A 57671-nucleotide genomic window follows, 5' to 3' on the forward strand; every position below is an offset into this window, starting at 1 on the left:
ATCTGTCGGGCTTTTTTGCATTTAGTGTCAGACGCAGATATTCCCTGAAATAAGGGGCCAATCCGTCTTTGTGATCTACCCGTCTGAAATCCAGTTTTAATGGTATCTGTTTCAGTGAATCGTATTGTTGTTGTGTTATGTAGTCGTTTTTGCGCATCTGATCCAGTACGACATCCCTTCTTCCTCTTGTGCGCTCGGGTTGCCTTTTCGGATTGAAGTAAGACGGATTTTTACACATGCCGATAAGGGTGGCAGCCTCCTCTATTTTCAGGTCTTTCGGTGTCTTGTTGAAATATACCTGAGCTGCCGATTGGATACCCACGGCATTATTCAGAAAGTCGAACTGATTAAGATAAAGATTTATGATCTCGTCTTTTGTATAATAGCGTTCGAGCTTGGCTGCGATTACCCATTCGATTGGTTTGCGCAAAAATACACGCACCATCCAGTTCTCGGCCGGAGGAGAATATAATTGTTTTGCCAATTGCTGTGTGATGGTGCTACCGCCACCTCCGCTCGATTGCTGAAGTATAACCGTTTTTACTACTGCACGGGTCAATGCATAGGCATCGATTCCCGAATGCGAATAGAATCGCGCGTCTTCAGTGGCAACAAGCGCTTGCACCAAATATGGAGAGAGGTCGCTATAGTTTGAATAGATACGATTGTTTTTAGCTTGTGAATATGTTCCCAGCAATACGGCGTCCGAAGAATAAATCTGGGAAGCGTATTTGTCTATCGGATTCTCCAATTCTTCTACATCGGGCATGTAACCGACAATACCTGTCGCGATACAGGTGAACAGGATAATAATCAGCGCAATGATGCAGCCGAAAGCTACCCATAGTTTTTTTACTATTTGTTGAGGTGTGTATTTGCTAAGAAATTTCTTTTTCTTCGATTTTGCTTTCTTATCCATATAAAAGGTCTAAATCTAATCAGTTTGCAAATTTAAGTAAAACGTTTTTAATATTGCAGATAAAAATCCTTAAATGGTTATATATAGTAAACAGTAAACAGTGAACTAACTTGTAACTCGTAACTGCCCTAGGGCGAAGTAACTTGTAACTATTAAAAAAGGTAACAAAGGTAACAGTATTTACAGTCATCAGTTAACAGTCATCAGTCAACAACTCGTAAGATGTAGAACTTTGCGCCTTTGCGTGAAACAAAACGCCAGCCAACTTGTAACTCGTAACTGCTTTAATCAACCTTTCAAAGAACTATCAGCTAACAGCTAAAGGCTATTGGCTTATTATATAGATAAAATTATATGAATAAAACAACACTTGAATCTTATTACAAGAAACAGAGTTGTTGAGTTGATTATTACCCGCAGGCCCGAAAAGTATTATTGATGAGAGGGAGGTGTCAATAGCTGACAGTTCTCTGCTATACCGGATCTACATCGTAGTGCAGCAGGATCGCTTTAAAGTCGGTATTGGTGAATACAGTCGATTGGTGAAAGAGGATTGTTTCCCTTACTTTCTGTATAGACGCGTTGTTTTCTATCTTCAGCAGAATATTCCGGATATATAACGACTGAATGCGGGATACCGGCGGTTTTCCGGGGCCGAGTATCCGTCCGCCGAACGATTGCCTTAACGCGTGGGTAAATTGGGAGGCAGCATTTTCCGTGAGTTTTTCGTCCCGTCCCCTTACAACGATAGATATAAGCCTGAAAAAAGGGGGGTAGCGAAACAGCTTGCGTTCTTCTGTCTGTGTCTGATAGAACGATTCGTAGTCGTTGTGCTTTACAAAGTTGATAACAGGATGGGAGGGATGTGCTGTTTGCAGCATGACAAGCCCCTGCTTATTCTTGCGCCCCGCGCGTCCGCTGACCTGAGTAATGAGTTGGAAAGCTTTTTCATAAGCTCGGAAGTCCGGATAATTCAGCAGGTTGTCGGCATTCAGTATTCCGACAACAGATACATAGCCAAAATCCAGTCCTTTCGATACCATCTGTGTACCGATCAGGATATTTGTCCTGTTATCTTCGAATCGGGAAATAATATGTTCGTAAGATTTTTTTCCCCGTGTCGTATCCAGATCCATACGTGCGACAGCCGCTTCCGGGAAAAGAGTGTTCACTTCCTCTTCGATACGTTCCGTACCATAGCCCAGAAACTCAAGCGTGGGTGTCTTGCATTCCTCGCAGACATCCGGAACCCGGTATGTAGAACCGCAATAGTGACAGACAAGCATACGTTGTCCCTTGTGGTAAGTAAGGCATACATCGCAATGAGAGCAACGCGGCGTCCATGAACAGTTTTTACATTCAAGCAAGGAAGCGAAGCCGCGCCTGTTCTGGAACAGGATAATCTGTTCTTTCTTTTCCAGGGCTTCCTTTACTTTTTCTATCAGGGGAGGGGAGAGAACCGATTTCATCTGCTTCTTGCGTCTCAGTTCCTTGGTGTTGACAACAGCTATCTGAGGGAGTTCGATATCCTCATGCCTTTTGGTGAGCCTTACCAGGCCATACCTACCCGAAAGGGCATTATGGTATGTCTCTATGGAAGGTGTGGCGGTACCCAGTAATACTTTGGCTTTATACATATTTGCCAATACGATGGCGGCATTGCGGGCATGGTAGCGCGGAGCAGGGTCTTGTTGCTTGTAAGAGCCTTCGTGTTCTTCATCTACGATGATAAGTCCGAGGCTGGTGAACGGCAGGAATATGGCGGAACGTGCGCCCAGTATAACCTGCGTTTCTCCGTCTTTCAGTAGCCTGTTCCATGTTTCGGCCCGTTCGTTGTCATTGAATCGGGAATGATAGACGGCCAGCTTATTGCCGAAGACGGTTTTCAGGCGGTTGGTGATCTGCGTTGTCAGCGCTATTTCGGGTAGCAGGTATAATACCTGTTTGCCTTTGCTTATAGCATCGCTGATAAGCCGGATATATATTTCGGTCTTACCGCTGGAAGTTACTCCATACAATAAGGTGGTGTCTTGTTCTTCGAATGACTTTATAATTTCCCCGTAGGCCTGCTGCTGATAAGTGTTCAGTTCGCAGGCGGATTCTATGTTGGTTTCTCCGTAATCGAAGCGGCTGATTTCAATATCGTACACTTCAAGTGTTTTTTTCTTTACCAACTCGGATAGTACGGCGGGTGATGTGTCGGCATCTTCCAAAAGCTGCTTCTTTGTGACAATCGGGTTATTTTCGTTCAGATGGAGAAAAGCAGTCAATAGATGCTGTTGTTTTTTTGCTCTTCCCAACCCGCTGAGCATATCATTGAGCTCGTCATCGGTATATGCCCTTGTAAGCCTTACTGCTGAAAGAGTTTTCGCGGAATAAGCATCTTGGATGTTCTCATTTATATATGCCGCCCCTTTATCAGCCAGAGATTTGATGGCGGGAATGGCGTTTGTCAATCCGGCCCGTTTTTCTATTTCGGCAATTGTGGATGCCTTTTCCGGCGACAACAGGTAAAAGACCTTTTGCTCGTTGAGAGTCAAAGGTTCTGCCGCTTCAAAGTCCGGATTGAGAAAGACGTGAGTCTCACTCTCCAGTTTCAGGGCTGACGGTAAGGCTGCACGGTACACATCACCCAGCGAACACATGTAATAAAATGAAACCCACTCCCAGAATTTCAGCTGGAAGGGGGTTACTATAGGGTAGTCCTCCAAAGTGGAGACTATATCTTTGACCGGTGTTTGTTTTTCTTCCGATTCGTATGAACGGAAAACTATCGCCGTGTAAAATTTTTTCTTCCCGAACTGTACAATCACCCTGCTGCCTCCGTAGACCGTATCGGCCAGTTCCGGCGGAATAATGTATGTGTATAGTCCTTGTAAAGGAAGCGGTAATATTACGTCGGCGTATAATGTCATTCGTTAGAATAAGTATGCAAGACTGACTGTCCAGGTTTGTCTGTCTACCTTTTTGAAATCTTTAGCAGCTTCCTGATCGTAAGTATCGGTGAATTTATAACGGTAGTTCATACCCAGATCGAGGTGGCTCAATAAACTAACACCTGCACCTGCAATAAATCCTGTCTGGAATCCTTTTTGGTCGTATGTCTGATCTTCAATTTTCAGTTCGCCGCCGCCTACTTTCAGATTACCATATACACCAGCCGAGAAATATATGCCGGCAACGCCGAAAATAGAGAATCTTTTCTTCAGGCTGACAGGTACTGTCAGATAACTAAGGTTTGATATATCACCTTGTTTTTCGTTGCTGTCTACATTATAACCTTTGTTGCCATAGGCCAATCCCGTTTCTACGCCAAAACCTGTTAGTGGTACGTTTAGTTCAAGTATTCCTCCTACTTGGAACCCGACGCGGTTTTTTACGTTCAGTATACTAGAGTTTACTTTATGATCTGCAACATCTATTCCCCCTTTTAGTCCATATCTGATTATTTGGGCAGAAGATGGATTGATGCTAGTTATAAATAAGAGTAATAACAGGCCTAAAGGCAAAAAATACTTAGTTTTCATAATGAGCTTCATTTTTAATTATCTATATACTATAACAAATCGGAATATATATAGTTTTATTGTGGCACAAATATAGGAAAAAGATAGAGATTTTGATTTCCTCCTTATTTGCGAATGATATGGATATTGAATTAATTTATATCTCGTGATATGTTATATTGGAATAAGTTGAAAATTACTCCAAAGCATTTATGAAAACAATTTTATTTTTTGTGTTGTTCTAATTCTATGTAGAATATATTGCTAACCCTAAAAAACTCTATTATGTCCAATCATGATGAAAACTTAAACGACAACTCCTATTTGGATAAAAGGCTGGGAGCACCGATGAAGAAAATTGACGGACTGAGCAGTGATAAGAAGAGGGCTGAGTCGGAGCATCTTCATGCTTTTAGAGAAGATGTGGATAAAGACAAAAATAGCCGGGAAAATAAGGACTCAGAAGAGTAATTTAATAGACTAAATATCATGGATATATTAAAATATTTCTTTATATCAGTTGGTGTTATATCGATATTGGTGTTTCTTACCTTGTTGATTATAGGTGTTAAGGTTGTTTCGGCCATACTTTTATATGTTATTGGCGCAATCGCAGTAATATCAGCGATCGGATTCATTATTTTCTATATCGGGAAATGGACTGGCAAAAATGAATCGAAATAGGATCGCTTCGGTTCAATAATATCACTCAGTCTGGTTGTATCGCATGACGAAAACAGTTCTCGTTTCATAGAGCCGTGTTTACCTTGGGAGGCAGGACGGTTTTGCTTTATTATGTAAGTACGGTCTTATCCGGGCGATGGATATGAAATGCTAAATAAGAATAATACGAAATATTTACGCCTTTCATTATAACCCCTGAAATAAAACCGGCTGACTATCTGCGTGATAATCAGCCGGTATTTTGGTTTTTTTCTTGTAGCACAGCCGGGAATCGAACCCGAATCTAAAGTTTAGGAAACTTCTATTCTATCCATTGAACTACTGCGCCGGCACATTTGCTATTTGCAAATCAGATGCAAAAATAAGAGATTTTCCGACATATGGCAAATAGATTCTATAAATTCACGTTCTTAAAATGAAAACGTATTGTGTGAAGCCGTAATAATTGAAGATGGATTTAACGATAAAGCTTTATTAACAGGTGTGAATATATGGCAATTGGATACAAAAACGTATCTTTATAGCCAGATATCAAAAAAAACTATAACAAAATGCATAAGTAGAAGTAAATGTTTGTTAATGCATTGTCCCAATCTACTTGCTTGTTGTTTATAAACTTAACAAAATAGTAAATAGGTCTGTGACCTTAAAATAAAGATAAATGTTTCAAATTAATGATACGATAGTCGCATCGGATATAATAGAAGAGAATTTTTTGTGCGATTTATCGGTATGTAAGGGAGAATGTTGTGTAGAAGGGGATTCCGGTGCGCCTCTTGAAGATGAAGAAGTAAAGATTATCGAAGACCTGTTGCCTCAGGTCTGGGACGACTTGTCCCCCGCAGCCCGGGAAGTAATCAAGAAACAGGGTGTAGCATATAAAGACACCGATGGCGATATGGTAACTTCCATCGTCAACGGGAAAGACTGTGTGTTTACCTATTATGACGAGAAAGGAATTTGTAAATGTGCTATAGAAAAGGCTCATCGCGAAGGACGGGTAGACTTTTACAAACCGATCTCCTGCCATTTATATCCTATCCGTTTAGATAAATACAGAGATTTTACGGCGGTGAATTATCATCGCTGGCGGGTATGTAAGGCAGCCGTTCTGCTTGGCAATAAAGAAGGTCTGAAGATCTATCAGTTTCTGAAAGAGCCTCTTATCCGGCGGTTTGGTGAAGACTGGTATAATGAACTTACTCTGGTTGCGGAAGAATATAAGAAGTCAGTAAACAGTAAGCAGTAAACAGTGTATAACTCTTAATTATTCATTCTTAATTCTTAATTAATCACAATGCATCCTCTATCTCAATTTAAATATTGTCCCAAATGCGGTTCAAATCATTTTGTAGAAAATAACTTCAAGTCGAAGCGATGCGAAGATTGTGGCTTTATCTATTATTTCAACTCTTGTTCGTCTACTATTGCCATTATAATAAATGATAATAAAGAATTACTCGTGGCCACAAGGGCGCATGAGCCGGCAAAAGGTATGTTGGATTTGCCGGGCGGTTTTGTGGACATGGAGGAAACAGGGGAAGAGGCCGTGGCGCGTGAAGTAAAAGAAGAGACGGGGCTCGGTGTGGAAACGGTAAGCTATTTGTTTTCCATCCCCAATAAATATGTATATTCGGGTTTCGAGGTGCAGACTTTAGACCTGGTATATAGATGCTTTGTGAAGAATGCGGAGAATCTGAAAGCCGAGGACGATGTAGCTAAACTCGAATTTATAAAGATATCGGAATTAAACCCTGAATTGTTTGGGTTGTTATCAGTAAAGGAAGTAATAAAGGAAATACAAAAAATGAATATATGAAAAAACTACTAGTAGCTTTAGGTCTTGCATTAAGTATGCAATTTGCTTATGCGCAGAAATCCGTATATACGGAGTTGCCCGGCAGGCTCTTTACTCAGGGTAAAGAGATGTTTCTGGATAATAATTATGTAGGTTGTATTAATTCATTGGAGGGGTTCATGAAGCAATCGAAAGATGCCAAACTTCTGCCTGAGGCCGAGTATATGATTGTCAGCTCCATATACTATCAGGGAAAAGCCGGAGATGCAACACTATTGAAAGATTATCTTGAAAAATACCCGTCTACATATCACCGCAACCAAATATGTTTTTTCATAGGATCTACTCACTTTGCGGAAAAAGACTGGCAAAAAGCCTTGTACTGGCTTTCGCAGGCAGATATGGATTACCTGGATGTAAAAGAGCAGGAAGACTATAGTTACAGGACAGCTTATGCCAACTTACAGGCCGGGAACAGGAATGAGGCAAAACGTCTTTTCGGATTACTTACCCGCAATAGTAGTAAGTATGCCGAACCTGCATCCTATTATCTGGCATACGCTAATTTTCAGGATGGAGAGTACGAGCAGGCTATCCCGATTTTCCGTAAATTGAAAAATAAGGGAGAATATAAAGAAAGCGCTACTTTCTTCTTGGTTCAGACTTCATATTTGCAAGGAAATATGAGTGAAACCATTGCCGAAGGACGTGATTATATCGCGACTTATCCCGGTAATACGAATACTGCGGAGGTATACCGTCTGTTGGGAAACAGTTATTACCGCCAGGGAGACGCCCGTAACTCGATTGTTAGTTATGAGAAATATCTGGAAAGTGCGACTTCTACATTCCGGGATGATATGTACCAACTGGCAGAAGCCTACTATCAGACAAGCGCTCATGGTAATGCCATAAATGCGTTGAAACGCGATGTGGCTTCGACGGATGACCTGCTCGGACAAGCGGGGTATATGCTTTTGGGACAATCATACCTGAAAGTAAATGATACGCCGAATGCTATTATGGCATTCGATGCAGCTGCTCGTACCCGGTTTGATAAAACAATAAGTGAAGAAGCCTTATATAATTATGTAATGTTGATGAATCGTGGAGGAGGCTCGGCTTTCGGACAGGCTATAACCGCGTCACAACGCTTCCTTACGGAATATCCGTCATCGAAATATACAGATGAGGTGAACGAAGCATTGGCAAGCACGTTGCTGTCTACAAAGAATTACAATACGGCGCTTTCTGCAATCAATAGTATACAGACTCCGGGCAGGCAGATTCTGGATGCAAAACAATTGATTCTTTTCCAATTGGGTGTGCAGGAATCTATCGACGGACAATATGATGCCGCCGAGCGCGACCTGAACGCTGCGATCAATATGGGTAATTATAATGCAGAGGCACGAAACGAAGCTTACTTCTGGCGTGGCGATCTGGCTTACCGTAAAGGTAATTATCCGGCTGCTGCCCGCGATTACTCTTCTTATATCGCTCAGGCATCCACTAAGCAACAGAACTATCCGCTTGCTTTGTATAATCTGGCATACACTGATTTTCAGCAAAAGAATTACAGCAAGGCATTGACTAATTTCAAGAAATATATATCTGCGGAAACCAACCGCCAGTCGCCGAACTATCCGGATGCTCTGAACCGTATAGGAGACTGTTACTTGTATAACCGTAACTTCCCGGACGCGGAAAGCTATTATTCGCAGGCAGCAAATGTAAATCCGGCAAATGCGGATTATTCCGAATTTCAGAAGGCATTCGTGCTTGGTTTGCAGCGAAACTATAACGGGAAGGTATCAGCTTTGAATAGTATGATGGCAAAATATCCTGACTCTCAATATTACGATAATGCTTTATTTGAGAAAAGCCGTGCATTGGTTATGCTGAATAAAGAACCGGAAGCAATCTCCGTGCTTGAAAAGCTACTGAAAGAATATCCTAAATCAAATCTGGCACAAAAAGCAGGTGTGCAATTAGGACAGTTGTATTTCAATACAAATAATCCGCAGAAGTCAATCGCTGCCTATAAAGAGGTGGTTAATAATTATCCTAATTCGGAGGAGGCCCGCACTGCTATAGAAAGTATGGAAGGCGTATATAAAGATATAAACGATATAAGTTCTTACGCTTCTTATGTAAACTCTCTGGGTCAAGGCACTATCCTATCGGCCAGCCGTCAGGATTCACTAACCTATCTTGCCGCGGAAAACGTATATATGAAAGGACGTAAAGACGAGTCTAAGACTGCATTGAACAAATATCTCCAGACATATCCTAATGGCGTGTTTTCGAGTGATGCGCATTTCTATCTGGGAAGTATGGCATTCGAAGCTAAAGACTTTACTTCGGCATTAGGCCATTTTAAAGAAGTGATAAACAGTAATAATCCGAAATATATCGATGACGCGTTGATATATGCTTCAGGGATCGAGTTTGACAGAAAAAATTACGAAGCGGCATATGGCGCATACGAACACCTGAACATGGTAGCCTCGAAGAGTGAAAATAAGGATGTTGCCCAACTGGGTATGTTGCGTTGTGCTTACCTGATGAAGAAGGACAAGGATGTTGTCGCTGCTGCCGATAAGTTGTTACAGAATAAAGCGTCCGGAAATGTAGCTAACGAAGCCCGCTTCTACAGAGGTCAGTCGTTGAAGAATCTGGGGCAGTCCGAAAAGGCTATTGCGGATTTACAGGAAGTGGCAAAAGATACCCGTAGCGCATTTGGTGCAGAATCCCAATATCTGTTAGCTGATATATACTATCAGGCCAAATCGTACGACAAAGCCGAAAAGCAGATACAGTCTTTTATGAAAGAAGGTACTCCGCACGAATACTGGATGGCCCGTGCTATTGTGGTATTATCGGATGTATATGCGGCTAAAGGCGATAAATTTCAGGCTCGTCAGTATCTCGAAAGTTTGCAGGCAAACTATAAGGGACAGGAGACTGATTTGACAGAAATGATTTCATCACGTCTGGCAGCTTTGAAATAAGGTCTCAGACCTGTTTGTTACTTTGGTAAGTATAACAACTAATGTAAGTTAACGTCCGAAAATATATCATTAAATATCTTCTGTTACTAAATATGAAAATGTACAAAATTGAAAAACGAAGAACAATGAAAACATTATATAAATCTGTTTTTGTCACAGCATTAGGTATTGTAAGCCTGACCGCAACAGCCCAGAAAGATTCGACTCTGATCCGTCAGGTATTGCTCGAACGTGATTATAATCCTACATTGCAGGATGCATCGAAGGTAAATACCCAACCTTCTATATATTCACCCGTAATAAAAGCAAAAGAGCTGAAGTTTGTGAGCACAGTGCCGCAGATAAGTCTGACTAATAATAAATTGGGCAGTGCGGCACCCAGCGATATAAATACAGGAGTGGATTTTAGTAAGAAACGTGGTTACCTGGTATTGGGAGCCGGAAATAATTCGAATCTGGAAGGGGCCTTCGGATACAGGCTCGTCAATGGGAACAGGGATCGTTTAGACGTATTCGCTACCCACAGTTCTACCAGCGCGAATGTAGACTATATCAATGCCGACCCGTATACGATGGATAAAGCGAAAGCGAAATATTCGGCAAGTAAAGTAAACCTGAAGTATCAGCATATGTTCGATCCTTCAGTATTGTGGTTCGATGCATCGTTTTATAATACTTCATATAATTACTATGGCAATCCCTTTATACCTAGTATGTCATCCGTAGCCTATCCATTTGATATGGATTCACGCCAGAATGTGGATGTATTTAGTATAGGAGCGGGACTTAAATCCAGCGATAAGAACCAAGGGATATTGAAGTATAAGGGAGGCGTGCGTTATCAGAATTTTAAAAGTAAGTATGGTGTATATACCTCCCAAGACGGACCTAAGGGAGGTCAGCTGGATTTAGATGCGGACTTTTATACTGAATTTGGCTCTGACAGGAGTATCGGAGTAAAAGGATTCATTATGAATCAATCGTTCAGCAGTAAGAATGAAATTTTAGAGAATGCTTTCCACGGCTTTACCAACATTACGGCTACTCCTTACATCAAATTCCAAGGAGGTAACTGGGATGCTGATCTGGGGGTAAATGTGAGCGGAATGTTTGATACCAAGACAAAATTTATGGCAAGTCCGAATGTAAAGGCGGCTATCCATATTAATGATGTGAATACATTCTACGGAGAGGTGACCGGAGGAGTGAATAACAATACTTACCTTGATATTTTGCAAGAGAACAGATATGTAAATCCTATTGCACGGGTAGAATATTCAAAAACTTTATTCGATGCCCGCTTTGGTTTTAGATCGGGAGTTATTAGCGGTTTCGAATTCGATATATTTGCGGGATATAAAAAGACAGATAAAGACCATCTGTATTTGGCCCAATCATTATATGACCCATCATCAAGTACTTATTTTCCGGATGCACTTACGTGGGGCAATGTAGGAACGCCTTTATATGCCAATATAGGTACAGGACATGTGGGTGGATTGCTGAAGACTAAGCTTATTCCTTATACCGATTTATCCGCTAAGATTACAGCTTATTTTTACGATGTGAAATATGTAAACGGAAATGTGACATTGATAGATAAAGACCTGTATTCGGAAAAGAAAGCATGGGGACGTCCTACATTTACAGCCGAACTGAATGCTGACATTAAACCGATTGATAAACTGACATTTTCATTGAACTATCTGTATGCCGGTGGCCGTAAAACAGTATATAGCAGCTACATGATACCGGTACAGGAAGGCATAAAAATGAAGGATATCAACGAACTTAATTTCAGGGGTGAATATCAGGTGACAGATTGGTTATCTGTGAATGCGCGAGTAAACAATATTTTGTTTCAGAAATATGAGTTGCAGTATGGTTACGCTTTGCAGGGATTTAATGTTTTGGGAGGATTAAGCTTTAAGTTTTAAAATAAAAAACTAAATTTGCATTCTGTTTCATATGAAATAGTACTTAATTTAATATGCTATCTATAGATTGTGTACTTCATGTATATATTCCTAAAGAGAGTTGTGGGTATGATGGGGCAGAATTAGAATGAATAATCGATTTTTTGTACCTCCCGTTAAAATCTACCGGGTTAACGGATTTGATTGAGAATTCAAAAATTCTACAAAATTGATCTATATTATTATATAGATATATTAGAGACAAACGGATAATAGAGCGCTCCCGGTTATGTTCTTTTGATAATTTTTCTAAGATTTAAATCGCAGCTTGAATTACTTAACTAAAACTTTAACATTAAGGTTTAAATGAAGATATCAATTGTCAGCCCTGTTTATCGCGCAGAGAAAATCATTCCTCTATTAGTGGAGCGGATAGAAAAATCCGTGACTAAAATAACTTCCGATTATGAGATCATATTAGTCGAAGATTGCGGGCCGGACAATTCATGGGAAGTAATAGAACAAATAGCAAAGGACAATAAAAGAGTTATTGGTATAAAGTTAAGCCGGAATTTCGGCCAGCATTATGCCATTACGGCGGGATTGGACCATGTCTCCGGGAATTGGATCGTTGTTATGGACTGTGATTTGCAGGATCAGCCCGAAGAGATCCCTGGCTTATATAATAAGGCAAAAGAAGGATATGATGTCGTTCTTGCAGAACGTCATGAACGGCAGGATACTTTCCTGAAACGCCTTTCATCATCCTTATTTTACAAAGTATTGTCGTATCTCACAGGTGTGAAACAGGATAGAAGTGTGGCAAACTTTGGTATTTACAGCAAAAAGGCTATTGATGCTGTTTGCTCAATGCGTGAATCCATCAGATATTTTCCGACGATGGTCAACTGGGTCGGATTCAAAAAGACTAAAGTTAAGGTAGAACATAGTTCCCGGTATGAAGGGAAAACGTCATATAACCTCAGGAAACTACTGAATTTATCTTTAGATATAATTCTTGCATATTCCGACAAGCCTGTCAGACTGACGGTAAAGGCAGGAGTCTTTATCTCTTTTTTATCTATCATAGCAGCCATATATACATTGATATTATGGATATCAGGAAGTATAACTGTGTTGGGTTATACAAGTTTGATTATATCTGTTTGGTTTTTGTCAGGTATTATAATTATAACATTAGGTATTGTAGGGCTTTACATAGGGAAAATATTCGAAGGAGTAAAGAACAGGCCTATATATGTTATTGCAAAAGAGGTGAATGTTGAGAATTCAACAGGGAAAGATAATGAAAATTGAATATCTGGAATGGGATTCTAATTTTTTCCGGAAAAAAATAGGTAGAATAAATTGTCCGGAGGATGAAGATACTGGTAGTTTACCTATATTATTAGAGCAGGCGACACAGGATGGCTACGATCTGATATACTGTTTTGGAAACGAATCTTTTTATGTAGAACGTGTATTATTGAATGAGTTCCAAGGTACTCTTGTTGACCGGAAAGTCGTTTTTTCAGGTTCTACACAGATTGAGCAAGATGTTCCGCTTTCAGTAAAGGAGTATACAGATATAGAGCCTGACCCGGTATTAATTCATTTAGGCTATCTGAGTGGGGCGTATTCACGGTATAAGCTGGATTCGCATTTTACGGAAGCAGACTTTCAGTATTTTTATCAGACTTGGATTAGGAATTCTCTTACAAAACGTATTGCAGATAAGACTTTCGTTGCGTATGAGAATGATTGCATTATTGGATTTATAACAGTGAAAAAATATCCTGAATATGGTCAAATAGGTCTTATAGCGACAGATGAACCGGTACAAGGCAAAGGTTATGGCAAATTATTAATCGACGCAGTAAAGAAATATCTGGGTAATGAAGGATTACCTGTATTAGAGGTTGCCACACAGTTTGATAATAAGGGAGCTTGTCATTTTTACGAACGGTGTGGATTATCTGTAAATAGGATAAGCAATATATACCATTTTTGGCTTAAATAATATCAATTTATGATACCTTTCAACAAACCGTACTTAACCGGCAAAGAAGCCCATTATATATATCAGGCTGTATTTACCGGAAAGATCTCCGGGAATGGAGTATTTACAAAAAAGTGTCATTCTTTTTTTGAACAGCATTATGGTTTTAATAAATGCCTTCTCACGACTTCGTGTACCGATGCTTTGGAGATGGCTGCTATACTTATAGATACACAGCCGGGCGATGAAATCATAATGCCATCATACACATTTGTAAGTACGGCAAATGCATTTGTCTTGAGGGGGGCAAAGATTATATTTTGCGACTCTATGGAGAACCATCCTAATATAGATGCCGAAAAAATAGAAGCACTTATAACACCTAAAACTAAAGCGATAGTGCCGGTTCATTATGCAGGATTTGCCTGCGATATGGATAAAATAATGGGGATGGCAGAAAAATACAACCTATTTGTTGTAGAAGATGCTGCGCAGGCTGTCGATAATTATTATATCGGAAAAGACGGGACAAAGAGAGCACTCGGATCAATCGGGCATTTAGGCGCTTTCTCGTTTCATGAGACAAAGAATATCATATCAGGAGAAGGAGGAATGCTGGTTGTTAACGACCGACAATTTGAACAAAGAGCCGAAATAATATGGGAAAAAGGAACAAACCGCTCTGCTTTTTTCAGAGGAGAGACTGACAAATACGGCTGGGTGGATGTCGGTAGTTCTTTTCTGCCATCGGAAGTTATTGCTGCATTTTTATGGGCACAGTTAGAAAACCTGGAGGATATACAGAAAAAACGAATCAAGATATGGCAGACATATTATGAGAGACTGAAAGATTTTGCTGTAGCTAATGAAATAGCCCTGCCTGTAAAACCGCATTATTCAACAAATAATGCCCATATGTTTTATCTGGTTTGTAAAGATGTGGAGCAACGATCTAAACTGATTGCATATCTTAAATCAAAAGATATACTCAGTGTTTTTCACTATTTGAGTTTACATTCCAGTCCATATTATAAGAATAAGCACGATGGCCGCTCTCTGTCTCAATCTGATAGATATACAGATACTCTTGTGCGTTTACCTTTCTATTATGAACTGACAGATACAGATATGCAGACAATAATAAATGAAATAAAACAGTCTTTGGCATAATGAAAAAAGAACGTCTTCTTATTCTGTTTTCCAATGAGAGAATATTACTTGTTGCCGGAGTCCTGATAATAACAATGTTCTTTCTGCCCTATGTTTTCTGTGGGGAAAATATCCAGGTGCCTATTTTTGATAATCTGGATTCGAATGTCGTTTGGGCAAAAATGGTATTGGAACAAGGAGGTATATTTCTCCCTCCCGGTGCTACAGTTCACCAGATGATGAATGGAATTCCGCATTCTTCGGTCTATGGGACATATGATATAAGCCTTGTGTGGTTTCAACTATTTGGCATGTTTTGGGGATATGTGTTCAACAAATATCTGATGGCGTTAGTTGGATTTTTAGGAATGTATTTTCTTCTCAAGAAGCATTTTCTACCCCAGGGTACCTCTCCGTATATACCCGTAATAGTATCTGTCCTTTTCGGTTTATTGCCTTTTTGGTCATATATGGCTACCGTGTCGGGAGTCCCTATGGCTTTGCTGGCTTTCCTCAATATAAAAAAAGGTGATATCCGTCCCGGAAATTGGTTAATGCTGCTTATTTACGGGTTCTATTCATCTGCTGTATTGACAGGTTTCTTTCTATTATTGATTATGGCTTGCCTGTTTCTGTTCGATTGGATAAAGAATAAGAAGTTCAATACTTACTTTTTCTTGTCTATGGCTTTTCTTAGTTTGATGTATGTGGTAAGCCACTTACCATTGTTTTATTCGTTTTTCTATGATCCCGATTATGTTTCACATCGCTCTCAGTTCCACACCTATGGGGTGAATATGAAAGAAGTTATAAGGTTAATAAGGCACATATTTATGAATAGTGATCAATATGGACACGCCATTAGCCTACATCTATTTATGCTGATTCCTATATTACTGGCATTGGTTATAATGCTAAAAAAGAAAGATGTAAATAAATTGTTCATAGGTGTTCTTATCTTTCTTTTACTTACAGGCATTTTCTATGGGGTATATGAATCGGATAAAATAGCAAGGCTGATAAACGCCATGAACCGGATTTTCCCTATCGATATGCGCCGGTTCTATTGGCTGCATCCGATAGCATGGTCTATTGTTTTTGCCATGTCTTTATATTATATAAATGAGAAGATTAAATGGGGGAAATGGTTTGTCTTTGCCATGTTATTGATACAATTAGGCTATGTCATTAAAGAACAACCATATTTACAAAATCAGTCTGATCCTACTTATCAGAAATTCTATGCTGAAGAACAGTTTAATGATATCAGTACATTTATAGGGAAAGATCCGTCATCGTATAGGGTATTAAGCGTTTGGTTGAATCCGGCAGTCTCTCTTTATAATGGATTCTATACATTAGACGGGTTTTCCGCTAGTTACCCATTGTCTTATAAAATACAATTCAGAAAGATCATAGAAAAGGAACTGGATAAGACTTGGAATGTATTCTTTGATGCATGGGGGTCACGGTGTTATGCATATACATCGGAATTTGGTTCGAATGATTTGTCATACGATAATAACCTACCCGAAATACAGCATCTGAAATTCAATTATGATGTTATAAAAGAACTGGGGGGGCAATATATCCTTTCGGCAGTAAAGATAAATACCGTGAATAATCCCAGGCTAAAACTTCTCAAAATATTTGACAACTATGAAACCTCTCACTGGACCGTGTACCTGTATGAGGTGATATAAGGCTAAAATAGAAGAGCAGCCGGATTAATCCGGCTGCTCTTCTATTTTATTATTCTGAATATCAAAACTCAGCGTTATTCGGTGTCCGTGGGAAAGGTATTACATCTCGGATGTTAGCCATACCTGTAATAAACAGTATAAGGCGTTCAAATCCCAGTCCGAATCCGGCATGAGGAGCCGTCCCGAATTTACGGGTTTCCAGATACCACCAGATAGGATCTGTGTGCATATTCAATTCCTTAGTACGGTTGATGAGTTTTTCATAATCAGCCTCACGTTCTGATCCTCCGATGATTTCCCCGATCTTAGGGAACAGGACATCCATACCACGCACTGTTTTTCCATCCTCATTCTGCTTCATATAGAACGATTTGATTTCCTTTGGATAATCGGTCAGGATAACAGGACGTTTGAAATGCTTCTCTACCAGATACCGTTCGTGTTCCGACTGGAGGTCTGCCCCCCAATATACTGGGAACTCGAATTTGTGCCCGCTTTTTTCCAATATCTCCACGCCTTCAGTATAAGTAAGGCGGACGAAGTCATTGGCTGTGACAAAGTTTAGACGTTCGATAAGTTCCCTGTCGAACATCTCGTTGAGGAATGCGATGTCATCCTTACAATGCTCAAGAGCGTAGCGGATCAGATATTTCAGGAAGTCTTCCGCCAAATCCATATTGTCATGGATATCATAGAATGCAACTTCCGGTTCTATCATCCAAAACTCAGCCAGATGGCGGGGAGTATTGGAGTTTTCGGCACGGAACGTAGGACCGAATGTATATATAGCACCCAGGGCCATCGCTCCAAGTTCGCCTTCAAGCTGTCCGGATACAGTCAGGTTTGTCTGGCGACCGAAGAAATCTTGCGAATAGTCTACCTGTCCGCCTTCTGTACGGGGAACATTATTGAAGTCCAGGGTCGTCACCTGAAACATTGATCCCGCGCCTTCAGCATCAGAGGCTGTTACTATCGGCGTGTGAAAATAGAAGAACCCCTTGTCGTTGAAATACTTATGTATGGCATAGGCCATATGGTGACGGATACGGAATATTGCACCGAATGTATTTGTCCGTGGACGTAGATATGCTATTTCCCGTAAGAACTCCAGAGAATGCCCTTTCTTTTGCAAAGGGTATGTTTCAGGGTCGGCTGTTCCATATATCTCTATCGAATCAGCTTGTATTTCTGCGCTTTGCCCTTTACCTTGCGATTCTACCAATGTACCTGTAACATGTATACAGGATCCGGTAGTTACCGGCTTGAAGAAATCTTCTCCAAACTTTTGTACATCGGCTACAATCTGCAGATTATGGATTGTCGATCCATCATTCAGGTGGATGAAGTTTACATATTTATTACCACGGATGGTACGCACCCAACCTTTTACATCAATTACAGACCCAAATTGAGGGTCTTTAAACAAATCTACAATCTTTGTTCTGCGAATACTCTCCATTTTTATCAATTAGTTACGAGTTACGAGTTACAAATTACGGGTTACAAGCTGGCTAACGCATAAACGGCGCAAAGCAAAGAAAAACTTGTAGCTTATAACTGCCCGAAGGACGAAGTAACTCATAACTTATAATTTATAATTTATTCGAATGCTCCCATACGAAGCATGTTCACTTCTTTTTCCGACAGGTAGCGCCATTTTCCGCGTAATACATTTTTCTTGGTAAGGCCGGCAAAATATACACGGTCCAGTTTCATTACCTGATAGCCAAGTTTTTCGAATATGCGGCGTACGATGCGGTTACGTCCCGAGTGTATTTCAATACCTACGACGTTCAGCACATCTTCTGCCTGATATGCGATTGAGTCGGCATGTATTTCACCATCATCAAGTTCTACGCCATCGGCAATAGCCTGCATGTCTTCGATAGCTACATCGCGGTCGAGTGTCACCTGATATATTTTTTTCTTCTTAAATTTCGGATGCATCAACTTAGATGCCAGGTCTCCGTCATTGGTAAGTAACAGTACACCTGTAGTGTTTCTGTCGAGACGGCCAACCGGATAGATCCGTTCCGGACAGGCATTTTTTACCAGGTCCATAACAGTCAAACGGTTTTGAGGGTCATCTGATGTTGTTACACAATTTTTCGGTTTGTTCAAAAGAACATATACCTTACTTTCGAGGCGTACCGGCTTATCCTGAAATGTTACCAGGTCTCCACGGGTAACTTTGGCTCCCAGTTGGTCTACGACTTCACCGTTTACCTTGACTACACCTGATGTAATATAAGCATCGGCTTCGCGACGGGAACAAACTCCGGCGTTAGCCAGATATTTATTTAACCGCAGCGGTGTATTCGGGTCGATATTTTCTTTATACTTAACCGGTTTCACCAGTTTCTTTATACCATCTGAAGATGAGCCGTAACCTCCACCGCCACCTCTGCTGTCGCGATTTCCGGCAGGACGACGGTCATAACCACCGCCACCTCTGTTGTCACGGTTGCCGTATGATGAGCGGTTGTCTCCGCCCGAGTATCCGCCTCTGTTATTAGAATAACCACCTCCTCCGTTTCGGTTATTGGAGTAATTTCCACCACCTCTGTTTCCAGAGTAGTTTCCACCGCCTCGGTTGTCGGAGTAATTTCCACCACCCCTGTTGTCGGAATATCCACCTCTGTCCCCGGATTGACGGTTCTGATTCCCATACGAACTGTTTCCGTACGAACGGCGTTCTCCGCCTTCATTCCTATCATAAGAAGGCCTGGATGGTCTTTCTGAATTATAAGAGTTACCCTGGCGGTCTTGTCTGTCACCACCGGTTTTATAAGGATTCCGATCCCTGGAGTCGCGGTCTGTATTCACATCATAAGCTTGTTTGCGAAGATCACCTACGCGCGCGCGCTTCTTTTTCACAGGTTCTGACCCGTTTGCATTGTTTTCTGATGATGAGTAGCCATCCCGGCTTTCTCTGTCATTTCCATTGTCTGTCACCATTTTTTCCTTTTTGTTTAAATAATATACAAATACTAGTTTTATAACCTCACGGTTAAGTTCATTTTATACACCAGTGTATGAATGCGGTGTAATTTTTCTCAATTCATTTTTCACGGTTTCACTTACATCGAGGCCGTTAATAAATTCGGCGATCGATTCGGCCGTAATTGTATTATTGGTACGGGTAAGGGCTTTCAGCGCTTCGTATGGTTTTGGATATCCCTCACGGCGCAAGATTGTTTGAATTCCTTCAGCTACAACAGCCCAGCAGTTTTCCAAATCGTTATATAAGGCATCTTTATTCAATAACAATTTATCCAAACCTTTCTGTGTACTCTGTATAGCTATTATGATATGCCCCACAGGCACACCTACGTTTCGCAGGACTGTGGAATCAGTCAGGTCGCGTTGCAGGCGGGATATGGGTAACTTAGAAGACAAATGCTCTAAAATGGCATTTGCGATTCCCAGATTTCCTTCCGCATTTTCAAAATCGATTGGATTTACCTTATGCGGCATAGCCGATGAGCCTATTTCCCCCTCTTTAATTTTTTGTTTGAAATATTCCATCGAGATATACTGCCAGAAATCCCTGTTCAAGTCGATCATTATAGTATCAATTCGTTTCAGGGCATCGAAGACCGCAGCCAGATTGTCATAGTTCGATATTTGCGTCGTCCATTCCTCTCTGACAAGTCCCAGTTTTTCCGATACGAATTTATTTCCGAACGCTTTCCAGTCATACGACGGGTAAGCTACATTATGCGCATTGTAATTCCCTGTTGCTCCACCGAATTTAGCGGATAAAGGGATACTTTTAAGTAGTTGCAGCTGGCCTTCGAGCCTGCTCACAAATACCATTATTTCTTTGCCCAGGCGGGTAGGAGAGGCTGGTTGTCCATGCGTTTTAGCCAGCATGGCCACATCTGCCCATTCGTTTGCCTGTTTTTTTAGTTTGGCGATAAGCTCCTCAAGCATCGGATAATAGGTGTCGTTCAATGCGTCCTTTATCGAAAGCGGGATAGAGGTATTGTTTATATCCTGGGATGTGAGGCCAAAGTGTATAAATTCTTTGTATTCCTGCAAACCTAATTTATCAAATTCTTCCTTGATAAAATATTCGACTGCCTTTACATCATGATTGGTAATTTTTTCAGTATCCTTGATACGCATCGCATCACTTTCTGAAAAACCGGTTACAATATTCTTCAGTTTTCCAAAAATAGCCTTGTCTATATTTTTCAATTGAGGGAGAGGTAATTCACATAGTGCGATAAAATACTCTATCTCTACTAATACACGATATTTAATCAATGCATATTCTGAAAAATAATTAGCTAGTTCTTCTGTTTTATTACGATAACGTCCATCTATCGGTGAAATGGAGGTTAGGGGTGTTAGTGTCATTACGCTGCCAGAAATTTTGTGTTTTTAATCAACTTAGAAATTTATTTTCGATATCACTATTTACTTATAATTAGTATACAAATATATAACAAATATATATGCGCAAGTGTTTTTACAAAAGGAAAATGTTGATTTTTTCATCTTTTTTAATTAGTTTCTGATCCATCATGGAAAACCATTGTTAAAAATCAGGATATTTATTCATTTCTTCCACTAAATCAGAGGTGAAAAAGTGTTGGATACAGGCTTTTCGCAAAAAAACGAATTTCTCTTTCATTCCCTTTAATAATTGTTCAGAGCTTCTACTATCCGGTGCAGTTCGTCATCAGTCAATGATGCATATAGCGGCAAACTCAATACTTCATCCTGCAACTGTTCCGCTACAGGTAAATTTAATCCTGCCGATACGGAATATGCAGGCTGTTTATGTATTGCTATAGGATAATGTATCTGCGTCTGGATGCCTTTGTCGCTTAAAAATAGCTGAAGCTGCTCCCTGTTGTCTGTCCGGATCACATATAAATGAAAAACGTGGCTTTTACCATCTTTATTGTCCGGTAATATAATATTTACATTCTTGATATTTTCGGAATAATAGGCTGCAATCTCTTTCCGCCTTTGATTATCTCTATCCAGATGTTTTAGCTTGACTGACAATATTGCTGCCTGCATCTCATCGAGGCGGGAGTTCAGCCCCTTGTATTCATGCATATATTTCCTGTCGGAGCCATAATTGGACAGGCTGCGGACGATTCGCGCCAGGTCTTCATTGTCAGTCGTCACAGCCCCTGCATCACCTAGAGCGCCAAGATTTTTCACAGGATAAAAACTGAATGCCGCCGCGTCGGAGAGGTTTCCGGCTTTCTTGCCATTGTATATTGCCCCCTGTGCCTGTGCCGCGTCTTCTATCAGTTTCAGATTGTGTTGCCTTGCTATTTGCTTTAGTTGATCCATCGCTGCAATTTGCCCGTATAAGTGGACGGCTATAATTGCTTTTGTCCTGGATGTAATCTTTTCTATTACAGATTCAGGAGCAATATTGTAAGTTGTAATGTCACAATCGGCAAAAACCGGTATAAGCCCGCACTGAGATACGGCCAGAGCCGTTGCAATGAACGTATTGGCAGGGAGAATTACTTCATCCCCTTTCTGCATCACACCTTGCTCCATATAGGCCATCAGTATCAGGCGGATAGCATCGAGCCCATTGCCTGCCCCTATACAGTGCTTTACTCCGCAATAGGTGGCGTACTCATTTTCAAAGCTGTTTTTTTCCTCTCCCAGAATATACCAGCCTGAGTTTATGACGCGCGACACAGCTTCCCGTATTTCGGATGTGTAGCGCTCGTTTTCCCGTTTTAGGTTGAGAAAAGGAATTTCCATATTTGTCAACAACCCCCGACCCCCATAAGGGGAATAATGTTACCTCAATCAGGGGCTTTAAAAGGTAACAAAGGTAACACATATCAGTGAACAGTTAACTAACTTGTAACTCGTAACTGCCCGCAGGGCGAAGTAACTTGTAACTATTAAAAAAGGTAACAAAAGTAACACTTTTTTTTACTCTTTTACGTTGTTACTTTTCGCCTACTCTACTTATCTTTTACTCTCTGTAAGTCCCCCTTGGGGGATTTAGGGGGCTAAAACCCCAACATTACCTTAGCGTTTTGTATTGCCGCGTCCGTTACGGTAGAACCGCTCAACATCCGAGCTATCTCTTCCAGCCTCTCCGCATTATCCAGCCTGTCGAGATGGGTCGAGGTATATAGTTCATTATCCGATTTATATACTTTATAATGTGTTTTACCTTTCGCAGCTATCTGTGGCAGGTGGCTGATGGCGATTACCTGCATGCTTTTTCCGAAATCGAGCATGATCTGTCCCATCTTATCGGCTATTTCGCCTGATACACCTGTGTCTATTTCATCGAATATGATAGTCGGCAGGGCTGTTGCTCCTGCAATCATAGACTTGAGGCAAAGCATCAGGCGGGAAATTTCACCACCCGAAGCCACATCGGCAACCGGTTGTAATGGTGCATTTTTGTTTGCCGAGAACAGGAATAGTATCTTGTCGGTTCCGTATATGTTAGGATGTTCTTCTGCTGTGACCTCGCATTTGAAACGGATATTCGGCATGCCCAGGTTCGCAACTTTCTCTACCAGTCCTTTTTCCAGCTCTGTTGTAATTGCCTTACGATGGTCACTCAGTTTTTTCGCCAGGGTGAGCATCTTATCATATTTTTCAGAAACTTCCTTTTCCAAAGTTTCAACCTGCTGGTCGGAAGATTCTATTTCCTCCAGTTTCTGCGCCAGTTCATCATACAATTCCAGTAAGCCCGATATCAGAGACACATGATGCTTTTTTTGTAATGAATAAATCAAATCGAGCCGCGATTCGATATAGGCCAGTCGTTCCGGGTTGAACTCTATATCGTTGGCAGAACGTTCCAGTTCCGAAGACAGGTCTTTGAGGTCTAAATAAGAAGTCTCCAGTCGTTGGGAAATTTCTTCCGTTTTAGGATATACTTTAGCCAGCGAGTATGATGTATTCAGGCTTTCTTTCAAAGCTGCCACAATGCCTCTTTCGTCTTCCGACAGCAATGTATGTATCTTGTACAACGCCGATTTTATATCCTCGGCATGGTTTAGAGTCTCCTGTTCGGCTTCCAGTTCTTCCTGTTCTCCTTCGGTGAGGGCAGCTTCGTGTAGCGCCTGATACTGGAAGCGGAGGTAATCTTCTTCCTCTTTATTCTTTCTGATAGCATCTCGTAATTCAGCCAAAGCTTTTTCAGCCTGTTTATATTGATGAAAAGCCTGCTGGTATTCTTTCAATAAGGCTTTATTACCGGCTAATGCGTCCACTACCTGCATCTGGAAACGGCTGTCTGATAATAACAGGTTCTGATGCTGCGAATGTATATCTATCAGTTGGCTACCCAGTTCTTTCAGGTCGTTCAGTCCTACGGGTGAATCGTTTATAAAAGCGCGTGATTTTCCTGTGGAAAGTATTTCCCTTCGCAGGATATAGCTGTGCGGGTCGTACTCGATGCCTTTCTCCTCACAAAAATCTTTGAGGTCATAGGCCGATACATCGAAAGCCCCTTCGATAATACATTTACTTTCGCCTTGTTTGATGGCTTTAATGTCGGCTCTTTGTCCCAGAATAAGTGACAAGGCTCCCAGTATGATTGATTTTCCTGCACCCGTTTCTCCCGTAATGACAGAGAAGCCCGGCTCGAAATCTATCTCGAGACTGTCAATCAGTGCATAATTTTTAATATAAAGCGATTTTAGCATAGCTAAAGATAAGTAAAAGATAGTATTTAGGATATATTATTTCAATCTGACTGCTTATTATATTTAATTTTAAGAAATTGATAAATAGGTCTGAGACCTTAGATATCATTTTTCAAATTTCACATTCAAAACCACAATCTCGGATATAGTGCCTATCCGGAACTGAGGTCCCGCAAGGCCGAGCCCTGACGATACGTAGATATGCGTATTGTCTTTTTTCTTATATCCGTATGGTATCTCGTACATCGACCTGTATTTCAGGTGTTCGGGTATAATGCCGGTGTTATATATCGCTGAGGATATGGACATAATCGTATTTACAGGAAAGAACTGTCCGTTATGCGTATGTCCGAATACAGCTATATCCGCTCCGGCGTCGGATTCTTCGTACAGGCGGTGGGGTTCGTGGTTCATTACAATGATTGGCAGATCTTTGTTTACGCCCTGCATGAGTTCGGGTAAATCTTTTCTGGTCGTGCACTTATCGTCTTCACGGCCGACCAGATAGAACGAATCTGCAATCAGTATTGTTGTATCCCGTAAGACTGTAAGTCCTGCGTATTTACTCAGCCAAAGTATTTTTTCATCTTTTTCCTCGCCCAAGTCGATATATTCGTGGTTTCCTGTAGAAGCGTAAACTCCATATGGGGCTTTCAGACGCAGAAATTCGGTTTCCATCCGTTGTTCGTACAGTGATTTTACATCATAGTCGATGATATCGCCTACCAGCAGGATAATGTCCGGTTTCTGCTCCATAATCTTATCCACATACATGGATATGATATTCTTATCGATGAGGTATCCGGCATGAATATCTGTGGCAACTACAATGCGTAGGTCTTTTACATTCGGCGAATGTTTGTCAACGGTCAGGTTCATCTCTGTTACGACCGGATTGTGGAAGCGATAGCTGCCATAACCCATCACACAGCAAACCCATAGGAGGGAGGCACAAAAGTAAATCAACCGGGGCTTTTTTGCTTTCAGATCTAGAGCGAATATTTTTTTCCTGCCATTGATATATTTTACCAAATCGTATAATAACAGCAAAATAGTCATATATATGGTGAAAAGCATCCATGTAGTCCCTATCCATGCAAAACTGTGCAAGGCATCGAAAGGTAACAAACCTGTCCCGGAGGTAAAGAATCCCATGAAATAAATTGCCAGTTCGGCAATATAGATGGATGCATAGGGGATCTTAATATATTTCTTATCTGGCAGTCCCTGCCAGCCACGCCAATAAATATAGGCGCTGAGAAATATCTGTACAATTATCGCATTAAAAAATACTCTCATTCCTTTGTTTTTAAATCGATGACCACATATTCCGATTGTGTTCCGATACGGAATTTACCTCCCCAGATACCGATACCCGAGCTGACATATATATTGGCATTCCCTTTTTTTACAAAGCCATGGTCTTTTTCGTATATCGCATTGGTGATTGCCGAAATAGGCCATACTTGTCCCTGATGGGTATGCCCTGATATTTGCAGATCAATGCCGTATGCCTCAGTTTCTTCGAGATTATAAGGCTGATGGTCGAGCAGGATAAGCGGCTTTGACTTGTCGAGGCTGTCTACTAATGCATTCAATGGTTTGCGCCATTTGTTCGACCTGTCGTCGCGCCCTATGACGTAAAAACTGTTGTCGACCAATTCGGCGGTATCGCGCAGCAGATGGATACCTGCTTTCTCATAAAAGTCGAGACTGTTTTTGAGGCCACTGATAAATTCATGATTTCCCAGGCATGCGTAAATTCCCAGCGGAGCTTTTATTTTATGAAAACTTTCGGCAAAGTTGCCTTCGTTTAGTGGGCGCACACTATTATCTATAATATCTCCGGCAATGAGTACAATGTCCGGCTTCTCGGCATTTATCGTATTTACCCATTCCTCGAATTCCTTTTTCCCTATACCGTACCCCAGATGCAGGTCGCTAATGGCAACTATTCGTAAAGGTTTAACGGATGTAGAATCTCCCAGAGTTTTATATATCTGTACAGGCAGTTCAACACGGACTTTCCATTGGTATTTCAGATATCCGCAAATCATCAGCAAGGTGATGAAGCCTACCATAAAGCCCAGCCCTACCCAATTTTCTTTTGTATAGCGGGTGATCGCATCGCTTGGCATAAAATGAAGCAGCCGGTTGGTAAGACCGAATAAATCCTTTACTGCCATTACGATGAGAAAATACAAGAGAATGAAAAACCAGGCAGTACCTACCTTGTATAAAAAAGATGTCATCCATACAGGCAATGCGTCTCCGGCCAGGAAAGATATGAAAAAGGAGGAAACTGCTATCACCCCGAATGAAAGAAGTGTAATGCGTCCGATAGTATTCGGGGGCATTGCCATCCATATATGGTGGAAAACATAAAAGTTTGCTAAAAGGTATATGATGAAAATTATTATAAACATGATCGGTTTCATTCAGACTTTATAGAATAGTTTCGAAATGTACAAAGATATATAATCCTGTTTATTACGGAATATTTATGATAAAAAAAGAGTAGCCGGAAAAAGACCACTCTTTTGTAATTTATAAATTGTTCCCTTCAGTTAATTACGTCTGCCACCTAAGGCTATCATAATGTAATAAAGTAACGTAGCCAAAGATCCTATTGCTGCAATAACATATGTATAAGCCGCCCATTTCAAGGCGTCTTTAGCCATGTCATGATTGTTTATGTTGGTTACGCCGGCTGTATTGAGCCATACCAAAGCTCTCTGGCTGGCATTGATCTCTACAGGTAATGTAACAAAACTGAATATGGTAGTCAGGGCGAAAAGGCCAATGCCTATCCAGATGAGGGTAGGGAATGTTTGTATAAAGATAATTCCCGCAAGAATTATCCATGTCACCCATGATGAAGCGAAACTGACAACAGGTACCAGAGCCGAACGCATTTTCAACGGTCCGTAGGCATGTGCGTGCTGTACGGCATGTCCACACTCATGAGCGGCTACCGCGGCCGCGGCTACACTGTTGCTGGCGTAAACGCCTTCGCTCAGGTTTACAGTCTTATTGGCAGGGTTATAGTGGTCGGTAAGCATTCCTTGGGTAGAAACTACTTTGACATCATATATGCCGTTGTCGTGAAGCATCTTTTCGGCTACATCCCGTCCGGTCATCCCGTTGGTCAAAGGGATTTTAGAGTATTTATTAAATTTACTTTTCAGCATTTGCGAAACGGCAAAACTGGCTATCCCTACTAATATCAATATAATCCAACCTATATACATATTTATATCTTTTTGTGAATATTCTTTTTATGATATATGAAACAAAAAATGTGCCAATAATGTTTGTTGGCACACTTTATATCCTTAAAAAGGGTTTAATTACCTTATAATAGTTTGTTCCCTGTCAGGCCCTAACGATACTATTCTGATAGGTACTTCCAGTTCTTTTTCCAGAAAGGAAATATAATGCTTGAATTCGGCAGGAAATTCATCCTCCTTTTGCATTTTTGTCATATCTGCTTGCCATCCTTTCATATCTACATAGACCGGCTTGATTCTGTCATCTGCCTCGAACGGAAAATCCGTTACTTTTTCTCCGTTTATTTCGTAGCCGATGCACGCCCTGATGGTTTCGAATGTATCCAGTACATCGCTTTTCATCATTATCAGCTGGCTAACACCATCTATCATAATGGCATAGCGCAAAGCTACCAGGTCTATCCATCCGCAACGGCGTGGACGCCCTGTTACGGAGCCGAATTCAAATCCCAATTCACGCAGTTTATCTCCTGTGGCATCGAATAATTCGGTCGGGAACGGGCCGCTGCCCACACGGGTACAGTATGCCTTGAATATCCCGTACACTTCACCTACCGACTGTGGTGCTATCCCCAGTCCTGTACATGCTCCTGCCGATATGGTATTGGACGATGTCACAAAAGGATATGACCCGAAATCTATATCGAGCATTGTTCCCTGAGCGCCTTCGGCCAGTATTTTCTTTCCTTGTTTTACTGCATTGTTGATATAGTGCTCACTATCAATGAATGTAAACTCTTTCAGCTTCGCCACACCTGCAAACCATTCTTTTTCTATTTCAGCCAGCGCACTGGTATCGTGCCCGTATTGCTGTAATATTCTCAGATGTTTAGATTTGGCGGTATTGTATTTCTCTTCGAAATTGTGGAGTATATCACCTACACGCAGGCCATTCCTGCTGATTTTATCCGTATATGCAGGTCCTATACCTTTACCGGTAGTGCCTATTTTGGAATCTCCTTTGGCTGCTTCGTAGCAGGCGTCGAGCAAGCGGTGGGTCGGAAGTATAAGGTGTGCTTTCTTGGAGATAAGAAGGCGCTTTGTTAAATCATGGCCGGATGATTCCAATGACTCGATCTCTCCTTTGAACAAAGCGGGGTCAAGTACAACACCATTTCCTATGATATTGATTTTGTTTCCCTGGAAAATACCTGAAGGCACAGAGCGAAGGACATATTTCTTTCCTTCGAATTCCAGTGTGTGCCCTGCATTTGGCCCACCCTGAAAACGGGCTACAATCTCATAGTCGGGTGTGAGCACATCCACGATCTTACCTTTTCCTTCGTCGCCCCATTGCAAACCTAGCAATACATCTACTTTCATTTCTTTTTAATACGTGTATTTTTATTTTCTGTTAGTTTATTCTTTTTCTCTTCTGCTTTTTTTGCCCGTATACATTTATTGCATATGCCATATATATACATGCTGTAGTAGCTGATCTTGAATCGTTGCAGCTTTTTTTGCTGGGTGGGTGTGAAGAGATTCCCGTTTTTATGTTCTTTCACTTCCCCGCAATTCAGGCAGATCAGATGATCGTGATTCTCATTGCCATATGCCCGCTCATATTGGGATACATTAGCCCCAAACTGATGTTTTACGACCAGGCCACAGTCCAGAAGCAATTCTATAGTGTTATACAATGTAGCACGGCTGACTCTGAAGCTGGATTGTTTCATGGCATTATATAAAGAATCCATGTCAAAGTGTCCTTTCGTAGAATAGATATGCTCAAGTATGGCATATCTTTCAGGGGTTTTACGATGTTTGTGCAGACCGAGATAGTCTGTAAACTCGCTTTTGACTTGTTCCTTCACTTTTGAATTGTCCATTTATAGAAAAATCTGATATGAACAAAAATACATCTTTTTAATAGAATATCAGGTAGTATGAGGGAGAAAAAGTTATTAACTATTCAGAATTTGTATTTTGTAAGGAAAGAAAATCTTTTGCCCGTTGTATGGACCCGGATATTTGGATTCATTCCAAATAAACGGGAGCCTTGTATAAAATTAAAAAGAGAACTCTCACGAGCTCTCTTTTTAGAAAGGAAATCAAAAAGAATATTATAATAAATATTCAGGTTAGTATGTATTTGCTTATTCATCCAGTGGTTCGTCCACTGTGTATTTGTATTCTATTTTGAATGTTTTTGTTTCTCCACCAAAATCTTTGGATGTTATCTCAAATGTAACTTTGTCACGTCCTGCGATTTTGTAAGGTGTAAGATCGAAACTTACATAGCCTTTTACCGGATATCGTGATGGTTCATCCCCGTTTATGTTATGCCTGAACTCCAGTTTTACAACATCTTTGTCTACCGATAAGTCCGGTTCTGCCGATATCAAGTTAATCATATGCGGTTCTTTTTCCCCGGTGTTGTATCCGAAGTTGAAATTAAGATATCCGCCTCCTTCCCAAACAGAATATACTTTGATCGGGTCATTTCCTATACTGTCCTGTTTTGCCTGATCGTCGGGTGCTATATAAATAACGCCTTTGGTCAGTACGTCATAAAAATCATTTAGTCTGATATAATGGTCGTAACCATCTTTCTCATCAGACAGGATGGTATAGTTTATTATCGCTCTGTCGTACTTAGGTTTCAGGTTAAGACCTACAGGAGCAGCAACCCACAATTTGTCACCATTATCCCGTACGAAGGAATAAGTATTGTCATCTATCTTTTGAACTGTCACTATGTCTTCCCAGAAATTACCAAGGGAATAACCGTCATCATCAAGGCATGAAGGGAATCCTAAGGCTAAGACAGTAGATAGAATCAGTGCTGAAAATAGTTTCATATACTTTCTCATTTTTTTACTTAATAAATTTGGTTGATTAATTTAATAATTTTGCTCACATATATTAGATGCGCAATTAGTATGCCATGTTGCATCGGCATGTCAAAATAAATGTTAAGAATTTCTTTTTATTATGAGAAGAAGACAGGTTATCTTTTCTGCCTGAAGAATTCTTTTAGCAGCGAAGCGCATTCTTTTTCCAGTATTCCTGATATTATGGTTGTTTTGGAATGTAGTATATTCGGTGAAAAAAGTGTGTATCCTTTCTTTTCATCTTTAGCCCCGTAGACTATTTTAGGTATTTGCGACCATAGGAGCCCTCCGGCACACATCGGGCAAGGTTCTAATGTGACATACAACGTACAATTTGTCAGGTATTTGCCTCCAAGGAAATTTGCTGCGGCAGTGATCGCCTGCATTTCGGCATGTGCGGTGACGTCATTGAGAGTTTCTGTCAGGTTGTGGGCACGTGCAATAATTCTGTTTTGGCATACAATAACAGCACCGATGGGCACTTCGTTCTTTTCGAAAGCAATTTGAGCCTCATTCAAGGCTTGCTTCATATAGTGTTCGTCGTTGAGGATAGAAGTCATCGGCGCATCTCATTTTCACCGAAAAGCGTAGGGTAATCCTGATCCAGACTTTTCAGGACGTGAGCAATAAGAGTCTCCCTGCACCAGCGGGAACGGTTGGCAATCTTATACTTTTTTATATAAGAGGAGATGAGAGCATATTCTTCTTCGTTGAGTGAAAAAAGAAGATGTTTTGTCCTGTTGCTATGTGCCCCTTTCTTTTTTAGTTTCATTACCGCAAAAATAAGGACTTATCCCAATATGTGAAAGGATTTTCGAGAGAATATTTTGTTTTGGCGATGTAGTTTAACTTTGATCTTCGAAATTGATGCGTAGCTGGATGGCCTCACCCCATCCCATCTCGTCTTCATTGTTCTTCAGTCCAAGACCTATCAATCTTACTTTAGGTGACAAATCCACATTTTGCAGGAGTTCGAAGCCGGCTTGGTAAAAGGATTCATAATCTGCAACGGATGCGGGAAAGGTCTTGCTCCTCGTGATAGTCTTAAAGTTGGCGTACTTTATCTTTAAGGTTACTGTCCGTGCTTTGAATTTCTTTTTTTCAATGTCGTGAAACGCATCACGGGCAACTTCATCCAGGATTACAGCCAGTTCTTCCACATTGTCAATGTCGTGCTCAAAGGTAGTTTCAGAGCTTATAGATTTTCTTATCCGTTGCGATTCTACCGGGCGGTCGTCCACAGCCCGTGCATTCTGGTAATAAATATGTCCGGCTTTGCCGAAGGCGCCTACTAATTCATTTTCGGAACATTGCTTCAGATCCCATCCGTTTTTTATACCTAATTGGTGCATCCGCTTAGCTGTGACTTTACCTACTCCGAAAAATTGTTCGATAGCTAATGTTTCAACAAACTGCTCTGCATTTTTTGGTTTGACAACAAATAATCCGTCCGGCTTATTTTGGTCTGAAGCTATCTTTGCAAGGAACTTATTGAACGATACTCCGGCTGAAGCGGTTAGACGGGTGGCTTTCAATATCTTTTGTTTGATCTCCTGTGCTATCTGTGTCGCAGATGGAATATTCTTATGATTTTCGGTTACATCCAGAAAGGCCTCATCGAGAGACAGGGGTTCGACCAGATCGGTATATTCGTGAAATATTCCCATTATCTGCCGGGATACAGATTTATAGACGTCGAAACGGGCGGGCACGAATATCAACTGAGGGCACTTCCTTAATGCGGTTTTGGAGGCCATCGCCGAACGCACTCCGTACCTCCTTGCTTCGTAACTTGCCGCAGCAACAACTCCCCTCGGCCCTGAATATCCTACAGCCAAAGGTTTTCCTCTATACTCTTTATTATCGCGTTGTTCGATTGAAGCATAGAAGGCATCCATGTCGATATGGATTATCTTACGCATGCTTAAAGGTAGAAAGTTTTTCTATTCGAGGGTGATCCGGTTCACCTCAATATCTTTATTCAAGAATATTGTCGCGGCCTCTGAAAATTTTTGCGGCGATTCTGTCGTGAAATACTTTGTTACACCGCCCTTTGTGCATACTTTGTCCATTTCGGGATGGCGATGCAGATAATCTTGCAGACTACGGGCAATGTATTCGCCTTGGGGTATGGCTATTATACCATCCGGCAGGAACGACTTTATTTTATCCAAAAGCAAGGGATAGTGAGTGCACCCAAGTATAAGTGTATCTATTTGCGGGTCTTTGGAAAGGATATTGGAGAGATTCTTTTTGATGAAGTAATCCGCCCCTTCATTTTCATATTCTCTGTTTTCGACCAAAGGTACCCACATGGGGCACGCTTCGCCTGATACTTTAATATCCGGGAAAAGCTTATTGATTTCGATAGGATACGATTCGGATTGTATAGTTCCTGTCGTACCTAAAATACCGACATGCCTGCTTTTGGTTATAGGTCCTATAATTTCGGCTGTAGGTCGGATAACGCCCAATACTCTTTTATCCGGATTTATATATGGCAGGTCTTTTTGCTGGATTGTACGCAGAGCCTTTGCTGATGCTGTGTTGCATGCCAGTATTACGAGGTTGCAACCCATGTCGAACAGACTTAATACGGCTTGTTTCGTGAACTCATATACAACATCGAAAGAACGTGAACCGTATGGTGCACGGGAATTATCTCCGAGATAACAATAGTCGTATTCAGGCATCAGCGATTGTATTTCGGAAAGGATGGTCAATCCTCCGTAGCCTGAATCAAATACGCCGATAGGTCCAGCTTTAAGCATATATATAGTGATTTAATGATTCAAAGATAGAAAATAATTAAGAATGAATAATGAATAATCAGGAATCCTTTTTCCCGCCACTTATTATCATCCTGTTATCAGGAAGAGACTGTCCCCGATAGTAAAAAAAAGGTAACACATATCAGTTAACAGTAAACAGTTAGCAGTAAACAGTCATTAACCCGTAAGATGTAAAAAAAATTGCGCCTTTGCGTCTTTGCGTGAAACAAAATAGGGCGCTAGCCAACCTGTAAGTTGTAACTGCCCAAAGGGCGCAGAAATAACATTCGCCGAAGCGAAGGCGAGTCAAACTCGTAACTGTTAAAAGGTAACAAAAGTAACAGATATATCAGTAAACAGTAAACAGTCATCAGTAAACAGTATTTCATGCAGAGACGCTAAGGCGCAAAAGGTAACAAAGGTAACAGATATATCAGTGAACAGTGAACAGTAAACAGTCATCAGTTAACAACTTGTATCTCGTATCTTGTCTACTCGTAACTCGTAACTGCTTTAATCAATATTTCAAAGAGCTATCAGCTAACAGCTAAAGGCTACCGGCTCTTATTCTATAGATAAACTTCTTCGAAAATATTAATTCTGTGCTCCCGATACTTTGAAATCCTATATTATCAGTCATACAACCACCAGGTGCAAAAAAAATGCTCCTGTGTACAGAAGCATTTTACTATCGTTATTTTGTGTCCTGTTGTTTCTACCTTACACCCAGCTTTTGCTTTACAAGATCCGTTGCATTCGTAGCATCCGGAGTAACAAATGCTATGGCCGGATTAGCCAGGTCATAAATGCAGACGAAGCCTTGTTCTATTCCTACCTGATAGATGGCATCTTTCACTTTCTTGCGCAGAGGTGCTATCAGTATCTGTTCCTGATTCAGGATGTCATCCTGCGCCACTTTCATAAAGTTGTTTATCTGGCGTTCGAGCTCATACAACTCCTGCATACGGCGAAGACGTACATTGTCTGCCATCGAGTTCTGATATGAAATAAAATCGGAATATTTTTTATTATAATCATTCTGCATCACTTGCAGTTCGTCTTTGTACTTTTTATTCAAATCATTGATTGTATTTGTCGCAGTTACCTTGTCAGGTATTGCTTCGAGAAGTTCATTTGAATTAACAAAGGCTATTTGCTGCACAGTCTGGGCAACAGTATTCTCCACAAAGAGGAGCGAAAGGGCAATGATTGATATTAAAATGATTTTTTTCATCACGATAATTGCTGTTTTGTAGTAACACAACTTATATAATCTGACGAAGAAACGGATTAACCTTTAAACCTGTTGATAGTTGTGTGTTTCGGTGGCATGGTTAGTACCACCGACTTTCAAGGCAAGATTGCTTGTCAACAACTATCAATTGGTTTTTCTTAGGTTATTTCATAATGAGTACAAAGATATGTAATATTTTTTAATTACAATGTTTTCTTTACCTCTATTTCTTCAAAAGGTTCAATTACGTCACCTATTTTTATATCATTATAATTATGGATATTCAGTCCGCACTCATATCCGGCGGCAACTTCTTTCACATCGTCTTTGAAACGTTTCAGTGAACCCAGCTCTCCGGAGTAAATCACAATACCATCGCGTATAAGTCGTATTTTGTTGGCTCTCTTAAGTTTACCTTCTTTAACCATACATCCTGCAACTGTGCCGACTTTTGTAATCTTGAACACTTCGCGTACTTCCACATATCCGGTCAATACTTCTTTTATTTCAGGAGAAAGCATACCTTCCATAGCGGATTTAACCTCTTCGATGGCATCGTATATAATAGAATACAAGCGGATTTCAACGCCGTCTTTTTCTGCTGCCCTGCGGGCTGCCTGTGACGGACGCACCTGGAATCCGATAATAATGGCATCGGAGGCTGCGGCCAGTACAATATCCGATTCGGATATCTGACCTACAGCTTTATGGATCACATTTACCTGTATTTCTTCAGTCGACAGCCTGATAAGGGAATCGGAAAGGGCTTCTACCGAACCGTCCACATCACCTTTGACGATTACGTTCAGCTGCTGGAAGTTTCCGATAGCGATACGGCGTCCTATGTCGTCGAGTGTAAGTATCTTCTGTGTGCGGAGACCTTGTTCGCGCTGCAACTGCTCACGTTTTGTCGCAATTTCACGAGCTTCCTGCTCTGTTTCCAGCACATGGAATATATCTCCTGCCTGCGGAGCGCCGTTTAGTCCTAAGACGAGTGCCGGAGCTGCCGGAGCTGCCGCGTCTATGCTGGCATTACGTTCATTGAACATTGCTTTTACACGGCCGAAGTATGTTCCTGCAAGAACGATGTCTCCTTTCTTGAGGGTACCGTTCTCAACAAGTACGGTGGACAGGTATCCTCTGCCTTTATCGAGGGAGGATTCTATAACCGAACCTGTCGCTCTTCTGTTAGGATTTGCTTTCAGGTCAAGTAATTCTGCTTCGAGAAGAACTTTTTCCAATAATTCATCTACCCCTAAACCTTGTTTAGCTGAAATATCCTGAGACTGGTATTTTCCTCCCCAGTCTTCTACCAGGTAATTCATTCCGGCAAGGGTTTCTTTTATCTTTTCGGGGTTTGCACCCGGCTTATCTATTTTGTTTATCGCAAAAACGATAGGTACGCCTGCCGCAGAAGCATGGTTGATCGCCTCTACCGTCTGTGGCATGACATTGTCGTCGGCAGCCACAATGATGATCGCGATATCCGTTACTTTCGCACCACGTGCACGCATCGCCGTAAAGGCCTCGTGTCCGGGAGTATCCAGGAATGTGATACGGCGTCCCGACTTCAGTTTGACGTTGTATGCCCCGATATGCTGGGTGATTCCCCCTGCTTCGCCGGCGATAACGTTGGTTTGGCGTATATTGTCGAGCAGTGAAGTCTTACCGTGGTCTACGTGTCCCATTACCGTAACGATTGGTGCACGGGGTTCCAGGTCGTCTGCATTGTCTTCTTCTTCGTTGATGGCTTCAACTACTTCCGCGCTTACATATTCTGTTTTGAATCCGAACTCTTCAGCGACGATATTGATCGTTTCCGCATCCAGACGCTGATTGATGGACACCATGATGCCGATGCTCATACAGGTAGAAATAACTTTTACTACCGGAACATTCATCATGTTTGCCAGATCGTTGGCTGTTACAAATTCTGTGATTTTGAGTGTTTTGCTTTCCTGCTCCTGCATTTCCAGTTCTTCCTGGTATTTTTGGGAGAAGGCATCACGTTTTTCTTTTCTGTATTTAGCACCTTTGTTCTTACCTCCTTTTCCGGTCAGACGGGCTAATGTTTCCTTTATTTGCTTCTGAACGTCTTCTTCGTTCACAGCCTGCTTAATAATAGGTTTGCGCAGATTATGTTTGGTGCGGTCACCGCCACTGCCGGCATGATGCTGGCCTCCTCCGCCTCCGCCTCCTCCGCCTTGAGGGGGAACACCTTTTTCAATATCTACTTTACCTCGTTTTATACGGTTGCGTTTTTTCTTAGCGGCGTCTTCTGCTTCATCGCTGCTTGCTTTCCGTTTTTTTGCTTCTTCGTCGGTTTCTTTTTTCAGGAGACGAACGGTATTTTCTTTTACCTTTCTCTGATCCTGCTGTTCTTTTTCAAGACGCTCTTTTTTCTTTTCTGCTTTCGTTTTCTTGGCAGGACGCGTCTTGTCATTGATCGAACTAAGGTCTATGGAACCTTTGACCACAATGTTCGACTTGATTGTGGTTTTGTTGAGTCTGAAAATATCGTCCTCTTCTTTTTCTTCTTCGACTACCGGTGCTACAACCGGAGTGGGAATTTTCGGCTCTTGTTCTTTTTCTTCTACTATCAACACAGGTTCTTCTTTTACTTCTTCTTTTTTAACGACAGGTTCCGGTTCGGGCTCAGGTGTGGGTTCGGGGAGAGGCGTTTCTACCTTTGTTTCAATAACAGGCTCAACAGCGGTTATCTCCGGTTCTTCTTCCACCACTTCTTTTACCTCTGCCTTTTTAGGTTTATTCAGTGCTTCCAGATCTATTTTATCCACTACTTGTACATGTGGTTTAAAAGATTCGGGTACTTCAGTTCTGATTTCTTCAGGTTCTTGTTTTTTAGGAGCAACATCCTCTGCTTCTTTAGGGGCTTGAACTTCTTCTCTTTCTTTTTCTCTTTCCTTGCGGTTTCTGAGAAGAGCTTCAAAATCAGCATTATTGCCGAATTCTTTCACAAGTAATTCATGTTGTTCACCGTCAACTTTTGCATTAGGATTCGATTCTACATCAAATCCTTTTTTATGTAGGAATTCAACCAGACTGTTGATCCCTACATTCAAATCTTTGGATATTTTTATTAATCTTATAGACATATTCTCTTTTTAAATCAAAAAAATGGACAGTGAACCCGTAAATATTCTTGTTATATGCACGAATGGTAAGTTCTGCCAAGATGCTCCGAATACAAAAGTATTAAGAAATCAGCGAATAACCAAATCAGGACTTACTTTCATCGTCAAATTCCGCACGCAGAATATTTAATATTTCATCCACTGTATCCTCTTCAAGGTCTGCTTCTTGTATAAGCTTATCTCTGTCAGCGGCCAGTACATTCTTGGCTGTAACACAACCGATTTTCTTCAATTGGTCGATAACCCATCCGTCGATTTCATCGCGGAACTCATCCAGATAGATATCTTCTTCATCAAAGTCGTCAATGTCGCGATATACATCGATGGTGTAACCTGTGAGCATACTCGCCAACTTGATGTTGAAACCTCCTTTTCCGATAGCCAGGGAAACTTCTTCGGGGCGAAGCAGTACTTCCGCGCGTTTCTCTTCTTCATTCAGTTTAACCGAAGTTATTTTTGCCGGACTAAGGGCGCGCTGAATGAACAGGCTCATGTTAGGCGTATAGTTGATAATATCGATGTTCTCGTTACGCAACTCCCGAACGATACCATGTATACGCGATCCTTTCATACCCACACAGGCGCCTACAGGGTCGATGCGGTCGTCATATGATTCTACGGCTACCTTCGCTCTTTCTCCCGGTATGCGGGCTATGTTCTTTATTGTTATCAATCCGTCGTTTATTTCCGGAACTTCAATCTCCAGCAGTCTTTCGAGTAATACGGGAGAGGTACGTGACAGTATAATTTTAGGATTGTTATTCTTATTTTCTACTCTTTCCACCACCGCGCGCACATGCTCGCCCTTGCGGAAGAAATCGCTGGGGATTTGTTCTGTTTTAGGCAAAAGAAGTTCTTCTTTTTCGTCATCGAGAAGCAATATTTCCTTTTTCCATATCTGATATACTTCTCCGGATACGATTTCCCCGATTTTTTCTTTGTAACGGTTATAAAGTCCTTCCTTCTGGAGTTCCAGTATTTTTGAAGTCAGGGTCTGGCGTAGGTTCAGGATAGCACGGCGGCCAAAGTCTTCGAAGAAAACTTCGTCGGTTACGTCTTCGCCTACCTCAAAATCTTCATCTATTTTTCTTGCGGCCGTAAGTGAGATCTGGGTATTCTCATCCTCAAGTTCATCATCTTCCACAATGGTACGGTTGCGCCATATTTCAAGGTCTCCTTTATCAGGATTGATAATTACATCATAATTGTCATTCGATCCGAAGAGTTTCGCTATCACATTGCGGAACGAATCTTCGAGAACGCTTATCATTGTCATCCTGTCAATATTTTTCAGTTCTTTGAATTCTGAAAAAGTATCGATCATACTAATAACTTCCTTTTTAGCCATAACAGTTATTTAAATCGTATTAAGTATTTTGTATATTTCACTTCGTCATAGGCAAATGAAAGATCTTCTTCCAATGCCGTTTTCTTTTTTGCACCTTCCGGCTTTACCATTTTTGTAACAGTGATTACAAATCCGTTGTTATCGGAAGTTTTAAGTATCCCGGAAAGCTTTTGTCCTGCTTTTGTAAGTACTTCGACTTCGTTACCCTCATTTTTTTTATACTGACGGGGTATTTTGAAGGGGGATGTAACGCCGGCAGAGCCTACCTCCAGTTCGAAATCTTCGGCATCTCTATCCAAACGGGATTCTATACCACGGCTGAGCGCAATACAATCGTCGATCCCGATACTATCGTCGCTGTCTATTTCTACGACAATGATATTGCCTGGCCTGACAATCACGTCCACAAGAAACATTGGCGTCTCCTGTAAGAACTTGTCCGCTATATCTTTTATAAAATCTTTATCTATCATTTGTTTTATGAACAACAAAGAGGAAGCCACGGCCTCCTCTCCCTCTATTTCGAATACAAAAGTAGTGAAAATAATTTTTTATACCAAATTTTGATAATAAATAACTCAATATGTTTACTTTTCTTATACTCAATGTGATTTTCAGGCTCCACTTTGTTTTCTGTTTACTGCTTTTACGCCTTTTATTTTAGCTATGCGCGAGCATAACGTTTGCAGATCGTTCACGTCATGTACATAAACAATAATCCTTCCTTCGAATACCCCGTCATTCGACTCTATGTTCATTCCTTTGATATTCAACGAACCGGCTGTAATTACCTTTGTGATATCGTTCAGCATCCCCATCCGGTCTATGCCTGTAACAATGATGGAGGTAAGAAAAGGGAACTGGGTGTAACTTCCCCATTCCAGATTTACGATCTTATCCCCGTGGCTCGCCTTCAGTTTTAGTCCTATCGGGCAATGTATGCTGTGGACATCTACCTCATTATCGTCATTCAGATAACCGAATACTTTATCACCAGGTATCGGGTTGCAGCAGGTAGGCATCCTGAAATTCTTGTTAAAAGAGTCTTCTTCGAGGATATATGTTTTTTTAGTATCTATTTGTTCGTATTCCTGCGGTTTTTCGGCTTTGTCCTTATCCGTTTTCTTTACAGCGTGGAAAGCCTGCTTCATGTATTTGAGCAAAACATTGTCGGAGTTTTGTTTCTTCAGGGTCAATAATTTCTCTATTTTTTGAGGGAGGGATATATCATTGTTGCCGATAGCGTAATATAAATCTTCTTTGGTCTGTTTCTGATAATAGTCCAGCATCTGGTCTATGATCGCAGGTGTCAGTTCAACGGTTGTTCCTTCCAGGGTTTTCAGTAATAGTTCTTCTCCCTGTTTGGCTACTTCTCTTTTATGTTTCCTGAGGGCATATTCTATTTTGGTGCGGGCTTTGGCTGTTGTTACCAGTCCGAGCCACTCGTATTTGGGTATTTGGGATTTGGAAGTCAGGATTTCCACCTGATCCCCGCTATTCAGTTTCTCGCTGAGAGGAACCAGTTTGTGATTGACTTTGGCTCCTATACAATGGTCTCCGATGTCGGAATGCAGGTCGTAGGCAAAATCCAGGGCCGTTGCTCCCTGTGCCAGAGTCCTTATCTCGCCCTTGGGTGTGAAAACGAAGATTTCCTGTGAGTATAGGTTTAATTTTATAGTGTCGAGGAAGTCCATTGCGTTGGGGCTGGGGCTTTCCAATATTTCTTTAATTGTTTTCAGCCATTTGTCCAGTTCCGTATCTTCTTCTATTTTTCCTTCTTTGTATTTCCAGTGCGCGGCGAATCCTTTTTCTGCTATGTCATCCATGCGCCGGCTGCGTATCTGTATTTCGATCCATTGCCCGTCGGGTCCCATGACGGTGAGGTGTAGTGCCTGATAACCGTTTGCTTTTGGGCGGCTCACCCAATCCCTGATTCTGTCGGGACGAAGTTTGTAAATATCCGTTATGACTGAATATATATCCCAACATCGCTTTTTCTCATCTATGCCCGGCTCGTTTTCAAAGATGATACGGACGGCGAAAATGTCATATATCTCTTCGAAGGGAACACCTTTTGCCTGCATTTTATTCCAGATGGAATAGACCGATTTTTCCCGCGCCCTTATTTCGTATTTGAAGCCGAGTTCGTTGAGCTTTTCAACTACAGGCTTGGCAAAATGCTGATAGACATCGGACCTGATTTTATAGGTTGCCTGTAACTTGTACTGTATATCTTTATATACTTCGGGATTTTCCCATTTAAAGCTAAGTTCTTCCAGTTCTGTCTTTATCGCGAACAGGCCTAAACGGTGGGCCAGTGGGGCATATATATACATTGTTTCCCCGGCTATCTTATACTGTTTGGCGGGAGCCATAGAGCCCAATGTACGCATATTATGCAGTCGGTCGGCTATTTTGACCAGTATCACACGTATATCGTCCGACATGGTGAGCAATAGCTTGCGGAAGTTTTCGGCTTGTGCCGAGACATTCTCCCCGAACATTCCGCTCGATATTTTTGTGAGTCCGTCCACTATCTGTGCTATCTTATCTCCAAACAGCACTTTCATGTCTTCGACCGTGTATTCGGTATCCTCCACTACGTCGTGCAGCAACGCGGCACAGATAGAGGTCGATCCAAGTCCGATTTCGCCGCAGACGATACGGGCAACCGAAATAGGATGTAATATATATGGTTCCCCGGAACGGCGGCGCGCGCCTTTATGCGCTTCCTTTGCAAAAAGAAAGGCTTTTGTTATAATTTCGACTTTGCGCCTGTGATTCGTTTTTAGGTAATCGTCGATAAGAGCATTAAATTCCTGCTCGATTAAAATATCATCCTGAGTATGCGTATCCTCTTTTGCCATAAGTTTTGAGTAAGGAACAAAAATAGTAAAATCAATTTTAATTAGGAGCTATTCGCATCATAATAAAAATTGATTTAACGATTAAATTATTCTATAATTGCTTACATATTTGTGGCTGTAAGCGATTTATTTCCTTTGTTGGCTTGAGTACCATCACTGGTTTGGCCACTGTCGTTCTGTTCGGGAAGAAGTATCAGCAGGCGTTGACCAACTTTTGCCATATTGGATGACAACTTGTTCCACGTTATAATGTCCTTTTTTGTAACATTATAGCGGGCAGCTATCTGAGTAATGGTTTCCCCGATTTTTACTTTGTGATATATTATTTTTGAATCATCGGCATTTTTCCGGTCCGGATCTTCAGAGTCTGTCGTAGATATTCGAACACGTGGCAATGTGGATTCGTCCCGTACAATTTTCTTCAGGTATCCGTCGATCAGGTCGGCGGTATAAGTCGAATCTATAATTACTGTTGGTAGTTCGGGTTCAGGGAGTTTAACCGCTTCCTGAATCTGTACATATTCTATCTTCTGTATTTTTAGTTGTTTTCCTGCAATTAATTTATTCGAACGGTTCCATTCTTTTAGTTCGGAGACTGAGACTCCGTTCTTTTTTGCGATACCTGCCCATGTGTCTCCTTTACGGATTTTGTAGTAGGAGATGGTTTCTTTAGGGACGGAGACGGTTCTGGTCAGCCCTGAAACAGATACGACTGTGGTGTCGGCCGATGTATTGTCAGATGCCAGTATCTCTTCTGCCGGTTGTTCTTCTGTCTTGTAGATCTTCAGACGTCTTCCTACTGTTAATTTATTTGAAGCAAGATTATTCCATTGTTTTATCTGGCTGGATGTCACGCCGTACCGGCTGGCCAGGCGGGATAATGTATCTCCTCTTTTCACCCTGTATGTGATAGCATCGCCGGCAGATCTGTTGCCTCCCACTGCATCAACACCCGCCACTTTACGGTGAGTCAGGTACTGGTCTGCTTTATATGCATAGATGTCGTCTTTTTTATCCAGAAATAAAGAGAGCTTGTCGATAGGGAGATTCAGTGAATAGTGTTTATAATCACCCGGTATTATATCACTCTTGAATTGAGGATTGAACTGGCGCAGGTCATCAAGCGAGACGTTCAGATTGTCTGCAATTTGTTGGAAATGAATATTTTTGTCAATCATTAAAGAGTCTATTGAAGCCGGATTTTTGCATTCGGCAGGACAGATATTATGATCGTTGTAATAATTCATTATATATGTGGCGGCTATAAAGGCCGGAACGTATCCTCTTGTTTCCCGTGGCAGATAGGGATAAATGGCCCAGTAATCGGTTTGCCCGCCACTACGGCGGATAGCTTTGTTTACATTACCCGGCCCGCAGTTGTAAGCGGCGATTACCAGATTCCAGTCTCCATAGATTCCGTATAAGTCTTTCAGGTATCTGGCAGCTGCGTCTGTCGATTTAAGCGGGTCGCGGCGTTCGTCCACGAGGCTGTTTATTTCAAGATCATACATCTTGCCGGTAGGAGCCATGAATTGCCATAGACCTGTTGCACCGACTCTGGAGCGTGCTATCGGGTTCAGAGCCGATTCTATTACCGGAAGGTATTTGAGTTCCAGTGGTAAGCCTTCTTTATCCAATGCTTCTTCGAACAGAGGGAAGTAGTATTTGCCCTGCCCCAGCATATAGCTGACCTGATTGCGCCGGCGGCCTGCATACATTTCTATGTAGTCGCGCACAACGGGGTTAAATACCAGTTCCATCTTGGTCGGCAAAGAATATAATCTCTGTATATAAACAGAATCATTGAAAGATACGGCACTGTCGTCATTCGAACGGCAATCATCACCATATTTTACATTATTACTCCAGCTTTTCAGCAATTCGTCGTAATTGCGCTCCATGTCTGCCGGATATACTATCGACCTGTCAGTTAATGTGTCACGTGCCGACAATTCTCTACGACCGGACTGTCCTAACACGATAAGTGTGCCGGATAGGAAGAGCCCTGTGATTAATAGTTTTTTCAGCATAAGTATTCCTTTATGGTATTTGCAGAGGTTTCACATAGAGTAAGGTTTCTGCACGGTTTAAAAATTTATACTACATTGAAGCCCTACCGAGGCTTTAGAATAAGATGTCGGTGGCCAGAATACCGGTGTAACTCTCATGGAGAGATCCGGTGACATATCAAAATCATACAATTGCGCGTCTACATAAGCATCGATCATGCATAGCGCATACACCCCCACGGCCGCAATAATGGCCAAGTCCCTGTTTCTTCTATAGAAATCCTTTTTGCTCTTCAGAGCTGATTGGAGCCTGTCGCGGCCATAGTCGTCGACAGTTTGTCCTGGTCTTAAATAATTCGTATAACTGGTACCGGAACCTGTTACCAAATCCCGGAAAGCCTGATTGTAATCATTATATACCCGCCCGTTCCATGTAATGGCATATGTGAGTCCGAGTACTCCTCCATATACAATCGGCAGTTTCCAGTACTTACGATTGTAAAATTGTCCTAATCCCGGGAAAATAGCAGAATATATGACTGCTTTTTTCGAATCGGGTTTAAATTCATGTTTACTTATTGTAATTACCGAATCCACTGAAACCACAGCTTTTTCGCTTATTAATGGTTTTATAGTATCGGCAGGTAAACGTTTGCCATCTGAACGAAGCACGGAATCCTGAACTTGAGGTTCTTGTGCATTCAACGGAAGAAGTATTCCACCCAGCATGCACCATAAACAAATAAATAAACCTCTCCTCATATATAATATTACGGAAAATACCTCGTTTTATTTTTTCAATTGGTCAAATATCGAAATTATTCTCTCCAACTCTTCTTCTGTTTTAAACGGAATACTTATTTTGCCTTTACCCTTCTCGTTACAGGTAAGCTGTACCTTGGTGGAGAAGAATTTCGATAAGTGAGTTTTTAGTATCTCAAATTCTTCGGGAGTAGCTTTTTTTACTCCTGATTTTTTTACTGTTTCTACTACTTTTTCTTCTTTGAGCAGGTCTTCCAGTTTTTCACCTTTGGCTATTGCTCTTACATACTCTTCTACCTTTCTTACCGATAATCCTTCTTCCAGAATAAGTTCGTAAACTTCGAGTTGGGCAGCTGCATCTTCCAGTGTAACAAGAGTACGCGCATGTGCCATATCTACTTTTTTATCCCTGATTCCCATCTGTATTTCTGCAGGTAACTTCAGCAGGCGGAGATAGTTGGCTATGGTAGTTCTTTTTTTGCCGATGCGTTCGCTTAGACGTTCCTGGGTAAGATTGTATGCTTCGATAAGGTTCTGGTATGCCAGTGCAATTTCTATGGAGTTCAGGTCTTCACGCTGGATGTTTTCTATCAGTGCCATCTCCATCACAGCTTCATCTTCGGCCGTACGGATATAGGCAGGAATTGAACTTAATCCGGCAATTGAAGAGGCCCTGTAACGCCGTTCTCCTGCGATGATCTGATATAGATCGTCGTCTATCTTACGCAATGTTATGGGTTGGATAACTCCTATCTGACGAATAGATGCGGCCAGTTCCTGCAATGCTTCTTCATCGAATACACGCCGGGGCTGATCAGGGTTTACCTGTATTTTGGATAACTCTATTTCGTTGATCGAAGAGGAGCCCTCGGTTTTTACATCATCAATGGTAATAAGGGCGTCCAACCCTCTTCCTAGCACCATTTTCTTAGCCATAACAATTTATTAAATATTTAATCAGGAAAGCAAAGTTAAGAATTTTTCTCAATAAGTTCTTGTGCCAGCTGCATATGATTTACAGAACCTTTCGATGCTGCATCATAAACAAGCACCGGTTGAGCAAAGCTTTGCGATTCGCTAAGCTTCACATTCCGCTGTATTACAGTGGTGAAAACCAGTTCCTGGAAATGGCTTTTCACTTCTTCATATATCTGGTTGGCCAGACGCAGGCGTGCATCATACATAGTGAGAAGAAAGCCTTCTATTTCGAGGGCCGGATTCAGCTTATTTTTGATTATCTTTATAGTATTGAGTAATTTGCTTATTCCTTCCAGCGCAAAATATTCACATTGTACAGGTATAATTATTGAGTCTGCGGCTGTAAGAGCATTTACTGTAATCAATCCAAGCGACGGAGAGCAATCTATCAGTATATAATCGTAATGGGGCTTAAGCGGTACGAGGACTTCCCGCAGCTGTTTTTCCCTGTTTTCCACATTCAGCATTTCCAGTTCTGCCCCTACCAGATTGATATGGGATGGTAATACATAAAGCCGTTCTATCTCTGTGGGTACGATTGCTTCTTCCGGAGTGGCAGTGCCAATCAGGCATTCGTAGATGGTCTTGTTCACTTTTTTGATATCAATGCCCAAACCCGAGGAGGCATTGGCTTGCGGATCGGCATCGACTACCAATACTTTTTTTTCGAGTGCAGCCAGTGACGCCGCCAGATTGATTGTAGTTGTTGTTTTTCCTACGCCGCCTTTTTGGTTGGCTAATGCGATTATTTTTCCCATAAAAAGCTATTAATATTTTTTGATGACAAATTAAATAATAAAAAACAGGAAGTGGATGTTAAATTTGTGTAACAATGTATATCTTGTTGAAAAGTCTGCCTGATTGTTAATAAATAAGAGCGAATAATCTGCTGCAAGTTTACAAAATTATATTGGAATTCAGAGGTTATCATATTTTAAATGGCCAGTAATTTTTCTACGCTTTTCAGCCATCCCTGATAATCGAACCTCGACACCGCTTCGTCCAGGTGCGCACTGTATTTAACGGAGAGTTCCGGATCATCCAATACGGATTTCATCCCCCGGTAAACCCCTTCGGCGCTATTGTTGACAAGTATGCCGTATTTGCCTCTGCCTACAATGTCACGCGGGCCTCCGCAGTCTGTGGTTATTACCGGGGTATTTAAAGCCATCGATTCCAGCAGGGCGAGGGAGAAACTTTCCCGTTCCGATACGCATAAGGACCATTTGTTCTGCAATATATATGGAAAAGGGTTGTCTATTCTCCCCTTTAGCGTGATCATCCCGCTTATTTCCTTTTGTATCAGTTCTTCTCTCATTGTCCGGTTGTCCATCCCGTCTCCTATTATATAGACATGGAAGTTATAGCCTTCATCTTTGAGGCGTATAACGGCATTGAAAAGCCTGTCTGTCCGTTTTTCGGGTGAAGCTCTTGTGATAAGTATGAAGTTAGTCTCGCTTTGAGGTAAATCAATAATTGGTTCTTTCGCCTTTTCTTTTACTTTGGCCAGGTTTATGGCATTGTATAATACGCTGACATCCTGCTTCGGGGTTTTCCCATCATACAAGACGGACAGATAAGCATTTTTCGCGGCATCGGATACACATATTACTTTGTCGAAACTGTCGTAGGACCTTTCTACGAGTTTTAATTGTCTCTTATTCAGCCATACTGAGATTTTTTCCCTGAAAGAACGGGTTTCATATTTTCTTTTATAAATAATATTATGTATCCAGAGAATCTTGGGAATATTCATTTTTGCAAAAATACGGGCGAAAAATGTTTCCTTGAAACAAACAATTTCATCATACTCACTTTCGGAAATGCCCTTTTGCCTGGCAAACATGCGGGGGAAGAAGATCATTATATTCTCCCATATCTTTTTTTGAAAATGAGGAAGGTTGTCCGGGTATAAATATTTTATAGAAACAGCCGGTGATACTTTACGTAACAGTACATCCTTATCGGACGGTTCCGGCAAAAGAAGGGTGATTTGCGCTTTAGCCGCCAGATGATTGAGGAGGTCGACCAGCAGTATCTCCGTACCGCCCATCACAAGACTGTCATTGAAAAATAATATACGTTTCATTAGCCTTCCGGGTTACTCATTCTAAGAAATTATTTTGGCGACGCTTTCTACCCAGTAGTCTTCACTGTTGAGGCAGGGGATAAAAGTTAATTGTGCCCCTCCTTTATCAATAAAGAGTTCCTTTGCTTTTATGTTGATATCGTATAGTGTTTCCAGATTGTCGGCAGCAAATCCCGGTGCTATTACCAGCAGTTTCTTCGCCTGTTCTTCGGCCTGTTCTTCTATGACTTCGTCCAGGCTGGGTCCGAGCCATTTTTTTCCCATTGCCGAATGATATACCTGTCTGGTCCTTTTCATTTCCATATCCAGCTCTTTCAATACAAGACGGACAGTTTCCTTTGTCTGATAAACGTAATCGAATTCTTTCCCTTTTTTCCAGCCTTCTTCTACATGGGAAAGGGGCAGGCTGTGGAAAGTGAATATCAATTTGTCGAAATCTTCGGTTATGTATGGCCTGATACTTTTTGCCAGAGATGATATATATGCCGGATGCCGGAAATAAGGTTCTATCACTTTCAACCGGAAAGGGTATGGCCGTTTGAAAAAGATTTTACCAACTTCATCAACTACCGTTTTGTAAGAAGATTCTGCATACTGCGGGAATAATGGCAATACGATGACCTCATGTAATCTGTTGTTTTTAGCCATCAGTCTTTCCAGAGCCAATTGCACATCAGGTTGTCCGTATCTCATCGCTACCTCGACAGGCATATCCGTTAGGGTTTCAAGTTTTTTTGCCAGGGATTTAGCATGATCGAGCAGAGGCGAATCTTCCTTTGTATGATCCCAGATCATCCTGTAATGGGCTGTAGAACTGAATTGCCTCAAAGGTATTATAAGTCCGTTGACCAGGATAGGGCGGAACCAGTCGGGTACGGTCATTACGTACGGATCGGAAAGCATAGCCCTTATAAAGAACTTCACATCCGGTCGTGTACATGTTTTAGGACTACCTGTGTTTACTAATAATACTCCCTTCATAATTTCCTTAAATACAAATACCACAGATTCCCGTTTTGCCTGAAAATATGTGGTATTCCTATTGTTTTATATTTTCAATTGCCTTTAGACATATGTTTCGAGAAGCAATACATTCCCTTCCGGACTGATTGCGATGTTTTTGGTATCGGCCGGAATGAGGATCGTTTCGCCTTGCTTTACAGGCAGGTCGTTTCCTTTATCGTCCCTGATACTGCAAACTCCCCCCATGCAAATATAAGCAACAAACGAGTCGGTATCACTGTAATCTCTGGTAATATCTTTGGTCACCTCCAGCAGATTCGTGGTAAAGTATCGGCACGATTCCAGCCTTACAGGCTGATTCTCCGCTCTTGTATATGAATTTTTATAATTATCGTACAGTTTAAAATCTATCGCATCCTTCGCCAGTTCGGTATGAAGTTCGCGTCCGTTACCGTTCGCGTCTTTACGGTTATAGTCGTAGATACGGTATGTGATGTTCGATGTTTGCTGTATTTCGGCGATAAATGTTCCGGCACCGATAGCATGTACGCGTCCTGCGGGGAGAAAGAACACATCTCCGGCTTTTACATCGTGTTTTGCTAATGAGTCTACGAATGTATTATCCTCAATGCTCTTAACGTATGATTCCGGAGTCATTTGCTTTTCGAAACCTGAATACAGGAATGCCGACGGTGTCGCGTTTATAACATACCACATTTCCGTTTTGCCGAACGAATCGTGCCTTTTCTTTGCCAGTTCATCGTCGGGATGCACTTGTATGGAAAGATTGTCGCGGGCATCAATAAATTTGATAAGCAAAGGGAATGTGTTGCCGAAAGTCTCGAAATTCTTTTTCCCTACCAACTGAGCTTTGTAAGTATCTATTATTTCGCCCAGGTCTTTATTCTCCAGTTCTCCGTTGGCAACTACAGAAACATTGCCTTTTACACTGGATATTTCCCAACTTTCGCCGATGCCGTCCTGGCCGGGCGTTACACCTTTAAACTTACATATTTCATCTCCACCCCAGATAATGGATTTAAGGATGGGTTTAAACTTTAATGGATATAAATTCATCTTATTACACGTTATATTAAAATTCTTATACAAAAGTAATCAAACTTTGTCTATTTCGCTGCGTTTCGTTTCCTCTATTGAACAGCGAACGGCCCTGAATGTTTATAAAAGGTTAAAATTGCTCTGTATCAAGTAAAAACGGACCGGTAATCTTCGTTATCCGGTCCGTCTGTTATTTATCCGTTAATTTATTTTCTTTAACACAAATGCCGTCCGTGCCGGAATATATAGTTTCAGCCAGCCTTTACCATCCTTGTGATACAATTCGTCGGAAACAGTGAAATGTTCGATGGAGTCATCAGTCAGCCCATTACCTCCGAAAGCGGGCGAATCCGTATCCAGTACTACCTTGTATTTTCCTTCAGGTGCAAGAAATCCGTAATCGACAAACGATTGGCCCGGATTGAAGTTGAATACAAATATGTAATCTTCGCGCATAAAGGCTAATATCTGGTCTTCGTCCTTGTCCCACAATCTTATAACAGGTGTTTTCTGGAATCCTTTAATACTGCTGATCAGGGTAAGCATTGCCTTGTCGAAGTCGCCAAGAAAATGATATTTGAGGTCGTGATTATCTGCCAGCCACCATTGCCTGCGTGCATACTTATAAGACCAGCCGTTCCCTTCACGGGGGAAATCTATCCACTCGGGATGCCCAAATTCGTTTCCCATGAAATTGAGATACCCGCCGTTGATAGTCGATGCCGTAACAAGCCGGATTATCTTGTGCAGGGCAATGCCTCTGTCAGTCATGTGCGAGCTGCCATAATGCTTAGACATATACCAGTACATGTCCGAGTCTATTAGCCTGAAAATTATCGTTTTGTCTCCTACCAGGGCCTGGTCGTGGCTTTCGGCGTATGAGATTGTCTTTTCGTCTTCCCGCCTGTTGGTCAATTCCCAGAAGATGCTTGTCGGATGCCAGTCTTCGTCTTTCCTTTCTTTGATTATTTTAATCCAGTAGTCGGGTATGTTCATCGCCATACGGTAGTCGAATCCGTAGCCGCCGTCTTTGATTTTGGCTGCTAGTCCGGGCATTCCGCTAACTTCTTCGGCTATAGTAATCGCTTTGGGATTTACTTCATGTATCAGTTTGTTGGCCAGAGTGAGATAGCAGATAGCATCCCCGTCCTCATTACCATTGAAGTAATCCTGATAACCGGTGAAATTATCGCCTAGCCCGTGGCTGTAATATAGCATCGAGGTTACTCCGTCGAATCGGAATCCGTCGAACTTGTATTCCTCCAGCCAGTATTTACAGTTCGAAAGCAGGAAGTGCATGACTTCATCTTTATTGTAATTGAAATTCAGCGAATCCCAGGCCGGATGCTCCCTCCTGTTCCCTTCGTGGAAGTATTGGGAGTATGATCCGTCGAAACGCCCGAGACCTTCCACTTCATTTTTTACGGCATGGGAATGTACGATGTCCATAATGACGGCGATGCCCATCCCGTGCGCATCATCTATCAGATGTTTCAATTCGTCCGGAGTACCGAAGCGCGAGGATGCCGCGAAAAAGCTGGAGACATGGTACCCGAACGAACCGTAGTATGGATGCTCCTGGATAGCCATTATCTGGATGGTATTATAACCGTCCTCTTTTATGCGGGGGAGGATATTCAGCCTGAACTCTTCGTATGTGCCGACCTTTTCCGATTCGGCCGCCATGCCTATGTGGCATTCGTAGATCAGCAGCGGATCGGTTTTTGGTTTAAATGTTTTTTTACTGAACTCATACGGGATTTCGGGGAACCAGACCTGTGCGCTGAATATTTTGGTGTGATCGTCCTGTACAACCCGTGTAGCCCAAGCCGGGATTCTTTCGGCTTCGCCGCCATCCCAACACATGATGAGTTTGAACAGGTCGCCATGCTTTATTTTACTCAAAGGCAGTTTCAGTTCCCATTCACCGCCATCTTTACGGTTGAGTTTATAATCATCCTGTTTCTGCCAGTTGTTGAAATCACCTACCATATATATGGCCGTAGCATTCGGGGCCCATTCCCTGAATATCCACATACGGGCAGTTTTATGCAAACCGAAATAAAGATGTCCCGATGCAAAATCGGAAAGGGTTATTTTCCCATTATTGGTTATAGCCGCTTCTCTTTTCAACACATAGTCGTATCGTCCTTCTATTGCTTCCGCATAAGGCTCTAACCACGGATCGTTTTTTATCAGTTTAAGCATGGTCTTTTAATTATGAGTTATGAGTTATAAGTTACAAATTATTCGTAATATATAACTCATAATTTGTTTATAATCTTATTTTTACGACAACTTTTCTTATTTTCCCTTCACCGATACAAGGAGCATGCCCGTCTTCGGGGAAGAAAACAGTGAAATCGCCCGGTACTGCCGTAACGAGAGTCGTACCTTTATCGAAGAAGAATTGAATATCTTTTTCTTCATTAAACGCGTCACGTTCCTCTTTGAGTTCCGCACGGGCTTTCCATCCGTATGTTTCGGGTTTGCTTACCGGGAGTTGTATGTCTATATATTTGTTATGTACTTCCATTTTGGCATCTTCTTCAGTCTTCATATCGCTATCGCTGACCATCAGGAAAAGATCTTTACCTTCAATTTCTGTTTTGCCTGTTTCCGTATTGGTGAAATCAACCGATTTCAGGTATTCAAACGCTTTTTTAAACAAAGGGTGGAGTTTGTAGTACGCCTCTGCATTTTTTAAACTGTCTAGTATCATATTATTTATTTTTTAGTAAAATCGCAATCCTGTTTGTTGTTATATTAAATTCGTCCCGTTACTTATAAGGTCTCCGGGCTAATGTTTACAGAGAAAAGATATTTGCCTGTCTGATCCCTGTATTCGTATTGCATAGTGACATTGTTTTCCCTGAAAAACTTCATGTCGGGATTTGTTTTCACCGAACTTATTATCTGGGGCTGTAACTGCGATTTAAAAAGGGTAGTATCGGTAATGGTTACTTCGCTCAGGGTATGGTAATACCTTATCGTCTGATTCGGGAAAGCGGCACAACTGTCCAGTCTTGTCCACTGATCCAGCACTTTCGGACATTTGGTATTTGCCTCCTCCGACAACTTTTTCAACTGACTGTCAACGCTTTCTGTGCATCCGGGGGATATAATGATACCGACAAGTAGTATGATATAGAGTAAACCTTGTTTCATAAACAGTTTATTCATGGTTTTGAAAAAATATTCTTACAAGTTTAAGGATTTTAATCGGATTATCTGTTAATATTCCCGATTTTTATCTCTCATATTTATCTCTATGTTTTAGCGTACAGTAATTTTTACCTATTTTTGCTAAAAATCAATTCATTCACATAAATACTACTGTATGAAGAAGTTTCTATTTATTATTAGTTTTTTAATTATGGTTTACTCTTGTAATACTACAAGTACCAAGGATGCGGATAATCCTTTCTTTTCAGAGTTTAGTACTCCTAATGGTGTGCCTCCTTTCGACAAGATAAAAGCAGAGCATTACCTGCCTGCTTTTGAAGAAGGAATGAAAAGGCACAATGCCGAAATAGATTCCATCGTAAACAACCCGGATGCCCCGACTTTCGAAAATACGATTGTGGCGCTCGATGAATCGGGCAGGATGTTGAACAGGGTAGGAGCAGTGCTGTCGGTAATGACAGGGACAATGTCCGATTCTACTTACCAAAGTATTGAGAAAGAAATTACTCCTAAGCGGACAGAGCATTATGATAATATCAATTTTAACGAAAAGCTTTTTGCCCGTATCAAGACTGTATATGACGCGGCACCTGCTAATCTGACCACTGAACAGAAAATGTTGCTGGATAAAACCTATAAAGGTTTTGTTCGTTCAGGTATATTGCTTGACGGGTCGAAACAGGACCGTTTGCGCGAGATAAATAAAGAATTGAGTTCTACGGCTTTAAGTTTCAATCAGAACCTGTTGAAAGAAACAGATAATTATCAGCTGGTAATAGATAAAAAAGAAGACCTCGCCGGATTGCCGGAAGATATAATCGCGGCGGCAGCCAAAATGGCGAAAGATAAAGGAATGGAAGGCAAATGGATGTTCGGTCTGAGCAAGCCCAGCTGGGAACCATTCCTTCAATATGCCGACAACCGTGAACTGCGTGAGAAATTGTACAAAGCCATGTATATGCGGGGCGACAATAATAACGAGTTCGATAATAAAGAGAATATAAAGAAAATAGTAAGTCTTCGTTTGGAAAAGGCTAATGTACTTGGTTATGATACGCATGCCGATTACGTTCTCGAAGAAACAATGGCTAAGACTCCGGATAATGTGATGAACCTGCTGAACGGCATTTGGAAATATGCATTGCCGCAAGCAAAGAAAGAAGCGACAGAATTGCAGGCAATAGCTAAAAAAGAAGGAAAGGACATTAAGATCGAGTCTTGGGACTGGGCGTATTATGCGGAAAAACTGCGTAAAGAAAAATATGCTTTGGACGAAGATGCATTGAAACCATATTTCAAAGCCGATAATGTACGTGAAGGAGTATTTGCCGTTGCGAATAAATTGTATGGCATTACATTCAGGCAAAAAACGGATGTGCCGGTTTATCAGCAAGATGTAAAAGCATATGAGGTAAATGACGCTGATGGTTCTTTTATCGGTATGATATACTTTGATGACTTTGCGCGTCAGGGTAAACGTCCGGGTGCATGGATGAGCAGTTTCCGCAAGCAGGAAATATTCAAGGGAGAATTTGTTCACCCGTTGATATACAATGTAGGAAACTATAATCCACCGACAGATGGCAAACCGGCACTTCTTACTCTGGATCAGGTAGAAACTATGTTCCATGAATTTGGTCACGGATTGCACGGGCTTTTGTCTAAATGTACATATAACGGGCTTTCGGGAACTTCAGTGTACCGTGATTTTGTGGAGTTGCCTTCGCAGGTGATGGAACACTGGGCTTTTGAGCCGGAAGTGTTGAAAATGTATGCAAAACATTATGAAACGGGTAAGGTGATTCCTGACGAATTGATACAGAAAATCCAGAATGCAGGATACTTCAATCAGGGATTCAGAACTACAGAACTTGTAGCGGCTGCTATTCTGGATATGAAATGGTATACAATAACCGCTACTCCAAACTTTAACCCTAAGCAGACAGAGGGTGTTGAGAAACTGGATGTAGACAAGTTTGAAGCTGATGCAATGGCTGAAATAGGACTGATACCGGAAATTATACCTCGATACAGAAGTACATATTTCCAACATGTATTCAGTGGTGGCTATTCTGCAGGATATTATAGTTACTTATGGTCGGAAGTGCTGGATTCGGACGCGTTCCAGGCCTTTGTGGAAAAGGGTAATATCTTCGATCAGGCAACAGCTAAGTCGTTCCGTGAGAATGTATTGTCGAAAGGCGGAACAGATGAACCTATGACTTTATACAAAAAATTCAGAGGGGCAGAACCAAATCCTATTTACTTGTTAAAAAACAGGGGATTTGTAAAATAAGTTATAAATTATGGGTTATAAGTTGGGAGTTTTTGGGCGAAAACCCTTAATTCATAACTTATAACTCATAACTCGTAACTGTTTTTAATTATCTTTGCAACTCGAATTTTTTTAATCTAAACATAAAATACAATTAATGGCAACAACAGCAGATATAAGAAATGGTATGTGCATCGACATCGACGGGCAATACTATGTTATTATTGAGTTTCTTCACGTAAAACCGGGTAAAGGCGCAGCTTTTGTCCGTACAAAAATGCGTAGCGTTACTACCGGACGTGTTCTGGAAAGGACATTCAATGCCGGGGTGAAACTCGACGAAGTGCGTATCGAAAGACGTCCTTATCAATATCTTTATCAGGACGATATGGGTTATAATTTCATGAATACCGAGACTTTCGAGCAGATTTCCATTGCCGGAGATATGATTGAAGGGGTGGCATTCCTGAAAGAAGGTGACAAGGTAGAGGTACAGGTACATGCAGAAACAGAAGCGATACTGACAGCCGAGATGCCGACTAATGTTATCTTAGAGGTTACATATACCGAGCCCGGAATGAAAGGTGATACAGCTACCAACACATTGAAACCCGCAACTGTGGAAACCGGTGCGGAGGTACGTGTACCGCTTTTCATCAATGAAGGCGATAAGATCAAGATCAGCACGAAAGATGGTTCGTATGTAGAACGTGTGAAAGGTTAAGTCTTTCGGTTAAGAATAAAATCGGGCTCTCTGTTTATAAAAATAGGGGGCCCGAAACGTTTTGCAAGCACAAAAAGAGTTGAAACAACTCATGAAAACAATTGATGTACGATAGGAATCAGTAAGGCCGTCATTACTCCCATTAGTCCGATAGCCAGTCCACTGAGAGCTCCTTCTATTACCCCCATCTCCATCGCTTTGGCAGTTCCGACCCCATGAGCAGATGCTCCCATCGCTAGACCTCTGGCAACACTGCTCTTAATGCCAAGCAGGCGCAATATCGGCGGACCGACAATACTTCCGAAGATACCACAAGCTACTACTATTACAGCCGTAAGCGAAACATTTCCGCCCGATTGCTGGGCTATACTCATGGCAATAGGCGTGGTTACTGATTTAGGCTCAAGACTGTGGATAAGTATCTGGTCTGCACCTGTCAGTTTCGCAAGTATAATAACACTCATAATTCCGACGACACTGCCTATAAACACTGATGTGAGTATGGATACGACATTCCCTTTCAGGTAAGCCAGTTGTTCGTATAACACGTATCCCAAAGCTACGACCGAAGGGCCTAGCATAAAGCTGACAAATTCACTTCCCCGTTCGAAAGTCTGGTAGCTGATACCGGATATTTTCAGGAAAGCGATAATGATAGCGATCGATATGATGAGCGGGTGTAACAAGCCTATCTTTGTCTTCTTGAAAACCCACTGCCCAAAAAGATAACTCCCGAAAATGAGCAGGAGTATAAATTCTGTGGATTCAAATAGTGCTTTCATTTTCTTCTCCTCTCCATTTGTTGTTGAATGACGGCAACCACGGCAATAACCAAAACTGTACTTACCGAACATATAATAAGGATAGACATCCAGAATTTGCTAATCAGTCCGTAAGAGCCGATTAACCCGGCACCGGCAGGGATAAAAAATATAGCCATATTGCGGGTAAAAGCATTGGCGACATCCTTCACATAGTCTGGTTTGATAGCTTTGAAGTAAAGACTGAAGAACAATAGGATCATTCCGATAATATTCCCCGGCACAAATCCATTAATCACATAACTGATACCTTGTCCCAGAAAATAGAATATAAGAATGATAAAGATACCTTTTACCATTTTCATAATGATAACCTCCTAAATTAACTCGGATGCAAAGGTAGTATTAAGTTGTAAGTTATGAGTTATAAGTCCTCATTTTTTCTACAACCTATCTGCTTTCTTCCGACTCTTCGAAGATTTCCAGTGAGAAATTCTCTCCATCAAAAACCCCATAGGAGAAGTATTTAATCCAGTCACCCAATATTACAATCCTGCTTTGCATCGAGAGCATAAGGTCGAGCATAATATGGCGGTGTCCGAATATGAAGTAATTGATATTGGGAGCAAGCTTCAGATGATTCTTTGCAAAAAGAACGAGATGTTCCTTATCTTCACCGAAATAATCAGGCATCTCATCATTTTCACGGTTATGATTCGACCACCACTGGGCAAAGCCTACTGTCCATCTGGGATGAATGGCAGCATAAAGTTTCCGGCAAAACTTATTATGGAAAAGAGCTCGCAAAAGTTTGAATGATGCGGAGTTATCTCCTAATCCGTCTCCATGCGCCAGAAAAAACTTCTTACCATGAATATCCCTGACTAAGGGCTGAGTATGGACGATCATCCCACATTCTTTATAAAGATAGTCCGTAACCCAGATGTCGTGGTTGCCGATAAAAAAGTGCACTTCGATATCCATATCTGTCAGCTCGGCAATTTTTCCCAGGAA

At 41.5% G+C, this 57671-nt stretch carries 47 protein-coding genes, 1 tRNA gene and 1 pseudogene (2 of these 49 cut by a window edge); 12 read left to right on the forward strand and 37 right to left on the reverse strand.

What is annotated here, in order from left to right; genetic code table 11:
* The 3 genes from ACYQ3L_RS08220 to ACYQ3L_RS08230 form a co-directional block, all read right to left on the reverse strand.
* Positions 1-919, reverse strand: partial view of a transglycosylase domain-containing protein gene (locus ACYQ3L_RS08220; protein ID WP_379996294.1) — the start only. Its footprint begins 1457 nt before the window's first position; the window shows 919 of its 2376 coding nt (coding positions 1-919); it begins with the start codon at positions 917-919; its stop codon lies beyond the left edge, outside the window.
* A gap of 473 nt (positions 920-1392) precedes the next feature.
* On the reverse strand, positions 1393-3834 hold the full coding sequence (gene priA / locus ACYQ3L_RS08225) for a replication restart helicase PriA (RefSeq protein ID WP_379996297.1): 2442 nt from the start codon (positions 3832-3834) through the stop codon (positions 1393-1395).
* A gap of 3 nt (positions 3835-3837) precedes the next feature.
* Positions 3838-4446: a porin family protein gene (locus tag ACYQ3L_RS08230; protein ID WP_379996299.1), complete on the reverse strand. Its 609-nt coding sequence runs from the start codon at positions 4444-4446 to the stop codon at positions 3838-3840.
* Between the two features lie 264 nt (positions 4447-4710).
* Between ACYQ3L_RS08230 and ACYQ3L_RS08235 the strand changes: the two genes are divergently transcribed.
* A complete protein-coding gene (locus ACYQ3L_RS08235) occupies positions 4711-4896 on the forward strand; it encodes a hypothetical protein (protein ID WP_379996301.1) in 186 nt (61 codons plus the stop codon).
* A gap of 469 nt (positions 4897-5365) precedes the next feature.
* Here ACYQ3L_RS08235 and ACYQ3L_RS08240 read toward each other — a convergent pair.
* A tRNA-Arg gene (locus ACYQ3L_RS08240) sits at positions 5366-5437 on the reverse strand.
* A gap of 333 nt (positions 5438-5770) precedes the next feature.
* On the opposite strand from ACYQ3L_RS08240, the gene ACYQ3L_RS08245 reads away from it, so the two are divergent.
* The 8 genes from ACYQ3L_RS08245 to ACYQ3L_RS08280 all read left to right on the forward strand — a co-directional run bounded on the left by ACYQ3L_RS08245 (position 5771) and on the right by ACYQ3L_RS08280 (position 16688).
* Complete coding sequence (locus ACYQ3L_RS08245; RefSeq protein WP_379996306.1) at positions 5771-6358, forward strand: DUF3109 family protein; 588 nt, start codon at positions 5771-5773, stop codon at positions 6356-6358.
* Positions 6359-6406: 48 nt separating this feature from the next.
* Complete coding sequence (locus ACYQ3L_RS08250) at positions 6407-6928, forward strand: NUDIX hydrolase (RefSeq protein ID WP_379996309.1); 522 nt, start codon at positions 6407-6409, stop codon at positions 6926-6928.
* On the forward strand, positions 6925-9921 hold the full coding sequence (locus tag ACYQ3L_RS08255; RefSeq protein WP_379996312.1) for a tetratricopeptide repeat protein: 2997 nt from the start codon (positions 6925-6927) through the stop codon (positions 9919-9921). Before ACYQ3L_RS08250 ends, ACYQ3L_RS08255 begins: the two co-directional genes overlap by 4 nt.
* A 125-nt stretch (positions 9922-10046) precedes the next feature.
* Positions 10047-11858: a TonB-dependent receptor gene (locus tag ACYQ3L_RS08260; protein ID WP_379996314.1), complete on the forward strand. Its 1812-nt coding sequence runs from the start codon at positions 10047-10049 to the stop codon at positions 11856-11858.
* A gap of 345 nt (positions 11859-12203) precedes the next feature.
* A complete protein-coding gene (locus tag ACYQ3L_RS08265) occupies positions 12204-13154 on the forward strand; it encodes a glycosyltransferase family 2 protein (protein ID WP_379996316.1) in 951 nt (316 codons plus the stop codon).
* On the forward strand, positions 13144-13857 hold the full coding sequence (locus ACYQ3L_RS08270; RefSeq protein WP_379996318.1) for a GNAT family N-acetyltransferase: 714 nt from the start codon (positions 13144-13146) through the stop codon (positions 13855-13857). Before ACYQ3L_RS08265 ends, ACYQ3L_RS08270 begins: the two co-directional genes overlap by 11 nt.
* 9 nt (positions 13858-13866) lie before the next feature.
* Complete coding sequence (rffA, locus tag ACYQ3L_RS08275; RefSeq protein ID WP_379996320.1) at positions 13867-15006, forward strand: dTDP-4-amino-4,6-dideoxygalactose transaminase; 1140 nt, start codon at positions 13867-13869, stop codon at positions 15004-15006.
* Complete coding sequence (locus tag ACYQ3L_RS08280; RefSeq protein WP_379996322.1) at positions 15006-16688, forward strand: DUF6044 family protein; 1683 nt, start codon at positions 15006-15008, stop codon at positions 16686-16688. Before rffA ends, ACYQ3L_RS08280 begins: the two co-directional genes overlap by 1 nt.
* A gap of 61 nt (positions 16689-16749) precedes the next feature.
* Here the strand turns inward: ACYQ3L_RS08280 and asnS are convergent, their stop codons facing one another.
* From asnS to ACYQ3L_RS08315, 7 genes are all read right to left on the reverse strand, one after another.
* Positions 16750-18147: an asparagine--tRNA ligase gene (asnS, locus tag ACYQ3L_RS08285; RefSeq protein ID WP_379996324.1), complete on the reverse strand. Its 1398-nt coding sequence runs from the start codon at positions 18145-18147 to the stop codon at positions 16750-16752.
* 140 nt (positions 18148-18287) lie between these two features.
* Positions 18288-19646: a pseudouridine synthase gene (locus ACYQ3L_RS08290; RefSeq protein ID WP_379996326.1), complete on the reverse strand. Its 1359-nt coding sequence runs from the start codon at positions 19644-19646 to the stop codon at positions 18288-18290.
* Between the two features lie 63 nt (positions 19647-19709).
* The gene (gene purB, locus ACYQ3L_RS08295; protein WP_379996328.1) at positions 19710-21053 is read right to left on the reverse strand and encodes an adenylosuccinate lyase; all 1344 of its coding nucleotides are present in this window, start codon (positions 21051-21053) and stop codon (positions 19710-19712) included.
* A 282-nt stretch (positions 21054-21335) separates the two neighbouring features.
* Positions 21336-22436 carry a DegT/DnrJ/EryC1/StrS family aminotransferase gene (locus ACYQ3L_RS08300; RefSeq protein ID WP_379996330.1) on the reverse strand — a complete coding sequence of 367 codons (1101 nt, stop codon included), beginning with the start codon at positions 22434-22436 and terminating at the stop codon, positions 21336-21338.
* Positions 22437-22693: 257 nt separating this feature from the next.
* The gene (gene recN, locus ACYQ3L_RS08305; RefSeq protein WP_379996332.1) at positions 22694-24352 is read right to left on the reverse strand and encodes a DNA repair protein RecN; all 1659 of its coding nucleotides are present in this window, start codon (positions 24350-24352) and stop codon (positions 22694-22696) included.
* A 105-nt stretch (positions 24353-24457) separates the two neighbouring features.
* On the reverse strand, positions 24458-25651 hold the full coding sequence (locus ACYQ3L_RS08310; RefSeq protein WP_379996334.1) for a metallophosphoesterase: 1194 nt from the start codon (positions 25649-25651) through the stop codon (positions 24458-24460).
* Complete coding sequence (locus ACYQ3L_RS08315; protein ID WP_379996336.1) at positions 25648-26538, reverse strand: metallophosphoesterase; 891 nt, start codon at positions 26536-26538, stop codon at positions 25648-25650. The genes ACYQ3L_RS08310 and ACYQ3L_RS08315 overlap by 4 nt, the downstream gene beginning before the upstream one ends.
* 22 nt (positions 26539-26560) lie before the next feature.
* On the opposite strand from ACYQ3L_RS08315, the gene ACYQ3L_RS08320 reads away from it, so the two are divergent.
* On the forward strand, positions 26561-26737 hold the full coding sequence (locus ACYQ3L_RS08320) for a hypothetical protein (protein WP_379996338.1): 177 nt from the start codon (positions 26561-26563) through the stop codon (positions 26735-26737).
* A 182-nt stretch (positions 26738-26919) separates the two neighbouring features.
* Here the strand turns inward: ACYQ3L_RS08320 and ACYQ3L_RS08325 are convergent, their stop codons facing one another.
* The 23 genes and pseudogenes from ACYQ3L_RS08325 to ACYQ3L_RS08435 all read right to left on the reverse strand — a co-directional run bounded on the left by ACYQ3L_RS08325 (position 26920) and on the right by ACYQ3L_RS08435 (position 52894).
* Positions 26920-27603 (reverse strand): zinc metallopeptidase, encoded by a 684-nt coding sequence (locus ACYQ3L_RS08325; protein ID WP_379996340.1) that lies wholly within the window; start codon positions 27601-27603, stop codon positions 26920-26922.
* A gap of 99 nt (positions 27604-27702) precedes the next feature.
* Entirely contained in the window at positions 27703-28965 is a 1263-nt protein-coding gene (locus ACYQ3L_RS08330; RefSeq protein WP_379996342.1) for an adenylosuccinate synthase, read from the reverse strand.
* Positions 28962-29471: a Fur family transcriptional regulator gene (locus tag ACYQ3L_RS08335; RefSeq protein ID WP_379996345.1), complete on the reverse strand. Its 510-nt coding sequence runs from the start codon at positions 29469-29471 to the stop codon at positions 28962-28964. Before ACYQ3L_RS08335 ends, ACYQ3L_RS08330 begins: the two co-directional genes overlap by 4 nt.
* Positions 29472-29738: 267 nt before the next feature.
* The gene (locus ACYQ3L_RS08340) at positions 29739-30443 is read right to left on the reverse strand and encodes a NigD1/NigD2 family lipoprotein (protein ID WP_379996347.1); all 705 of its coding nucleotides are present in this window, start codon (positions 30441-30443) and stop codon (positions 29739-29741) included.
* A 149-nt stretch (positions 30444-30592) separates the two neighbouring features.
* The gene (locus tag ACYQ3L_RS08345; RefSeq protein ID WP_379996349.1) at positions 30593-31036 is read right to left on the reverse strand and encodes a nucleoside deaminase; all 444 of its coding nucleotides are present in this window, start codon (positions 31034-31036) and stop codon (positions 30593-30595) included.
* Entirely contained in the window at positions 31033-31248 is a 216-nt protein-coding gene (locus ACYQ3L_RS08350) for a hypothetical protein (RefSeq protein WP_379996351.1), read from the reverse strand. The genes ACYQ3L_RS08345 and ACYQ3L_RS08350 overlap by 4 nt, the downstream gene beginning before the upstream one ends.
* Positions 31249-31321: 73 nt before the next feature.
* Positions 31322-32398, reverse strand: coding sequence for a DNA polymerase IV (gene dinB, locus ACYQ3L_RS08355; protein ID WP_379996353.1), 1077 nt, complete (start codon positions 32396-32398; stop codon positions 31322-31324).
* A 21-nt stretch (positions 32399-32419) separates the two neighbouring features.
* Positions 32420-33247, reverse strand: a complete 828-nt coding sequence (murI, locus tag ACYQ3L_RS08360; protein WP_379996355.1) for a glutamate racemase — start codon at positions 33245-33247, stop codon at positions 32420-32422.
* Between the two features lie 715 nt (positions 33248-33962).
* Positions 33963-34481, reverse strand: a complete 519-nt coding sequence (locus ACYQ3L_RS08365; RefSeq protein WP_379996357.1) for an OmpH/Skp family outer membrane protein — start codon at positions 34479-34481, stop codon at positions 33963-33965.
* Positions 34482-34684: 203 nt separating this feature from the next.
* Positions 34685-37597, reverse strand: a complete 2913-nt coding sequence (gene infB / locus ACYQ3L_RS08370; RefSeq protein ID WP_379996359.1) for a translation initiation factor IF-2 — start codon at positions 37595-37597, stop codon at positions 34685-34687.
* 124 nt (positions 37598-37721) lie between these two features.
* Positions 37722-38984, reverse strand: a complete 1263-nt coding sequence (gene nusA, locus ACYQ3L_RS08375; RefSeq protein WP_379996361.1) for a transcription termination factor NusA — start codon at positions 38982-38984, stop codon at positions 37722-37724.
* Between the two features lie 5 nt (positions 38985-38989).
* The gene (gene rimP, locus ACYQ3L_RS08380) at positions 38990-39457 is read right to left on the reverse strand and encodes a ribosome assembly cofactor RimP (protein ID WP_379996363.1); all 468 of its coding nucleotides are present in this window, start codon (positions 39455-39457) and stop codon (positions 38990-38992) included.
* A gap of 141 nt (positions 39458-39598) precedes the next feature.
* A complete protein-coding gene (locus ACYQ3L_RS08385) occupies positions 39599-41851 on the reverse strand; it encodes a RelA/SpoT family protein (RefSeq protein WP_379996365.1) in 2253 nt (750 codons plus the stop codon).
* Positions 41852-42624: 773 nt separating this feature from the next.
* Positions 42625-43878 (reverse strand): annotated as a pseudogene (locus ACYQ3L_RS08390) (lytic transglycosylase domain-containing protein); the annotation flags it as partial.
* Positions 43879-43938: 60 nt separating this feature from the next.
* A complete protein-coding gene (locus tag ACYQ3L_RS08395; protein WP_379996367.1) occupies positions 43939-44622 on the reverse strand; it encodes a DUF5683 domain-containing protein in 684 nt (227 codons plus the stop codon).
* Positions 44623-44649: 27 nt separating this feature from the next.
* Positions 44650-45558: a ParB/RepB/Spo0J family partition protein gene (locus ACYQ3L_RS08400; protein WP_379996369.1), complete on the reverse strand. Its 909-nt coding sequence runs from the start codon at positions 45556-45558 to the stop codon at positions 44650-44652.
* Positions 45559-45593: 35 nt separating this feature from the next.
* A complete protein-coding gene (locus ACYQ3L_RS08405) occupies positions 45594-46358 on the reverse strand; it encodes a ParA family protein (protein WP_379996371.1) in 765 nt (254 codons plus the stop codon).
* A 176-nt stretch (positions 46359-46534) separates the two neighbouring features.
* A complete protein-coding gene (locus ACYQ3L_RS08410; RefSeq protein ID WP_379996374.1) occupies positions 46535-47689 on the reverse strand; it encodes a glycosyltransferase in 1155 nt (384 codons plus the stop codon).
* A 21-nt stretch (positions 47690-47710) separates the two neighbouring features.
* Entirely contained in the window at positions 47711-48694 is a 984-nt protein-coding gene (hemH, locus tag ACYQ3L_RS08415) for a ferrochelatase (RefSeq protein ID WP_459952386.1), read from the reverse strand.
* Between the two features lie 60 nt (positions 48695-48754).
* Complete coding sequence (locus ACYQ3L_RS08420; RefSeq protein WP_379996378.1) at positions 48755-49729, reverse strand: type I phosphomannose isomerase catalytic subunit; 975 nt, start codon at positions 49727-49729, stop codon at positions 48755-48757.
* A 183-nt stretch (positions 49730-49912) separates the two neighbouring features.
* Positions 49913-51919 carry an alpha amylase C-terminal domain-containing protein gene (locus ACYQ3L_RS08425; protein ID WP_379996380.1) on the reverse strand — a complete coding sequence of 669 codons (2007 nt, stop codon included), beginning with the start codon at positions 51917-51919 and terminating at the stop codon, positions 49913-49915.
* Positions 51920-51986: 67 nt separating this feature from the next.
* Positions 51987-52433, reverse strand: coding sequence for a NanQ anomerase/TabA/YiaL family protein (locus ACYQ3L_RS08430; protein WP_379996382.1), 447 nt, complete (start codon positions 52431-52433; stop codon positions 51987-51989).
* 62 nt (positions 52434-52495) lie between these two features.
* Entirely contained in the window at positions 52496-52894 is a 399-nt protein-coding gene (locus ACYQ3L_RS08435; protein ID WP_379996384.1) for a hypothetical protein, read from the reverse strand.
* 157 nt (positions 52895-53051) lie between these two features.
* Here ACYQ3L_RS08435 and ACYQ3L_RS08440 point away from each other — a divergent pair, with 157 nt between their 5' ends.
* Positions 53052-55193 (forward strand): M3 family metallopeptidase, encoded by a 2142-nt coding sequence (locus ACYQ3L_RS08440; protein ID WP_379996386.1) that lies wholly within the window; start codon positions 53052-53054, stop codon positions 55191-55193.
* A 136-nt stretch (positions 55194-55329) separates the two neighbouring features.
* The gene (efp, locus tag ACYQ3L_RS08445) at positions 55330-55896 is read left to right on the forward strand and encodes an elongation factor P (protein WP_379996388.1); all 567 of its coding nucleotides are present in this window, start codon (positions 55330-55332) and stop codon (positions 55894-55896) included.
* Between the two features lie 89 nt (positions 55897-55985).
* Here the strand turns inward: efp and ACYQ3L_RS08450 are convergent, their stop codons facing one another.
* From ACYQ3L_RS08450 to ACYQ3L_RS08460, 3 genes are all read right to left on the reverse strand, one after another.
* Positions 55986-56678: an LrgB family protein gene (locus tag ACYQ3L_RS08450; protein WP_379996390.1), complete on the reverse strand. Its 693-nt coding sequence runs from the start codon at positions 56676-56678 to the stop codon at positions 55986-55988.
* On the reverse strand, positions 56675-57022 hold the full coding sequence (locus ACYQ3L_RS08455) for a CidA/LrgA family protein (RefSeq protein ID WP_379996392.1): 348 nt from the start codon (positions 57020-57022) through the stop codon (positions 56675-56677). The genes ACYQ3L_RS08450 and ACYQ3L_RS08455 overlap by 4 nt, the downstream gene beginning before the upstream one ends.
* Before the next feature lie 85 nt (positions 57023-57107).
* On the reverse strand, positions 57108-57671 hold the 3' portion of the coding sequence (locus ACYQ3L_RS08460) for a UDP-2,3-diacylglucosamine diphosphatase (RefSeq protein ID WP_379996394.1). It continues 258 nt past the right edge of the window; the window shows 564 of its 822 coding nt (coding positions 259-822); the start codon falls outside the window, past its right edge; it ends in the stop codon at positions 57108-57110.

It is taken from the genome of Dysgonomonas termitidis, from assembly GCF_054657735.1.

Excerpts from the sequence above, each read along its gene's own strand:
- murI (WP_379996355.1), bottom strand. The coding sequence starts at position 33,247 with ATGCTTAAAGCTGGACCTATCGGCGTATTTGATTCAGGCTACGGAGGA.
- ACYQ3L_RS08330 (WP_379996342.1), bottom strand. The coding sequence starts at position 28,965 with ATGAAAGTAGATGTATTGCTAGGTTTGCAATGGGGCGACGAAGGAAAA.
- ACYQ3L_RS08265 (WP_379996316.1), top strand. The coding sequence starts at position 12,204 with ATGAAGATATCAATTGTCAGCCCTGTTTATCGCGCAGAGAAAATCATT.
- purB (WP_379996328.1), bottom strand. The coding sequence starts at position 21,053 with ATGACACTAACACCCCTAACCTCCATTTCACCGATAGATGGACGTTAT.
- ACYQ3L_RS08320 (WP_379996338.1), top strand. The coding sequence starts at position 26,561 with ATGAAAAACCAGGCAGTACCTACCTTGTATAAAAAAGATGTCATCCAT.
- ACYQ3L_RS08350 (WP_379996351.1), bottom strand. The coding sequence starts at position 31,248 with ATGAAACTAAAAAAGAAAGGGGCACATAGCAACAGGACAAAACATCTT.
- ACYQ3L_RS08260 (WP_379996314.1), top strand. The coding sequence starts at position 10,047 with ATGAAAACATTATATAAATCTGTTTTTGTCACAGCATTAGGTATTGTA.
- ACYQ3L_RS08435 (WP_379996384.1), bottom strand. The coding sequence starts at position 52,894 with ATGAATAAACTGTTTATGAAACAAGGTTTACTCTATATCATACTACTT.
- ACYQ3L_RS08250 (WP_379996309.1), top strand. The coding sequence starts at position 6,407 with ATGCATCCTCTATCTCAATTTAAATATTGTCCCAAATGCGGTTCAAAT.
- ACYQ3L_RS08365 (WP_379996357.1), bottom strand. The coding sequence starts at position 34,481 with ATGAAAAAAATCATTTTAATATCAATCATTGCCCTTTCGCTCCTCTTT.
- ACYQ3L_RS08270 (WP_379996318.1), top strand. The coding sequence starts at position 13,144 with ATGAAAATTGAATATCTGGAATGGGATTCTAATTTTTTCCGGAAAAAA.
- ACYQ3L_RS08430 (WP_379996382.1), bottom strand. The coding sequence starts at position 52,433 with ATGATACTAGACAGTTTAAAAAATGCAGAGGCGTACTACAAACTCCAC.
- ACYQ3L_RS08230 (WP_379996299.1), bottom strand. The coding sequence starts at position 4,446 with ATGAAAACTAAGTATTTTTTGCCTTTAGGCCTGTTATTACTCTTATTT.
- rffA (WP_379996320.1), top strand. The coding sequence starts at position 13,867 with ATGATACCTTTCAACAAACCGTACTTAACCGGCAAAGAAGCCCATTAT.
- ACYQ3L_RS08325 (WP_379996340.1), bottom strand. The coding sequence starts at position 27,603 with ATGTATATAGGTTGGATTATATTGATATTAGTAGGGATAGCCAGTTTT.
- asnS (WP_379996324.1), bottom strand. The coding sequence starts at position 18,147 with ATGGAGAGTATTCGCAGAACAAAGATTGTAGATTTGTTTAAAGACCCT.
- infB (WP_379996359.1), bottom strand. The coding sequence starts at position 37,597 with ATGTCTATAAGATTAATAAAAATATCCAAAGATTTGAATGTAGGGATC.
- recN (WP_379996332.1), bottom strand. The coding sequence starts at position 24,352 with ATGCTAAAATCGCTTTATATTAAAAATTATGCACTGATTGACAGTCTC.
- ACYQ3L_RS08410 (WP_379996374.1), bottom strand. The coding sequence starts at position 47,689 with ATGAAACGTATATTATTTTTCAATGACAGTCTTGTGATGGGCGGTACG.
- ACYQ3L_RS08310 (WP_379996334.1), bottom strand. The coding sequence starts at position 25,651 with ATGAGAGTATTTTTTAATGCGATAATTGTACAGATATTTCTCAGCGCC.
- ACYQ3L_RS08315 (WP_379996336.1), bottom strand. The coding sequence starts at position 26,538 with ATGGCAGTAAAGGATTTATTCGGTCTTACCAACCGGCTGCTTCATTTT.
- ACYQ3L_RS08245 (WP_379996306.1), top strand. The coding sequence starts at position 5,771 with ATGTTTCAAATTAATGATACGATAGTCGCATCGGATATAATAGAAGAG.
- ACYQ3L_RS08395 (WP_379996367.1), bottom strand. The coding sequence starts at position 44,622 with ATGAGGAGAGGTTTATTTATTTGTTTATGGTGCATGCTGGGTGGAATA.
- efp (WP_379996388.1), top strand. The coding sequence starts at position 55,330 with ATGGCAACAACAGCAGATATAAGAAATGGTATGTGCATCGACATCGAC.
- ACYQ3L_RS08340 (WP_379996347.1), bottom strand. The coding sequence starts at position 30,443 with ATGAAACTATTTTCAGCACTGATTCTATCTACTGTCTTAGCCTTAGGA.
- ACYQ3L_RS08280 (WP_379996322.1), top strand. The coding sequence starts at position 15,006 with ATGAAAAAAGAACGTCTTCTTATTCTGTTTTCCAATGAGAGAATATTA.
- ACYQ3L_RS08235 (WP_379996301.1), top strand. The coding sequence starts at position 4,711 with ATGTCCAATCATGATGAAAACTTAAACGACAACTCCTATTTGGATAAA.
- ACYQ3L_RS08335 (WP_379996345.1), bottom strand. The coding sequence starts at position 29,471 with ATGGACAATTCAAAAGTGAAGGAACAAGTCAAAAGCGAGTTTACAGAC.
- nusA (WP_379996361.1), bottom strand. The coding sequence starts at position 38,984 with ATGGCTAAAAAGGAAGTTATTAGTATGATCGATACTTTTTCAGAATTC.
- ACYQ3L_RS08255 (WP_379996312.1), top strand. The coding sequence starts at position 6,925 with ATGAAAAAACTACTAGTAGCTTTAGGTCTTGCATTAAGTATGCAATTT.
- ACYQ3L_RS08440 (WP_379996386.1), top strand. The coding sequence starts at position 53,052 with ATGAAGAAGTTTCTATTTATTATTAGTTTTTTAATTATGGTTTACTCT.
- dinB (WP_379996353.1), bottom strand. The coding sequence starts at position 32,398 with ATGCGTAAGATAATCCATATCGACATGGATGCCTTCTATGCTTCAATC.
- ACYQ3L_RS08345 (WP_379996349.1), bottom strand. The coding sequence starts at position 31,036 with ATGACTTCTATCCTCAACGACGAACACTATATGAAGCAAGCCTTGAAT.
- rimP (WP_379996363.1), bottom strand. The coding sequence starts at position 39,457 with ATGATAGATAAAGATTTTATAAAAGATATAGCGGACAAGTTCTTACAG.
- ACYQ3L_RS08405 (WP_379996371.1), bottom strand. The coding sequence starts at position 46,358 with ATGGGAAAAATAATCGCATTAGCCAACCAAAAAGGCGGCGTAGGAAAA.
- ACYQ3L_RS08455 (WP_379996392.1), bottom strand. The coding sequence starts at position 57,022 with ATGAAAATGGTAAAAGGTATCTTTATCATTCTTATATTCTATTTTCTG.
- ACYQ3L_RS08450 (WP_379996390.1), bottom strand. The coding sequence starts at position 56,678 with ATGAAAGCACTATTTGAATCCACAGAATTTATACTCCTGCTCATTTTC.
- ACYQ3L_RS08300 (WP_379996330.1), bottom strand. The coding sequence starts at position 22,436 with ATGGAAATTCCTTTTCTCAACCTAAAACGGGAAAACGAGCGCTACACA.
- priA (WP_379996297.1), bottom strand. The coding sequence starts at position 3,834 with ATGACATTATACGCCGACGTAATATTACCGCTTCCTTTACAAGGACTA.
- ACYQ3L_RS08420 (WP_379996378.1), bottom strand. The coding sequence starts at position 49,729 with ATGAATTTATATCCATTAAAGTTTAAACCCATCCTTAAATCCATTATC.
- ACYQ3L_RS08385 (WP_379996365.1), bottom strand. The coding sequence starts at position 41,851 with ATGGCAAAAGAGGATACGCATACTCAGGATGATATTTTAATCGAGCAG.
- ACYQ3L_RS08400 (WP_379996369.1), bottom strand. The coding sequence starts at position 45,558 with ATGGCTAAGAAAATGGTGCTAGGAAGAGGGTTGGACGCCCTTATTACC.
- ACYQ3L_RS08290 (WP_379996326.1), bottom strand. The coding sequence starts at position 19,646 with ATGGTGACAGACAATGGAAATGACAGAGAAAGCCGGGATGGCTACTCA.
- ACYQ3L_RS08425 (WP_379996380.1), bottom strand. The coding sequence starts at position 51,919 with ATGCTTAAACTGATAAAAAACGATCCGTGGTTAGAGCCTTATGCGGAA.